Annotated in this window: 50 protein-coding genes (2 of these 50 only partly in view); 22 read left to right on the top strand and 28 right to left on the bottom strand. The window is 72.0% G+C overall.

Going from position 1 to position 57,028, the window contains the following annotated elements; all coding sequences use genetic code 11:
* The 3 genes in view from OHS57_RS06010 to OHS57_RS06000 are tightly spaced (at most 43 nt apart) and all read left to right on the top strand, a layout consistent with a single transcriptional unit that may run on beyond the window.
* Positions 1–679: the 3' portion of a DeoR/GlpR family DNA-binding transcription regulator gene (locus tag OHS57_RS06010; protein WP_041997810.1), read on the top strand. Its footprint begins 107 nt before the window's first position; the window shows 679 of its 786 coding nt (coding positions 108–786); its start codon lies off the left edge, out of view; it ends in the stop codon at positions 677–679.
* 43 nt (positions 680–722) lie between these two features.
* Positions 723–1,739, top strand: a complete 1,017-nt coding sequence (locus tag OHS57_RS06005) for a 2-hydroxyacid dehydrogenase (RefSeq protein ID WP_328581270.1) — start codon at positions 723–725, stop codon at positions 1,737–1,739.
* 30 nt (positions 1,740–1,769) lie between these two features.
* Positions 1,770–3,248, top strand: a complete 1,479-nt coding sequence (locus OHS57_RS06000) for an FGGY-family carbohydrate kinase (RefSeq protein WP_328581269.1) — start codon at positions 1,770–1,772, stop codon at positions 3,246–3,248.
* A 4-nt stretch (positions 3,249–3,252) separates the two neighbouring features.
* On the opposite strand, the gene OHS57_RS05995 is transcribed toward OHS57_RS06000, so the two are convergent.
* The 6 genes from OHS57_RS05995 to OHS57_RS05970 form a co-directional block, all read right to left on the bottom strand.
* Positions 3,253–7,398, bottom strand: coding sequence for a glycosyl hydrolase (locus OHS57_RS05995; RefSeq protein WP_328581268.1), 4,146 nt, complete (start codon positions 7,396–7,398; stop codon positions 3,253–3,255).
* Positions 7,382–8,269 carry a carbohydrate ABC transporter permease gene (locus OHS57_RS05990; RefSeq protein WP_328581267.1) on the bottom strand — a complete coding sequence of 296 codons (888 nt, stop codon included), beginning with the start codon at positions 8,267–8,269 and terminating at the stop codon, positions 7,382–7,384. The genes OHS57_RS05995 and OHS57_RS05990 overlap by 17 nt, the downstream gene beginning before the upstream one ends.
* Entirely contained in the window at positions 8,266–9,114 is an 849-nt protein-coding gene (locus OHS57_RS05985) for a carbohydrate ABC transporter permease (protein WP_041997816.1), read from the bottom strand. Before OHS57_RS05985 ends, OHS57_RS05990 begins: the two co-directional genes overlap by 4 nt.
* A 122-nt stretch (positions 9,115–9,236) precedes the next feature.
* Positions 9,237–10,544: an extracellular solute-binding protein gene (locus OHS57_RS05980; RefSeq protein ID WP_041997818.1), complete on the bottom strand. Its 1,308-nt coding sequence runs from the start codon at positions 10,542–10,544 to the stop codon at positions 9,237–9,239.
* Positions 10,541–13,348 (bottom strand): alpha-L-rhamnosidase, encoded by a 2,808-nt coding sequence (locus OHS57_RS05975; RefSeq protein WP_328581266.1) that lies wholly within the window; start codon positions 13,346–13,348, stop codon positions 10,541–10,543. The genes OHS57_RS05980 and OHS57_RS05975 overlap by 4 nt, the downstream gene beginning before the upstream one ends.
* A 368-nt stretch (positions 13,349–13,716) precedes the next feature.
* A complete protein-coding gene (locus OHS57_RS05970) occupies positions 13,717–14,232 on the bottom strand; it encodes a hypothetical protein (RefSeq protein WP_328581265.1) in 516 nt (171 codons plus the stop codon).
* 157 nt (positions 14,233–14,389) lie between these two features.
* On the opposite strand from OHS57_RS05970, the gene OHS57_RS05965 reads away from it, so the two are divergent.
* Positions 14,390–14,833, top strand: coding sequence for an Asp23/Gls24 family envelope stress response protein (locus OHS57_RS05965; protein ID WP_328581264.1), 444 nt, complete (start codon positions 14,390–14,392; stop codon positions 14,831–14,833).
* A gap of 70 nt (positions 14,834–14,903) precedes the next feature.
* Here the strand turns inward: OHS57_RS05965 and pntB are convergent, their stop codons facing one another.
* From pntB to OHS57_RS05945, 4 genes are all read right to left on the bottom strand, one after another.
* Positions 14,904–16,310 (bottom strand): Re/Si-specific NAD(P)(+) transhydrogenase subunit beta, encoded by a 1,407-nt coding sequence (gene pntB, locus OHS57_RS05960; RefSeq protein WP_328581263.1) that lies wholly within the window; start codon positions 16,308–16,310, stop codon positions 14,904–14,906.
* A gap of 6 nt (positions 16,311–16,316) precedes the next feature.
* Entirely contained in the window at positions 16,317–17,858 is a 1,542-nt protein-coding gene (locus OHS57_RS05955; protein WP_328581262.1) for a Re/Si-specific NAD(P)(+) transhydrogenase subunit alpha, read from the bottom strand.
* A 220-nt stretch (positions 17,859–18,078) separates the two neighbouring features.
* A complete protein-coding gene (locus OHS57_RS05950) occupies positions 18,079–18,249 on the bottom strand; it encodes a hypothetical protein (RefSeq protein WP_198533452.1) in 171 nt (56 codons plus the stop codon).
* 95 nt (positions 18,250–18,344) lie between these two features.
* Entirely contained in the window at positions 18,345–19,217 is an 873-nt protein-coding gene (locus tag OHS57_RS05945) for an undecaprenyl-diphosphate phosphatase (protein WP_328581261.1), read from the bottom strand.
* A gap of 196 nt (positions 19,218–19,413) precedes the next feature.
* Here OHS57_RS05945 and OHS57_RS05940 point away from each other — a divergent pair, with 196 nt between their 5' ends.
* The 4 genes from OHS57_RS05940 to OHS57_RS05925 are packed head-to-tail and all read left to right on the top strand — an operon-like array spanning position 19,414 to position 25,633.
* Positions 19,414–21,291 carry a methylmalonyl-CoA mutase family protein gene (locus OHS57_RS05940; RefSeq protein WP_328581260.1) on the top strand — a complete coding sequence of 626 codons (1,878 nt, stop codon included), beginning with the start codon at positions 19,414–19,416 and terminating at the stop codon, positions 21,289–21,291.
* Positions 21,291–23,492 (top strand): methylmalonyl-CoA mutase, encoded by a 2,202-nt coding sequence (gene scpA / locus OHS57_RS05935; RefSeq protein WP_041997830.1) that lies wholly within the window; start codon positions 21,291–21,293, stop codon positions 23,490–23,492. The genes OHS57_RS05940 and scpA overlap by 1 nt, the downstream gene beginning before the upstream one ends.
* A gap of 4 nt (positions 23,493–23,496) precedes the next feature.
* Positions 23,497–24,510: a methylmalonyl Co-A mutase-associated GTPase MeaB gene (gene meaB / locus OHS57_RS05930; RefSeq protein WP_328581259.1), complete on the top strand. Its 1,014-nt coding sequence runs from the start codon at positions 23,497–23,499 to the stop codon at positions 24,508–24,510.
* A 55-nt stretch (positions 24,511–24,565) separates the two neighbouring features.
* Entirely contained in the window at positions 24,566–25,633 is a 1,068-nt protein-coding gene (locus tag OHS57_RS05925; protein ID WP_328581258.1) for an enoyl-CoA hydratase/isomerase family protein, read from the top strand.
* A gap of 8 nt (positions 25,634–25,641) precedes the next feature.
* Here OHS57_RS05925 and OHS57_RS05920 read toward each other — a convergent pair whose 3' ends face one another.
* Positions 25,642–26,346, bottom strand: coding sequence for a TVP38/TMEM64 family protein (locus OHS57_RS05920; RefSeq protein WP_328581257.1), 705 nt, complete (start codon positions 26,344–26,346; stop codon positions 25,642–25,644).
* 128 nt (positions 26,347–26,474) lie between these two features.
* Here OHS57_RS05920 and OHS57_RS05915 point away from each other — a divergent pair, with 128 nt between their 5' ends.
* From OHS57_RS05915 to OHS57_RS05905, 3 genes are all read left to right on the top strand, one after another.
* A complete protein-coding gene (locus OHS57_RS05915; protein WP_328581256.1) occupies positions 26,475–26,606 on the top strand; it encodes a hypothetical protein in 132 nt (43 codons plus the stop codon).
* Positions 26,607–26,695: 89 nt separating this feature from the next.
* A complete protein-coding gene (tuf, locus tag OHS57_RS05910) occupies positions 26,696–27,880 on the top strand; it encodes an elongation factor Tu (protein WP_328581255.1) in 1,185 nt (394 codons plus the stop codon).
* An 86-nt stretch (positions 27,881–27,966) separates the two neighbouring features.
* Positions 27,967–28,812: a spermidine synthase gene (locus tag OHS57_RS05905; protein WP_328581254.1), complete on the top strand. Its 846-nt coding sequence runs from the start codon at positions 27,967–27,969 to the stop codon at positions 28,810–28,812.
* On the opposite strand, the gene OHS57_RS05900 is transcribed toward OHS57_RS05905, so the two are convergent.
* Both OHS57_RS05900 and OHS57_RS05895 read right to left on the bottom strand, forming a co-directional pair.
* Complete coding sequence (locus OHS57_RS05900; protein ID WP_328581253.1) at positions 28,774–30,132, bottom strand: MFS transporter; 1,359 nt, start codon at positions 30,130–30,132, stop codon at positions 28,774–28,776. The genes OHS57_RS05905 and OHS57_RS05900 overlap by 39 nt on opposite strands.
* Before the next feature lie 73 nt (positions 30,133–30,205).
* Entirely contained in the window at positions 30,206–31,282 is a 1,077-nt protein-coding gene (locus OHS57_RS05895; RefSeq protein WP_328581252.1) for a hypothetical protein, read from the bottom strand.
* Positions 31,283–31,536: 254 nt separating this feature from the next.
* Here OHS57_RS05895 and OHS57_RS05890 point away from each other — a divergent pair, with 254 nt between their 5' ends.
* Positions 31,537–32,205 carry a DedA family protein gene (locus OHS57_RS05890; protein ID WP_328581251.1) on the top strand — a complete coding sequence of 223 codons (669 nt, stop codon included), beginning with the start codon at positions 31,537–31,539 and terminating at the stop codon, positions 32,203–32,205.
* 40 nt (positions 32,206–32,245) lie between these two features.
* Here the strand turns inward: OHS57_RS05890 and OHS57_RS05885 are convergent, their stop codons facing one another.
* Positions 32,246–32,776 carry a gamma carbonic anhydrase family protein gene (locus tag OHS57_RS05885; protein ID WP_328581250.1) on the bottom strand — a complete coding sequence of 177 codons (531 nt, stop codon included), beginning with the start codon at positions 32,774–32,776 and terminating at the stop codon, positions 32,246–32,248.
* Positions 32,777–32,940: 164 nt separating this feature from the next.
* Here OHS57_RS05885 and OHS57_RS05880 point away from each other — a divergent pair, with 164 nt between their 5' ends.
* Positions 32,941–34,176 (top strand): cytochrome P450, encoded by a 1,236-nt coding sequence (locus OHS57_RS05880; RefSeq protein WP_328581249.1) that lies wholly within the window; start codon positions 32,941–32,943, stop codon positions 34,174–34,176.
* Here OHS57_RS05880 and OHS57_RS05875 read toward each other — a convergent pair.
* Genes OHS57_RS05875 through OHS57_RS05855 form a run of 5 tightly spaced genes read right to left on the bottom strand, consistent with a single transcriptional unit; the run spans position 34,157 to position 38,475 of the window.
* The gene (locus tag OHS57_RS05875; protein ID WP_041997852.1) at positions 34,157–35,404 is read right to left on the bottom strand and encodes a cytochrome P450; all 1,248 of its coding nucleotides are present in this window, start codon (positions 35,402–35,404) and stop codon (positions 34,157–34,159) included. The genes OHS57_RS05880 and OHS57_RS05875 overlap by 20 nt on opposite strands.
* Positions 35,401–36,018 (bottom strand): GTP-binding protein, encoded by a 618-nt coding sequence (locus OHS57_RS05870; protein WP_041997854.1) that lies wholly within the window; start codon positions 36,016–36,018, stop codon positions 35,401–35,403. Before OHS57_RS05870 ends, OHS57_RS05875 begins: the two co-directional genes overlap by 4 nt.
* Positions 35,999–36,358 (bottom strand): DUF742 domain-containing protein, encoded by a 360-nt coding sequence (locus tag OHS57_RS05865; protein WP_328581248.1) that lies wholly within the window; start codon positions 36,356–36,358, stop codon positions 35,999–36,001. The genes OHS57_RS05870 and OHS57_RS05865 overlap by 20 nt, the downstream gene beginning before the upstream one ends.
* Positions 36,355–36,774 carry a roadblock/LC7 domain-containing protein gene (locus tag OHS57_RS05860; protein ID WP_041997858.1) on the bottom strand — a complete coding sequence of 140 codons (420 nt, stop codon included), beginning with the start codon at positions 36,772–36,774 and terminating at the stop codon, positions 36,355–36,357. Before OHS57_RS05860 ends, OHS57_RS05865 begins: the two co-directional genes overlap by 4 nt.
* A 36-nt stretch (positions 36,775–36,810) precedes the next feature.
* Positions 36,811–38,475 carry a sensor histidine kinase gene (locus OHS57_RS05855; RefSeq protein WP_328581247.1) on the bottom strand — a complete coding sequence of 555 codons (1,665 nt, stop codon included), beginning with the start codon at positions 38,473–38,475 and terminating at the stop codon, positions 36,811–36,813.
* A gap of 249 nt (positions 38,476–38,724) precedes the next feature.
* On the opposite strand from OHS57_RS05855, the gene OHS57_RS05850 reads away from it, so the two are divergent.
* A complete protein-coding gene (locus OHS57_RS05850) occupies positions 38,725–39,489 on the top strand; it encodes an acyltransferase (RefSeq protein ID WP_443042842.1) in 765 nt (254 codons plus the stop codon).
* Positions 39,490–39,495: 6 nt separating this feature from the next.
* Here OHS57_RS05850 and OHS57_RS05845 read toward each other — a convergent pair whose 3' ends face one another.
* Positions 39,496–40,368 carry a DMT family transporter gene (locus tag OHS57_RS05845; RefSeq protein WP_328581246.1) on the bottom strand — a complete coding sequence of 291 codons (873 nt, stop codon included), beginning with the start codon at positions 40,366–40,368 and terminating at the stop codon, positions 39,496–39,498.
* A gap of 91 nt (positions 40,369–40,459) precedes the next feature.
* Between OHS57_RS05845 and OHS57_RS05840 the strand changes: the two genes are divergently transcribed.
* Both OHS57_RS05840 and OHS57_RS05835 read left to right on the top strand, forming a co-directional pair.
* Positions 40,460–41,032: a helix-turn-helix domain-containing protein gene (locus OHS57_RS05840; protein WP_041997861.1), complete on the top strand. Its 573-nt coding sequence runs from the start codon at positions 40,460–40,462 to the stop codon at positions 41,030–41,032.
* A gap of 55 nt (positions 41,033–41,087) precedes the next feature.
* Complete coding sequence (locus OHS57_RS05835; RefSeq protein ID WP_328581245.1) at positions 41,088–41,642, top strand: YbaK/EbsC family protein; 555 nt, start codon at positions 41,088–41,090, stop codon at positions 41,640–41,642.
* A gap of 18 nt (positions 41,643–41,660) precedes the next feature.
* On the opposite strand, the gene OHS57_RS05830 is transcribed toward OHS57_RS05835, so the two are convergent.
* The 7 genes from OHS57_RS05830 to OHS57_RS05800 form a co-directional block, all read right to left on the bottom strand.
* Complete coding sequence (locus OHS57_RS05830; protein ID WP_328581244.1) at positions 41,661–42,428, bottom strand: HpcH/HpaI aldolase family protein; 768 nt, start codon at positions 42,426–42,428, stop codon at positions 41,661–41,663.
* 71 nt (positions 42,429–42,499) lie between these two features.
* Positions 42,500–43,501: an aldo/keto reductase gene (locus tag OHS57_RS05825; protein ID WP_328581243.1), complete on the bottom strand. Its 1,002-nt coding sequence runs from the start codon at positions 43,499–43,501 to the stop codon at positions 42,500–42,502.
* The gene (locus tag OHS57_RS05820; RefSeq protein ID WP_052457319.1) at positions 43,498–44,328 is read right to left on the bottom strand and encodes an ATP-binding cassette domain-containing protein; all 831 of its coding nucleotides are present in this window, start codon (positions 44,326–44,328) and stop codon (positions 43,498–43,500) included. The genes OHS57_RS05825 and OHS57_RS05820 overlap by 4 nt, the downstream gene beginning before the upstream one ends.
* Entirely contained in the window at positions 44,325–45,281 is a 957-nt protein-coding gene (locus tag OHS57_RS05815) for an ABC transporter ATP-binding protein (RefSeq protein WP_328581242.1), read from the bottom strand. Before OHS57_RS05815 ends, OHS57_RS05820 begins: the two co-directional genes overlap by 4 nt.
* Before the next feature lie 3 nt (positions 45,282–45,284).
* A complete protein-coding gene (locus OHS57_RS05810) occupies positions 45,285–46,178 on the bottom strand; it encodes an ABC transporter permease (protein ID WP_041997868.1) in 894 nt (297 codons plus the stop codon).
* 3 nt (positions 46,179–46,181) lie between these two features.
* The gene (locus OHS57_RS05805; protein ID WP_041997870.1) at positions 46,182–47,105 is read right to left on the bottom strand and encodes an ABC transporter permease; all 924 of its coding nucleotides are present in this window, start codon (positions 47,103–47,105) and stop codon (positions 46,182–46,184) included.
* Positions 47,106–47,114: 9 nt separating this feature from the next.
* Positions 47,115–48,689: an ABC transporter substrate-binding protein gene (locus OHS57_RS05800; protein ID WP_041997872.1), complete on the bottom strand. Its 1,575-nt coding sequence runs from the start codon at positions 48,687–48,689 to the stop codon at positions 47,115–47,117.
* Between the two features lie 208 nt (positions 48,690–48,897).
* Here OHS57_RS05800 and OHS57_RS05795 point away from each other — a divergent pair, with 208 nt between their 5' ends.
* From OHS57_RS05795 to OHS57_RS05785, 3 genes are read left to right on the top strand one after another with little or no spacing between them, the layout of a single operon-like run.
* On the top strand, positions 48,898–50,178 hold the full coding sequence (locus tag OHS57_RS05795) for a four-carbon acid sugar kinase family protein (RefSeq protein ID WP_328581241.1): 1,281 nt from the start codon (positions 48,898–48,900) through the stop codon (positions 50,176–50,178).
* Positions 50,175–51,224, top strand: coding sequence for a 4-hydroxythreonine-4-phosphate dehydrogenase PdxA (gene pdxA, locus OHS57_RS05790; protein WP_241778810.1), 1,050 nt, complete (start codon positions 50,175–50,177; stop codon positions 51,222–51,224). Before OHS57_RS05795 ends, pdxA begins: the two co-directional genes overlap by 4 nt.
* A gap of 56 nt (positions 51,225–51,280) precedes the next feature.
* Positions 51,281–52,054, top strand: a complete 774-nt coding sequence (locus OHS57_RS05785; RefSeq protein ID WP_041997875.1) for a DeoR/GlpR family DNA-binding transcription regulator — start codon at positions 51,281–51,283, stop codon at positions 52,052–52,054.
* A 22-nt stretch (positions 52,055–52,076) separates the two neighbouring features.
* On the opposite strand, the gene OHS57_RS05780 is transcribed toward OHS57_RS05785, so the two are convergent.
* Positions 52,077–52,484: a CoA-binding protein gene (locus OHS57_RS05780; protein WP_328581240.1), complete on the bottom strand. Its 408-nt coding sequence runs from the start codon at positions 52,482–52,484 to the stop codon at positions 52,077–52,079.
* A 55-nt stretch (positions 52,485–52,539) separates the two neighbouring features.
* Here OHS57_RS05780 and OHS57_RS05775 point away from each other — a divergent pair, with 55 nt between their 5' ends.
* The 3 genes from OHS57_RS05775 to OHS57_RS05765 form a co-directional block, all read left to right on the top strand.
* Positions 52,540–53,166 carry a YigZ family protein gene (locus OHS57_RS05775; RefSeq protein ID WP_328581239.1) on the top strand — a complete coding sequence of 209 codons (627 nt, stop codon included), beginning with the start codon at positions 52,540–52,542 and terminating at the stop codon, positions 53,164–53,166.
* Between the two features lie 283 nt (positions 53,167–53,449).
* Positions 53,450–54,616 (top strand): exonuclease SbcCD subunit D, encoded by a 1,167-nt coding sequence (locus OHS57_RS05770; protein WP_328581238.1) that lies wholly within the window; start codon positions 53,450–53,452, stop codon positions 54,614–54,616.
* Positions 54,613–57,028, top strand: the 5' portion of a protein-coding gene (locus OHS57_RS05765) for an SMC family ATPase (protein WP_328581237.1). 611 nt of this gene lie beyond the right edge of the window; 2,416 of the gene's 3,027 nt are visible here — the first part of the coding sequence; its start codon is at positions 54,613–54,615; its stop codon lies off the right edge, out of view. Before OHS57_RS05770 ends, OHS57_RS05765 begins: the two co-directional genes overlap by 4 nt.

Here is a 57,028-nt window from a genome sequence, read left to right as displayed (position 1 = left end):
CGGTGTGAGTCTGATGACCATCTACCGGGACATCGACGAGCTGGAGCGCGAAGGCATCCTGCGCAAGTTCCGCGGTGGTGTCACGGTCCAGCCGTCCGGTGTGTTCGAGAGCAACGTCGCCTTCCGCAAGAAGACGATGGTGGCCGAGAAGGAGGCCATCGCCGCCAAGGCGGCGACCCTGATCGAACCCGGCATGTCCGTCATGATCGACGACTCGACGACCGCGCTGGAACTGGCCAGGCTGCTGCCCGCCATCGAACCGCTGACCGTGGTCACCAACTTCCTCGAAGCCCTCAACCTGCTCGCCGACGAGCGCGGACTGCATCTGATGGCGCTCGGCGGCGACTACGACCGGCTGCACGACTCCTTCCTCGGCGTGCCGTGCGTGGAGGCCGTCGAGGCGCTGCGGGTCGATCTGTGCTTCGTCTCCACCTCGTCCGTCCTCGGGGACTACGCCTTCCACCAGGAGCAGCGGATCGTCGCGGTCAAACGGGCGATGCTGAAGGCGGCGGGCCGCAACGTGCTGATGATCGACCACTCCAAGCTGGGCCGCACCGCGCTGCACCGGCTGGCCCCGCTCTCCACCTTCGACCTCATATTGGTCGACGACCGGACCCCGCCCGACGTCCTGCGCTCCCTCGAAGAGACCGGCGTCCCCTACGAGACCGCCCCGACCTGATACGACACCGCTCCGACCTGAGCACCCGAAGGAGACCTCGCCCATGAGAATCCTCGCTGCGGGCGACCATTTCGTCGCCCCCGATCTGCTCACCAGGGAGCTGACGGCCGAGATCGGTACCGGTCACTCCGTCGAAGAACTCCGGCTGCCGTGGCCGCTGACCCCCTTCGGGCCTGTGGCCGAGGTCGACGAGGCGTCGGGGGACGAGGACACCATGCTCACCGCGCTGCGCGGGGTGGAGGTGTGTGTCACCCAAATGGCCCCGCTGACCAGGAAGATCCTCGACGGCGCTCCCGATTTGCGGCTGGTCGTCATCGGCAGGGGCGGCCCCGTCAACGTCAACCTCGAAGCGGCGAAGGAACACGGCGTCCAGGTCTGCAACACACCGGGGCGCAACGCGGCGGCCACCGCCGAGTACACGGTCGGACTGATGCTCGCTGCGATGCGCCGCATCCCCGAGACGTCCGCGGCGCTCGCCGCGGGCCGGTGGGCCGGCGAGTTCTACACGTACGACAACTGCGGCCCGGGCCTCGACGGCGCGAGCGTCGGGCTGGTCGGCTGCGGGGCCGTCGGCAGCAGGGTGGCGCGCGCCCTGACCGCGCTCGGCGCGCGGGTACGGCTCTACGACCCGTACGCCGACCCGGCGACGCTGCGGGAGTCGGGCGAGCCCGTCGCCGACCTGGACGACCTGCTGCGCGGCTCCGACGTGGTGTCGCTGCACGCGCGGCTGACGCCGGAGACCCGCGGTCTGCTCGGCGCCCGCGAACTGGCGCTGCTGCCCGAGGGCGCGGTCGTCGTGAACTGTGCGCGCGGCGCGCTGCTGGACGAGGAAGCCCTGTGCGACGCTCTGGAGTCGGGTCGGCTCGCCGCTGCCGGACTCGACGTCTTCGCGGTGGAGCCCCCGCTGCCCGACTCCCGGCTGCGCAGCGCTCCCCGGCTGGTCATGACGCCCCATCTGGCGGGCGCCAACACGTCCGTCGCGCACAACGCGGCCCGGATCGCCGCCGCGGAGGTGGGCAGGTTCCTGCGCGGTGAGCCGCTGGCACACCGCGTCATCTGAAGGTCTTTCAGCCGAGGGAAGGAACGCACGGTGTTCGTCGGACTGGACATGGGAACCTCGGTCGCCAAGGCGGCGGCCTTCGCCGATGACGGCACGACCCTGCGCGTCGAATCGACGCCGATCTCGCTCGGCGGGCACGGCGAGAACGTCGAGCAGGACGTCGAGGAGGTGGTGCGTGCCGCCACCGGCGTCATCGCCGCGGTCACCGAAGGGCAGGCCCCCGCGCTGGTCGCCGTCACCGGACAGGGCGACGGACTGTGGCTGGTCGACGCCGAAGGCCGGGCCGTACGTCCCGCCATGTCCTGGATGGACGGCAGGGCCGGCGGCCTGGTGGCCGACTGGATGGCGGACGGTACGGCCGACCGGCTCTACCGGCGGACCGGCAACGTGCTGTTCCCCGGCTCGGCGGGGCCGCTGCTGGCCTGGCTCGACCGCAACGAACCCGCGTCCCTCGACGCCGCCACGACCGCCGCCTGCTGCAAGGACGTCATCCATCTGCGGCTCACCGGCGAGCGCGGCACCGACCTCTCCGACGCGTCGGTGCCCTTCCTCGACCCGCGCACCCGCACCTACGCGCCCGAAGCGCTCGCCGCCCTCGGCATCGAACACCGCGCGGGGCTGCTGCCGCCCATCGCCGCGACCCTGCCCTACGGGGAGGCGCGTGAGCACATCGAGGGACTGACCCGAGGCACCCCCGTCACCTCGGGCCCCTACGACCTGCCGGCCTGCGCCACGGGCGCGGGCGTGACCGAGCCGGGGGACGGGCTGCTCACCGTCGGGACGACCCTGGCCTGCCAGGTCGTCGTGGAACGCGTCGCCCTCGACGACGACCCGGTCGGCTTCCATCTCGCCACGGCCAGGGCCGACCGCCACATGCGGGCCCTGCCAGCGATGACCGGCACGGTCGCGCTCGACTGGGTGCTCGGCCTCACCGGCACGACCCACGACCAGCTCTCCGAACTGCTCGACGCGTCACCGCGCGGCGCGCGCGGCGTGGCGGCGCTGCCCTATCTGTCCCCGTCCGGCGAACGCTCGCCGTTCGTCGACCCCATGGCGCGCGCCGAGTTCACCGGACTCGATCTGCGGGCCACCCGCGCCGACCTGGTCCGCGCCATGTGCGAGGCCATCGCCTTCGCGGCCCGGCACTGTCTGGAAGCGGCAGGTCTGACGGGCCAGTTGGCGGTCTGCGGCGGCGGCGCCCGCAACCCCGCCTGGCTACGGCTGTTCGCCGACGTACTGGGCCGTCCGCTGCGCGTCGCCCGTGGTCCCGAACCCGGCGCGCGCGGCGCGGTGCTGGCCGCCGTCGCCGCCCACGGCGACACACTGGGACAGCAGTTGGACATCGCGGAGTGGACCGCCCCCGAAGCGGTCGTCGACCCCGATCCGGCCGGTGTCACGTTCTACGACGAGGCGTACGTCGACTATCTGTTCCGGGTCGCGAGCGCGCGTGAACGCTGGCACGGCCCCGCCGACACCCGGGGCAGCGGGCGGGGGAGCGGCCCGTCCTGACCGGTCAGTCCGTGCTCCGCTCGGTCTGCGCCGGTAGCGGCGGAGCGGGCCGCTGGTACGGCAGCAGCCGGGTGGCCGGGGACGGTACGACCGTGCCGGTGAGCAGCCGTACGGGCCCCAGCAGGCCGGTGACCCGCTGGCCGGGGAAGACGAAGTGCGTGGGGCTCGACGCGTCCAGCCGGGGCGCGAGCGTGCCGAACACGGTGACCTCGACGGTGTTCGGTCCCGGCGTCGTCAGCCCGGTCAGGTCGAAGACGTACGGCGAGCAGACGCGTACGCCTGCGGCGACACCGCCGACCGACACCTCGGCCGTCCCGCGTACCCGGCCGAGGTCGAGGGAGACCCGGCCGTCCGCCGCGTCGGCCGGGAGCCGCACGACCCGGCTGTAGCGGATCCCGCCGCTGTACTCGGCGAGGCCGTTGGCCTCCCAGTCACCGGTCCTGATCCGCCCCGGGCCGACCTCACAGCGCACCGGCCCCGCGAGGGCCGCCCCGCCCTCATGGCCCGGGTGCGGCTCCACCCGCAGGGCGGCCGACCGTACGCCGGTGGCGGCGCCGCCCTCCGCCAGGTCGGCGGTCAGTGTGCCGTCCGCGTCCGCCGTCGTGCCGCGTGCCACACCGTCCACGTACACCGTGCCCCTGCCGTGCAGCTGCACCGTCAACCGTCGTGCGCCGGGCGGCAGTTCGAACCACAGCCACTCCACCGACGGCCGGGCGCCCGGCACGGCGAAGCCGACAGGGACCACCGTGCCGTCGTCAGCGTCAGGGTCCAGCCAGGCGGCCCCGGGCAGCGGGTGCGGTCTGCGGCGCAGATACAGCGCCGCCGGATCGCCCACCGGCTCGCGGCGTACCGCCACCGGCACCCGTTCGCCGTCGCGCTCCGCCCACCAGGTGGCGTCGCTGTGGGCGGTCGCGACGACGGCCGCCTCGCCGTCGTGGCAGATCGCGTCCACGAGGACGGCGGGATCGCCGCCCGTGCTCTCCACCGCTATCTCGTTGTCGCCCGCCCGGAGAGCGCCGGTGATGTCGTGCCGGCGCACGCGCGGTACGGCGTGTTCGGCGTACGGGTCGAACCCGCCCTGTCTGCCGACCACGTGACCATTGACCCACAGCACGCACCGCCCACGGGCGGCCACTTGAACCACGGCGCGGGTCGGCGTCCCGGTCAGTGTCAGGGTCGTACCGACGCGTGCGGTATCGGGACCTGCCCCGGCCGATATCCACTCGGGCCGCCGGTAGCGGTCCGGATCGCGGACGAGCGCCACATGGGCGCGCAGCTCGACGTCCTGGTCGGGTGTCAGCTCCAGCTCCAGCAGCTGACGGCCGGCACCCAACTGGACTGTTCCCAGGGCGAGATGTCCGCCGTCGTCCAGGCCGACCGGCTGCCCGGCGAGACGGGCGGACTTCGCCGCCGCGGCGCCGATCGCGAGATGTCCCTCGAAGGCCTCGGACAGGAGCAGTTCGACCGCCACCCGTACGGTCGTCCCGGCCGGTGTCGGGCCGATGTGGATGAACTCCTCCGGCACATGGCCCTTGGGGCCCAGGACGGGACGGTGCACCGGATCCTTGTGGATGCCAAGGGAGTTGGACCACTCCAGCACCCTGACTGTCTCCCCGTCCGCGTCACGCAGCACGGCGTGCGGTCCGAACGTGGCGTGCACGAGGGGCTGTTGTTCCTTGGCCGGAGGGGCGGTGCCCCCCGACACCGCCCACCCGTCGCGTACGCCGTCGTCGCCGGGGCCTTCCGCCCGGTGCCGGAACGTACGCAGCTCGGTGTGGACCTGACCGTCCCGCACCACGGCAGCGGGACGGTCGAAGTCGCCCCAGGTGTTGTCCGCCGTCGGCACGAGACACATGTCCCAGTCCGCCTCGGCGGGGATCACCACAGAGCCGTCCGCGCCGGCGGACCCGACGGCCTCCGGACCCGGCGGGTCATCGGAACCGGCGGGGAACACCAGCACAGCGGCGGGACCCGCGTCGAAGGGCACATCGACCTCGCGGCACCCCGGTTCGTCCGCGGCGTCCCCGACCGGCAGGGGGCGGGGCGCACCGCCGAACGGGTCCAGCAGTACGGCGGGTCCCGCCACGCCGCGTACCCGCACCCGCGCGGTGCGCGCGTAGCGGCCGGGGTCGAAGTCGTAGCGCGCGTCGAGCCAGCCGAGCGCGGCACCCCGCTCGTCGGGCGCGGCGACGGCCGCCCGGGTCGCGCGCGGCGCGCCCGCCGTCAGGAACACCACGGTGGCGTCCCCCACCCGGCGGGCGAGCACGGGCACCGTCGCCTCGACGGCCGGGCGCTGCCCGGGAAGCACATCGGACAGCACACCCGCCAGCTCCTGCGCCGTGAGTACGAACACGGCGCGGCCGTCGGCGAAGCAGGCCCGCAGCGCCGCAAGCGTGACGGAATCAGCGTCGGCGTCCGTGCCCACGATCTCCTCGGGTACGGCCCCCAGCGCGACGAGACGCCCGCCCGCCGAAGCGAACTCCACCAACCGCCGCACGGTGTGCGCCTCAAGGACCGTGCACGCGGGCAGCAGCACCGTCGCGTAGCGCTCATCGGCGACACAGAGCCGGGTCCCGTCGGCGCCTCCGTCGCGCACCGCCGCCCGCGCCAGTGAGGCGTCGTCGATCACGTCGGCGTCATGGCCGAGCTGGTCGAGCACCCCGGGCCTGGTGTGGAACCAGGTCATGTCACCGACGAGTTCCAGATACACCGCCTGGGCGCGGGCCGCTGCCGCCGACACACCGTCGAGAGCCGTGCCGGCCTGCGCCGTCGTGGTGGGCAGCAGCACCGCGACCTCGCACAGATGGCGGCCGAGGCTCAGGATCGCGCACAGCCGCGTCACCGCGTCGGCGAAGACCCGGTGGTGGCGCCAGTACGGCTGCCGCCAGTCGGTGCCCGGCGGCGCCCACTCCCACCAACCGCCCTTGGTCGTCGCGTACACCGCGTGCGGGTTGTAGAGGGTCGCTCCCGCGCGCAGCCACGGCAGCAGCCAGTCGAACGTCTCCTCCAGGGTCCCGCCCCACCCGGTGGAGTGGAACGCCTCGATCCAGGTGCGCCGGCCGCCGTACAGATGCGCCAGCGAGGAGTGGATACGGGCGTCGCCGTGGTGGTCCGAGCCGGGGGCCGAGAACCAGCGGTGGGTCCTGGCGTAGTCCGCGTACAACTCGACGCCGCCGACCGGGTGTCCGGCGCGTGCCGGGTCCTGCTGGTCGCAGCCGACGAGCAGCCCGTGCCGCTCGTGCCACCCCGCGAGCGGCCGGAAGAACGCCTCCTCGGCCAGCTCCGCCCGGGTCAGCTGGTAGTCGTGGCGTATCCGGCCGGTGTCCGGTCCCGCCCCGGCGCTGCCGTCGTACAGCGCGTCGAGGTACGGCACGAGGTCGTAGCCGCGCAGCCGCAGGAAGTCGGCGGCGAACCCGGCCGACCAGGTGGGCAGGGACGGCAGTTCGTCCTGGAACGAGCCGACGACGACGGTCCCGAGCCGGTCGCCGAGATGCCGCTCGAAGGCGCCGTGCACCCGGTCGAGAAGCGCGGCGCACGCCTCCGCGCCGAGGTAGTCGAAGCCCAGAGGCACATGGTGATGGAGCGTCAGCCGCCAGCGCCCCGGGCCCGGCGGCCGTACGGTCCGCCCGTCGACGGCGACGGCGACGGGCGGCCCCGTGACCCGCCCCGCCTGGTCGAGGGGTTCCGCGTGACCGCCGACCGGCTGCCCCTCGGGCGGGCAGCTCAGCTCACCGGCACCGTCCACGACCGCACGCACCCGCTCCAGCCGGCGGCCCGCGTACTGCGGCCGCTCGTCCACGAGGCGGGCCTGCAGATCGGCGCCCGAGAAGCCCAACTGGTCGTAGAACCAGAGGAACACGCCCAGCTCGGCCGCGTCCTGGCACACCCCGTCGAGCAGCGCCCACCAGGCGTCGCTCATGAACGGCGGGTCGTCCGCGTCGGAGCCGAACAGGGGTCCTGACGGCGCCAGATTGAGGATGACGAGGTTGAACACCCCGCCCTCGGCGAACCGTTCGAGCTGCGCCCGCAGCCGCGCCCGGTCCAGGCGCTCCCCGCTCCACCACCAGATGGCGGTGGGCGAGAAGGCCCTCGGCGGTGCGGCGAGGATCGCGGCTATCTCTCCCGGGAGGCCGTCAGCCCTTGAGCCCACCTGCGAACCCCTTGATCACGAAACGCTGGAGGAACAGGAAGATGACGAGGATCGGCAGCGCGGCGAGCGCCAGACCCGCGAAGACCAGACCGTAGTCGGAGACGTACTGCCCGACGAATGAGAAGATCCCCACCGGCACGGTCTCCTTGCCGGAGCCGCCCAGGTACAGCAGCGGGGTGAAGAAGTCGTTCCAGATGAAGACCGCGTTCAGAATGATCACGGTGCCGGTGATCGGCCGCAGCAGCGGGAAGACGATCCGGGTGAACGCCTGCCGGTGGTTGCACCCGTCGATCAGCGCCGCCTGCGCGTAGTCCGCCGGCAGCGCCCGGATGAATCCGGTGTAGAGGAAGACGGTGAACGGCAGTTGGATGCCGGTGTAGAACAGGATCATGCCCTGGTAGGTGCCGAGCCAGCCGAGGTCGTCGACCAGTCTGTACAGCGGGATCATGCCGAGCTGGAACGGCAGGACGATCCCCAGCAGGAACAGGACGTACAGCCCGTAGCCGAGGCCCCGGACACACCGCGCCAGGTAGTAGGCGCCGGTCGAGCCGACCACGATGAGCAGCAGCAGACTGACGGCGGTGATGACCGCGCTGTTCACCAGGGCCGACCCGAGGGACGCGGACGACCAGGCGTTGCCGAAGTTGTCGAAGGTGGGTGAGGTCGGCGGCGACAGGGGTGAGTCGGCGATCTGCGACGGGGACTTGAGCGCCAGCGTGAGCAGGGCGTACACCGGGAACAGGAAGACGACGGCGGCCGCGATCATCACCAGTTCGAGGGCGTAACGCCCGTACCCGGGCCGTCGCTTGCGGCGTGCCGTGACGGGCCGCTCGGCGCCGGTGTTGACCCCGCCGGCCGTGAAGGTACTCACGCGGTGACCTCCCGGGCACGCAGATAACGGAGTTGGATCAGGGAGACGGCGGCCACGAACAGCGCGAGGACCAGCGCCACAGCCGTGCTGTAGCCGAACTTCCCGTACACGAACGCTTCCTTGTAGAGCACGGTCGACAGCGTCTCGCTCGATGTGCCGGGGCCGCCGTTGGTCGCCGCGTACACCTGGTCGAAGAGCTTCAGGCCGCCGATCGTGGACAGCATCAGGTTGATGGTCAGTGCCGGTGCCAGCAGCGGCCAGGTGACGTAGCGGAACCGCTGCCAGGTGCCGGCGCCGTCGATCCGCGCCGCCTCGTGGAGTTCGGCGGGCACGCCCTGCAGACCGGCCAGGAAGATCACCATCGAGTAGCCGGCGTACTGCCACACGACCATCGCCGCCACGGACCACAGCGCGAGCGACGGGTTGCCCAGCCAGTCCTGGCGCAGACTGCCCAGACCGACGGCGCCGAGAATGCCGTTGAGCCCCGCGCCGTTGTCGGGGTTGTAGACGTACTTCCAGAGGAACGCCACCATCACCGGGCTGACCACGGCGGGCGCGAAGAAGATCACCCGCAGCAGCGCCCTGGACTTGATGTTGGCGTTCACGCCGAGCGCCAGCAGCAGCCCGATGCCGTTCTGCACGACGACGACGGCGACGGTCAGCAGCAGGGTGTTGGTGACGGACTGGATGGCGCGGTCGTCACCGAGCAGGGTGTGGAAGTTGGCGAGGCCCACGAACGAGAACGATCCGATGCCGGACCAGTCGGTGAACGCGTAGACCACACCGGCGATGCTCGGGTACAGGACGACGATCGCGTACACGACGAGCGCCGGAACGACGAACATCCACGGCGGAACGGTGGGGTCACGGCGGCCGGGCCGGGGTCCGGCGAAACGGAGCCGGAGGGGTACGGTACGGGGCCGGGGCTTGGCGGTCCGGGGCTCGGGTCCCGCGGTACGAGGTTCTTTCACGACTGCTTCCCGTAGGCCTTGTCCATCTCGCCCAGTGCGCCCTTCACATCGGTCTTGCCGGCGAGCAGGTCCTGTACGGCGGCGAAGTGGGCCGGCTGCACCTCGGCGTTGGGCCAGCGCTGGTCCATGAAGGGGACGGCGCGGTTGTCGTCGATGATGGGCAGGAACTCCTTGAGCGCCGGGTCCAGTTGGGTGGTGGAGTCCCGGGTGAACGGGATGGCCGAGACCGCCGTCGCCCAGGCGTTGAGATTCTCCTGCTTGCCGAGGAATTCGATGAACTGCCTGCCCTTGGCGGCGTTCTTGGCCCGCGCCGACACCCCGAGACCGACCACGACACCCGCCGGGATCCACAGCTTCGCCGGGTCGTCCCCGCCGGGCAACGGGAACATGCTGATGTCGTCCGGGGTCTTCGCGGCCTGCCGGAAGTTGGTCAGCACGGACGACACCTGCACGGCCATGGCCGCCTTGCCCGTGGCGACCATCGAGGTCTGCTGCTCGTACGTGGTGCCGTTGGGGTTGTCGTTGAAGAAGCCGCGCTTCTGCAGGTTCTGGTACTTGCCCATGGCGTCGGCCCAGCCCGAGTCGGCGAACTTGGCGCGCCCTGCCGCCATGTCGTCGTCGAACGTGGCGTTCTCGGCGTAGACCGCGTTGGGCACCAGTGCGTAGGTGATCAGCTGGGTGACCCACGGGGTCTGTGCGCCCAGTGCGATCGGCACCACGCCCTTGGCCTTCAACTTGCCGCAGACTTCGAGCAGTTCGGACCAGGTCTTGGGCGGCTCGACACCGGCGTCGGCGAACACCTTCTTGTTGTAGATGGCGCCGATGGTGCTGCTGCCGGCCGAGTACAGATAGGTCTTGCCGTCCCTGCGGTACGCGGCGTCGAAGCCCTTCGGGATGGTCTTCGTCCACGCCTGGTCGTCGAGGTCGGCCAGCAGCCCCGCCTTGGCCAGCTCGACCATGGACATCGCGCTGCCACTGCCCGGGTAGAGCACATGCACATCAGGGGCGTTGCCGCCGGCGAGCTGGGTCCGCACCACCGTCTGCACCTGGTCGGTCGGTGCGAAGGAGGTGCTGAACGCGGTGTCCGGGTGGCTCTTGCGGTAGACGGCGAGCAGGTCGGTGATCGGCTTCTGTTCGTCGGCGACACCGACGATACGTACCTTGCCCGATCCGCCGCTCGACCCCGAACACGCCGTGAGGACCGAAGGGAGCGCGGTGGCGGCCACGACCCCGCCGCCGACGCGGAGGAACCCCCGGCGGCTCACCGTGCCCCGGCCGGGCAGACTTCGGGAACCCGTGCTCATGGTGTGTCCTCCTCATGGAGACCGGCGGGCGGTCGCTCCGCCGGAGAGAATGCCGCGGTGAAGTGGTAGGCCCCCGAAGCCACCCGGTAGTGGGCGTGGCCGGGGCCCGTACCGATCAGGGCGGCGTGGCCGCTGTCGCCCGGCGCCGCTTCGGCTTCGCGCACCGAGCCGGGATCGGTGGTGGGGACGAACACGTCAGCGGTGGCACCCGGCGGTACCTGCACCCGCAGGCTGAGACCGTCGCCCCTGCGCCGCCAGCCGGCTGCCACGGTGCCGCGCGCCGACTCGTAGCGGGCGCTCGCGTAGGTGAGGGCGCCGGGCTCGGGCCGTACTCGCAGCCGCCGGTAGGCGACGGAGTCCTCGGCCTGGTCCACACCGGCGACGCCTCGGTACAGCCATTCGCCGATGGAGCCGAGCGCGTAGTGGTTGAAGGAGTTCATCGCCGGTGCCCGGAAGCCGCCGTCGGGCGTCCAGCCGTCCCACCGCTCCCAGATGGTGGTGGCACCGTGCCGCAGCGGGAACAGCCACGACGGCACTTCCGTGCGGCGCAGCAGCGCGTGGGCCAGATCGGCGCGCCCGTACGCGTCGAGCACGGGCGCCGCGAGCGCCACACCGACGAATCCCGTCTGCAGAGCGGGTCCCGCCGCCTCGACCAGTTCGGCGAGGCGCTTCGCGGCGCCTTCGGTGAGGTGGTCGGGCAGCAGGCCGAAGGCGAGCGAGACCAGATAGCCGGTCTGCGTGTCACCGGCCACCCGCAACCGCCGTTCGGATTCCCCGCCTTCCGGGCCTTCGACGGTGACGAAGCGCTCGACGAACGCGGACCTGACCGCCGCGGCCAGCCGGTGGTGGGCCTCCGCCACGTCGTGCCGTCCCAGCGCGTCGGCCGCCAGCGCCGTGAGCCGGGCGCTGTGCGCGAAGTAGGCGGTGGCGATGACCTCGCGCGGGGTGGGGGTGCCGGGGGCGAGCCAGTCGGAGAAGTGCGGGCCCACCCGGTGGCGCCAGATCAGATCGGGGTTGTGCCGGTGGATCAGGGCGACCCAGCCGCGCATGCCGTCCAGCGCGCGGGAGAGGAACCGCGGGTCACCGTAGGTCCGGTAGAGGTGCCACGGCACGATCACCCCGGCGTCGCCCCAGCCCGGCGCCCCTTCGTCGGCGACACCCGCGAGGCGCGGTGCCACGTTCGTGAAGCCGCCCTCGGGCGTGCGGGCGTCGTCCACGTCGCGCAGCCACTTGGTGAAGAAGGCCGCCACATCGGCGTTGAGGGCGGCCGTGGGAAGGAAGACCTGCGCGTCGGCCAGCCAGCCGAGCCGCTCGTCACGCTGCGGGCAGTCGGTCGGCACACTGACGAAGTTGGAGCGCTGCCCCCACTCCACACACGCGTGGAGCCGGCGGATGTCAGGATCCGAGCAGTCGAAGGAACCGGCCCAGGGGGTGTCGCTGTGCAGTGCGACAGCCACCACGTCGTCGCCGCTCAGCGCCGGTACGCCGGTGATCTCCGCGTAACGGAAGCCGTGGTAGGTGAACTTCGGCTCGAAGTCGATGTGCCGGCGGCCGTCACCGATCAGTACGTCCGTCGCGGCGGCCGTGCGCAGATTGGCGGTGTACAGGCGCTGGTTCTCGTCCAGCACCTCGGCGTGCCGGACGACCACCCGGGCGCCGGCGGCGAGTCCGTCCACACCGAGCCGTACCCGCCCGGCGAGATTCTGGCCGAAGTCGACGATGTGCGTGTCCTGCGAGACACGGGTGACCGAGACGGGCCGTACCTCGGCCATGGCGCGTACGGGCTCGTCGACCGAGGCCACCAGCAGCCGGTGCTCCGCGTCGGTGATCCGGGCGGGCGACCAGTCCCGCGCGTCGAAGCCGGGCAGCTCCCAGCCGTCGACCGCGCGCCGCAGGTCGTGGCACTCACCCATCAGCAGATCGGCGTGCCGGATCGCGCCGGTGTGCGTGACCCAGCTGTCGTCGGTGACGACCGTGCTGACACTGCCGTCGGCGTGGGTCAGCTGGAGTTCGGCGATGAACTGCGGGAACGTGCCGTAGTGCGCGCCCGCCCTGCGCGGCTCGAAGCCGACGAACCCGCTCCACCAGCCGTCGGCGATCGTCGCGGCCAGGACGTTCTCACCCTGGCTGACCAGGTCGGTCACGTCGTACGTCTGGTACTGCACCCGGCGGGTGTAGTCGGTCCAGCCCGGGGCGAGTTCGGCGTCACCGACCCGGGCGCCGTTGAGCCGTACCTCGTACAGCCCGCGCGCGCTCACATAGAGCCTGGCCAGGACGAGCGGTGAGACGGCCGATCCGGAGAAGACCCGGCGCAGCAGCGGGCACGGGGCGAGACCGTGGTCGTCCAGGGCGCGCTCGCCCTCGGTCGGCGCGTCCACCACGTCGACCGGGTCGGGGTTGTGGGTGATCCAGGAGGCGCGCCACACGGACTTGCCCGACTGGCCCGCCGCGCCCGACGGCATGGCGAGACCCGTCTCGAACCAGGACACGGCGTCCGCGGGGGCGCCGTCCGACGCCGACCAGACCTCGACCCGCCAGTGGTACCGGGTGCGCGCCCGCAGGGCGGGGCCCGCGTACCCGGCGCCGATCGCCGACGAGTCATCGACCCGGCCGCTGTCCCAGTGGGGTTGCCCGCCGTCCGCCAGTGCCTCGGGCCGCTCGGCGACCCGTACCCGGTACGCGACGGGGTCGTCGCCGCGCCGGTCGGAGGCGAGCCGCCAGGAGAGCAGCGGAGCGGAGTCGTCGATTCCGAGCGGGGTGGTGCGGTGATCGCACCGCAGGGCATAGGGCCGCAGTGCGGACACAGGCAGGTCCTCCCTTCGCACCGGACCGGCGTGAAGATGATCATCCTTCAATGTGAAAACTAACGTCAATTCTGTGGCGTGGAGACTATGAGCCCCCCGCGAGCAGTGTCAAGGGTCGTGGCGGAGCGCCGATTCGCTGCCCCTCATCGTGCCGGAACTCCCGCTGGGCGCCGCTTCGACCGGCCTTGCGGCGCAGCGGTACGACCCTTGTGGCGGATGATTTGTCCGTGATATTCACTGCGTGATTACAACACGATCAAACGTGAAAATGCCCCGCGACCGATGTTCGACGCGCCGGGCGGGGGACCGGCCGACCGTCGTCGGAGGCGGGGCTGAAGTGGGTACGGGGACGGGCTAGTTGGCGGTGATCAGCGCCCGGCGCGGCCGGTGTTGTAGGCGGCGACGAGCCATTCGGTCAGGGCGAGCGCGGCTCCCGGGTCGGCGCCGGCGATCAGCCGCACCACCGTGTCGTCGTCGGGGCCGACGGAATCCAGCGCGCCGGTACGGATCAGCGCCGAGCGCAGCGCGTTCTCGGCGTCGACCGTCTCGCTGCCGGCCCTGGCCGGGGCGGGGGCCGCCTTGGCCGGTGCCTGCGGGGCCGATGCCGCCTGGGCCTGTGCCTTCGACTCCGCCGCTTCCCGGCCGGCCCGCGCGGTCAGTTCGCCCTGGACGAAGGGGTCGCTGTCCGGGTCGTACGGACCGTCGTGATCGGCGAGCAGCTCCTCGATCCGCTCCCACTCGGCGATCTCGGCCGAGCCGCGCTCGTCGTCGGCCGGCCCGTCCGCTTCCTTGGCCTCGTCGAGCGCCGCCGCGACCTGATGGTGCGTCATACCCTGTGCGCGCTGCCGGACCGAGGCCCGGCCGGCCTTCTGTGAGCTGCTCATTCGGCACAGCCTACGCGCGCGTCCACGGCTCCGGCACGGGGATATCGGTGTGACGGAGAGACACCGGACGGTCACGCTGCCTCACCCGAATGGCGGCCCCCGGGCAACGCGCGCATGGTGGGAAGGGGGAAGTCCGCTTCGAGAGGGAGAAATCCTCATGGCATCCGACGGATCCACAATGACCGTCTCCAGCAACAAGAACGGCACGGTCAAGGGCAAGACCACGATCGCCGACTCGGTCGTCTCGACCATCGCCGGCATAGCGACCCGTGAGACCTCCGGGGTGTACGCCATGGGCGGCGGCGCGTCCCGCGCGCTGGGTGCGGTACGCGGGCGCATGGGCTCCGACGACCTGACGCGGGGCGTCAAGGTCGAGGTGGGCGAGAAGCAGACGGCGATCGACCTCACGGTGGTGGTCGAGTACGGCACCCCCATCGCGAAGGCGGCGGAGGACATCCAGTCCGGTGTGTCCGACGCCGTGGAGAGCATGACGGGGCTCGAAGTGGCCGAGGTCAACATCAGTGTGCTGGACGTGCACGTACCGGGGGAGGACGACGAGAACGACGACGACCGCGGCTCCGACACGTCGCGCCTGCGCTGAGCGGACGGGGGCTGGTGGGTGACGGCCGCCAGTCCCCGCCCGTTCTCGGACGGCCCGTGCGGGCCCGTGCCTACAGCGTGCGCAGGATGTCCTCGACCCGCTCCTTCGCGTCGCCGAACAGCATCTGGCTGTTCTCGCGGAAGAACAGCGGGTTCTGGACGCCGGCGTACCCCGGGCTCATGGACCGCTTGAAGACGATCACGTTCTCCGCCTCCCACACCCGCAGCACCGGCATACCGGCGATCGGGCTGCTTGGGTCCTCCAGGGCGGCCGGGTTGACGGTGTCGTTCGCGCCGATCACCAGCACCACCGCCGTGCCGGCGAAATCGTCGTTGATCTCGTCCATCTCCAGCACGATGTCGTACGGCACCTTCGCCTCGGCCAGCAACACGTTCATATGGCCGGGCAGCCGTCCCGCCACCGGATGGATCGCGAACCGCACGTCGACCCCGCGCTCCCTGAGCTTGCGGGTCAGATCGGCGACGGGGAACTGCGCCTGCGCCACCGCCATGCCGTAGCCGGGCGCGATCACCACCGAGGTGGCGTTCTTCAGCAGGTCGACGGTGTCGGCGACACTGATCTCGCGGTGCTCGCCGTAGTCGGTGTCGTCACCGCCCGTCGCCTCGGCGCCGAAGCCGCCCGCGATGACCGACAGGAACGAGCGGTTCATCGCCTGGCACATGATGTACGACAGATACGCACCGGACGAGCCGACCAGCGCGCCCGTGACGATCAGGAGATTGTTGTTCAGCAGGAAACCGGAAGCGGCGGCCGCCCAGCCCGAGTAGCTGTTGAGCATCGACACGATCACCGGCATGTCGCCGCCGCCGATCGAGGCGACCAGATGCCAGCCGAGCGCGAGCGCGACCGCCGTGACGGCGATGAGCAGCCCCAGGCTCGGGTGGATGACGAACGCGACGGTCAGCCCCACGAAGGCCGCCAGCGCACCGATGTTGAGCAGGTTCTTGCCGGGCAGCATCAGCGGCCGTGAGTTGATGCGCGCCGACAGCTTGAGGAAGGCGACGACGGACCCGGTGAGGGTGACGGCGCCGATGAACACACCGATGAACACCTCGGCATGGTGGATGCGCAGCAGATCGTGGGCGATCTCGATCTCGTGCGAGCCCTTCGACTCGACGCCGAAGTAGCCGTCCCAGCCGACGAGTACGGCGGCGGCGCCGACGAAACTGTGCAGTAGCGCGATGAGTTCGGGCATGCCCGTCATCTCGACACTGCGTGCCCGCAGGATCCCGATGACCGCGCCGATGACCATGGCGACGACGATGAGCACGATGCCGGTGGCGGCGATGGACCGGGACGCCAGACCGATGGTGGCGGCCAGCGCGATGGTCATGCCGGAGATCCCGAAGACCACACCGGAGCGGGACGTCTCGTGTTTCGACAGCCCGGCGAGGCTCAGGACGAACAGCAGGGCGGCGACGATGTAGGCCGCTTGTGCGGCGGTTGCGGCAGTCATGGCGGCTCAGTCCTTCGAGAACATGCTGAGCATGCGTCGGGTCACGGCGAAACCGCCGAAGATATTGATACTGGCCAGCAGGATCGCGGCGAAGGACAACGCGGTGATGACGGTGTCCGCGCGCCCGATCTGCAGCAGCGCGCCCACCACGATGATCCCGGAGATCGCGTTCGTCACCGACATCAGCGGTGTGTGCAGGGCGTGGTGGACATGGCCGATGACGTAGTAGCCGATCACGATGGCCAGCACGAACACCGTGAAGTTGCCGATGAGCTGCGCGGGCGCGAACGCGGTGAGCAGGAACAGCAGCACCACACCCACCCCGGTGAGGGCGTACTTGCGGCGCGCCGTGAGCGGCTGCTTCTGCTCCCGTACGGCGGGCGGCGCGGCCGGCGCGGCGACGGCGGGCGCCGCCGACACCGGGACCGGCGGTGGCGGCCACGTCTTCGTACCGTCGCGTACGACGGTCACCGCGCGCTGCACGACGTCGTCGAAGTCGAGGACGACCTCGCCGTCCTTGCCGGGGGTCAGCAGTTTCAGCAGGTTGACCAGGTTGGTGCCGTAGAGCTGCGAAGCCTGCGCGGGCAGCCGGCCGGCGAGATCCGTGTACCCGATGATCGTCACACCGTTGTCGGTGACCACTGCCTCGCCCGCCACAGAACCCGCCACGTTGCCGCCCTGCGCCGCCGCCATGTCGACGACGACACTGCCGGGCCGCATGCTCGCGATGTCCCGCTCGGTCAGCAGCCGCGGCGCGGGCCGGCCCGGGATCAGGGCGGTGGTGATGACGATGTCGACGTCGGCGGCCTGCTCGGCGTAGATCTCCGCCGCACGCCGGTCGTAGTCCTCGGAGGTCGCCCTGGCGTAGCCGTCGGTGCTCTGCTGCTGCTCGGCGACCTCCACGGCGAGGAATTCGCCGCCCAGGGATCTGACCTGGTCGGCCACCTCGGGCCGGGGGTCCGTCGCGCGGACGATCGCGCCGAGGCTGCCGGCGGCGCCGATCGCGGCCAGCCCCGCCACGCCCGCGCCCGCCACCAGCACCTTGGCCGGCGGCACCTTGCCCGCGGCCGTGACCTGACCGGTGAAGAACCGCCCGAAGACATGCGCCGCCTCGATCACCGCGCGGTAGCCGGCGATGTTGGCCATCGAGCTGAGCACGTCGAGCGACTGGGCGCGGGAGATACGCGGTACCGCGTCCATGGCCAGGGCGGTGATCGGGCGCAGCGCCAGCGTCTCGACGAGCTGCGGATCGAGGGCCGGTGCCAGCAGGCCGACCAGCACGGCCCCGTCGCGCAGCCGCCCGATCTCGTCCGGGTTCGGCGCGTTGACCTTCAGGACGATGTCGCTGCCCCATGCCTCACCTGCGGGTACGACGGCGGCGCCGGCTTCCTCGTACGCCTCGTCGGTGAAGCTCGACCGCTCCCCGGCGCCTGCTTCCACGGCGACCGCGTAACCGAGCGACAACAACTGCCGAACCGTGGTGGGTGTCGCCGACACCCGGGATTCGCCGGGCGATGATTCCTTCACCACTCCGATGCGCGATGCCATACGGAGGTCTCCTCTACCGGTCTCATGGTGCCGATGTGATGCGTGTCCCGATCGGAGCCAGCATGCGGTAAAGGATGTTCGCCCGGTCGAACCGGGGTGCCCTGTGCGCGAGCCGCGGGCGCCCGGGACAACGAAGTGCGGGCCGCCTGTCGTAAGGACAGACGGCCCGCAGGGGCGTGTGGTGCGCGTGGAAAGCGGCGCGCGGGTCGGGCGGCGTGGATCAGGCGGCTTCGTCGACCCCGTTGTGGAGGGCGGCTGCCCATTCCAGCAACAGGACCTCGTACGCCTCGGCCGGCCACGTCCCGTCGGCCGCGTCCACGAGCGCGCGGATCCGTTCGTTGGCCACGACAGCGTCGGAGGCCGAAGGAACGGAAGCGGAAGGAGAGGACATACGACAAACCCTATGGGCAGAGGCCGCCGCCACGTGACCATTTCGTTAGCGGCCTTGCTCACACTCGGGGTTTGAAAAGCCGGGAATATGGGTTACTAGGCGGCCGACTCGCCCGCGTGCGGGCTCAGCGTGTCGGTGCTGACCAGGAAGAACAGCGCGATGCCGAGCAGGATCCGATAGATCACGAACGGCATGAAGCTCTTGGATGTAATGAACTTCATGAACCACGCGATAACGACATATCCGACAACGAACGCGATGATCGTGGCGAAGATCGTCGGTCCCCAGGCCACATGGCCCTCGCCCGCGTCCTTCAGCTCGAACACACCCGAGGCCAGGACCGCGGGGACGGCGAGCAGGAACGAGTAGCGCGCGGCCGACTCGCGGGTGTAGCCCATCAGCAGTCCGCCGCTGATGGTGGCGCCCGACCGGGAGACACCGGGCACCAGGGCCATGGCCTGGCAGAAGCCGAAGATCAGCCCGTCCTTGACGCCCAGGTCCTGCAGCCCCTTGCGCTGCTTGACCGCGCGGTGCTTGCCGCCGGTCTCGTCGCGGGCGGCGAGCCGGTCCGCCACGCCGAGGACGACACCCATCACGATCAGCGTCACGGCGATCAGCCGCAGATCGCGGAACGGACCCTCGATCTGGTCCTTGAACGTCACGCCCAGCACACCGATCGGGATCGAGCCGACAATGACGAGCCAGCCCATCTGCGCGTCGTGGTCGGCGCGCATCGCCTTGTTGCCGAGCGAGCGGAACCAGGCGGAGACGATCCGGGCGATGTCCTTGCGGAAGTAGATCAGGACCGCCGCCTCCGTACCGATCTGGGTGATCGCGGTGAAGGCGGCCCCCGGGTCGTGCCAGCCGGCGAACGCGGCGGTCAGCCGCAGATGCGCGCTGGACGAGATGGGCAGGAACTCGGTCAGCCCCTGGACAAGCCCGAGGATGAAGGATTCGAACCAAGACATGGAGTACAGAGCCGCCCAGGAAGTAATCACGGTCGATGCGCGAACAGGCCGAGTGGGCAGCCTAGCGTCTGCGATCAGCCGCCCGGCCGGGAGGTACTGGATCTGCGGTTAAACATGAAAGGGCCATCGGAAGTCGAGGGATGTTTGTGGCGATGCACACTGCTGCGGCCCGACCTCGCTGCCCTAGCATCGACGCATGACGGTCCTGCCTGATGACGGGCTTTCGCTGGCAGCCGAGTTCCCTGACGCGACCCATGAACAGTGGCAGGACCTGGTAGCAGGGGTCCTGCGCAAATCGGGTCGGGACGTGTCGGGTCCTGCGGCCGAGGCAGCCCTTTCCACCGCCCTGCAGGACGGGATCACCACCCGTCCTCTCTACACCGCTGCCGACGTCGCCGCCGACGGCGGGTTCCCCGGCTTCGCCCCCTTCACCAGGGGCGCCCGCCCCGAAGGCGGCGCTGTCTCCGGCTGGGACCTCAGACAGCGGCATGGCCGGCCCGACCCCGTACAGCTCAACGAGGCCGTGCTGGCCGATCTGGAGAACGGGGTCACCTCGCTCTGGCTCGCCGTCGGAGCCGGCGGCGCGCCGGTCTCCGCCCTGGCGACGGCACTTGACGGTGTCTATCTGGACCTGGCGCCGATCGCCCTCGAAGCGGGCGACGAATTCGGCCCGGCCGCGCGGGAGTTGCTGAAGCTGTACGAGCAGCGCGGCGTACCGCGCACCGCGGCCGCCGGCAACCTCGGCGCCGACCCGGTCGGCCAACTCGCCCGCACCGGACAGGAGACGGCCGGGCACACCGAAGAGGCGGCGCGCCTCGCCGAGTTGTGCCACCAGGAGTACCCGGGCCTGCGGGCCGTCGTCGTGGACGCGCTGCCGTACCACGAGGCGGGCGGCTCGGACGCCCAGGAGCTGGGCTGTTCACTGGCGACAGGCGTCGGCTGGCTGCGCGACCTGACCGAGGCGGGGCTGAGCGTCGAAGCGGCCTGCGGGCAGCTGGAGTTCCGCTACGCGGCCGGCGCCGACCAGTTCCTGACGATCGCCAAGTTCCGTGCCGCGCGCCGGCTGTGGGCGCGGGTGGCCGAGGTCAGTGGCGCGGGCAGCGACTCCGCGGCGCAGCGGCAGCACGCCGTGACCTCGCGGGTGATGATGACGCGCCGCGACCCGTGGGTGAACATGCTGCGCACCACCGTCGCCGCACTGGCGGCGGGACTCGGCGGCGCCGACTCGGTGACCGTACTGCCGTTCGACCAGGAGTTCGGCCTCTCCGACGCCTTCGCGCGCCGGATCGCCCGTAACACCTCCACCATCCTGCTGGAGGAGTCACACCTCGGCCGGGTCGTCGACCCGGCCGGCGGCTCCTGGTACGTGGAGCGGCTCACCGACGACCTGGCCAAGGCGGGCTGGGCGTGGTTCCAGGAGATCGAACGCGCCGGGGGCCAGCGGGCCGCGCTGCGCTCCGGGCTGATCGGCGAACGGATCGCCGACACCTGGCGGGAGCGCTCGCACCGGCTGGCCACGCGCCGCGAACCCGTCACGGGAGTCAGTGAGTTCCCCCAGCTGACCGAGGTCGCGGTGGTCCGCGACCCCGCGCCCGTACCTCCCGGCGGCGGGCTGCCGACCGTACGGCGCGACGAGGCGTTCGAGGCCCTGCGGGCCCGCTCCGACGCGCACCTCGCCGCCACCGGCGCCCGCCCGCGCGCCTTCCTGGCCGCCCTCGGACCCGCCGCCGCCCACACGGCGCGCGCCGGATTCGCGGGGAGCCTCTTCCGGGCCGGCGGCATCGAACCCGTGCACGACCCGGTGACGGTGGACGCGGCCACCGTGGGCGACGCCTTCGCCCGCAGCGGCGCCACCGTCGCCTGCGTCTGCTCCAGCGACGCGCTCTACGCGGAGCAGGCCGTGCCCGTCGCCGAGGCGCTGAAGGCGGCAGGCGCCGACCGGGTGCTGCTCGCCGGGCGGCCCGGCGAACAGCGTGAGACCTATGAACGGGCCGGGATCGACGAGTTCGTCGTCGCGGGCGGCGACGCCGTCGCCGTCCTGACCGCCCTGCTCGACCGGATGGGAGTGGCGTGATGCGGATCCCGGACTTCTCCGAGATCGGACTCGGCGACGGGGCACCCGGCGCCGTCACCGACGACCAGTGGCGTGCCGCGGTCAAGGAGGCCACCGGCAGGTCGGACGCCGACCTGTACTGGGAGACCCCCGAGGGCATCGCCGTCAAACCGCTGTACACGGCGGCGGACACGGCCGGGCTCGACTTCCTCGCCACCTACCCGGGGATCGCGCCGTACCTGCGCGGGCCCTACCCCACGATGTACGTCAACCAGCCCTGGACGATCAGGCAGTACGCCGGGTTCTCCACCGCCGAGGAGTCGAACGCCTTCTACCGGCGCAACCTCGCGGCGGGTCAGAAGGGCCTGTCGGTCGCCTTCGACCTGCCGACCCACCGGGGCTACGACAGCGACCACCCGAGGGTCACCGGCGACGTCGGCATGGCGGGCGTCGCGATCGACTCGATCTACGACATGCGCCAGCTCTTCGACGGCATCCCGCTCGACAAGATGAGCGTGTCGATGACGATGAACGGCGCCGTACTGCCCGTACTGGCCCTGTACATCGTCGCGGCCGAGGAACAGGGCGTACCGCCGGAGAAGCTGGCGGGGACCATCCAGAACGACATCCTCAAAGAGTTCATGGTCCGCAACACCTACATCTACCCGCCGACGCCCTCGATGCGGATCATCTCCGACATCTTCAGCTACACCTCGCAGAAGATGCCGCGCTACAACTCCATCTCCATCTCCGGCTACCACATCCAGGAAGCCGGTGCGACGGCCGACCTGGAGCTGGCCTACACCCTCGCGGACGGGGTCGAGTACCTGCGCGCCGGGCTCGGCGCCGGGCTCGGCGTGGACGCCTTCGCGCCCCGGCTGTCGTTCTTCTGGGCCATCGGCATGAACTTCTTCATGGAGATCGCCAAACTGCGCGCGGCCCGGCTGCTGTGGGCCAAGCTCGTCAAGAAGTTCGACCCGCAGAACGCCAAGTCGCTCTCGCTGCGCACCCATTCACAGACCTCCGGCTGGTCGCTCACCGCGCAGGACGTCTTCAACAACGTCACCCGCACCTGCGTCGAGGCCATGGCGGCCACCCAGGGCCACACCCAGTCCCTGCACACCAACGCCCTCGACGAGGCGCTGGCCCTGCCCACCGACTTCTCCGCCAGGATCGCCCGCAACACCCAGCTGCTGCTCCAGCAGGAGTCCGGCACCACCCGGGTCACCGACCCGTGGGGCGGCAGCGCGTACGTCGAGAAGCTGACGTACGACCTCGCCCGGCGCGCCTGGCAGCACATCGAGGAGGTCGAGGAGGCCGGCGGCATGGCGAAGGCCATCGACGCCGGCATCCCCAAGCTCCGGGTCGAGGAGGCCGCCGCCAGGACCCAGGCGCGGATCGACTCCGGACGCCAGCCCGTCATCGGCGTGAACAAGTACCGGGTGGAGACCGACGAGAAGATCGACGTGCTCAAGGTCGACAACTCGTCCGTGCGCGACCAGCAGATCGAGAAACTGCGCAGGCTGCGCGCCGAGCGGGACGAGAACGGCTGCCAGGACGCGCTGCGCGCGCTCACCGCGGCGGCCGAGGCGGGCCCCGGGCCGGGACTCGAAGGCAATCTGCTGGCGCTCGCCGTCGACGCGGCACGCGCCAAGGCGACCGTCGGCGAGATCTCGGACGCGCTGGAGAAGGTGTACGGCCGGCACGCGGGCCAGATCCGTACGATCTCCGGTGTGTACCGCAACGAGGCAGGAACGTCCCCCGCCGTCGAGCGCACCCGCGCCGCCGTCGAGGAGTTCGAGCGCGCCGAGGGGCGCAGGCCGCGCATCCTGGTCGCCAAGATGGGCCAGGACGGCCACGACCGCGGCCAGAAGGTCATCGCGACGGCCTTCGCCGACCTCGGCTTCGACGTCGACGTCGGCGCGCTGTTCCAGACGCCGGGCGAGGTGGCACGGCAGGCCGTCGAGGCCGACGTGCACATCGTCGGGGTGTCGTCGCTCGCCGCGGGACACCTCACGCTCGTCCCGGCGCTGCGCGAGGAGCTGGCGGCCGAGGGGCGCGAGGACATCATGATCGTCGTCGGCGGGGTGATCCCTCCGCAGGACATCGAGGAGCTGCACAGGGCCGGCGCGGCAGCGGTCTTCCCGCCCGGCACGGTCATCCCGGACGCGGCGGCCGACCTGCTGACGGCGCTCGCGGCCTCGCTCGGCCACGAGCGGTGAGCTGATGCCCCGACCGATCGACATCGACAGCTACGCCAAGGGTGTCCTCGACGGTTCGCGCTCCCACATCGCACGCGCGGTCACGCTGGTCGAGTCGACCAGGCCCGACCACCGGGCGCTGGCCCAGCAGCTGCTGACCCAGCTGCTGCCGCACGCGGGAAACGCCCGGCGCATCGGGATCAGCGGGGTGCCCGGTGTCGGCAAGTCGACTTTCATCGACGCGCTCGGCACCCTGCTCACCGGACTCGGCCACCGGGTCGCCGTGCTCGCCGTCGACCCGTCGTCCAGCAGGACCGGCGGCTCCATCCTGGGGGACAAGACCAGGATGGAGCGGCTGGCCGTCGACCCGCACGCCTTCGTACGGCCGTCGCCGACGGCCGGCACGCTCGGCGGCGTCGCGAAGGCGACCCGCGAGACCATCGTCGTGATGGAGGCGGCCGGGTACGACGTGGTGCTCGTCGAGACCGTCGGGGTCGGCCAGTCGGAGACGGCCGTCGCCAACATGGTGGACTCCTTCCTGCTGCTCAGCCTCGCCCGCACCGGCGACCAGCTCCAGGGCATCAAGAAGGGGGTGCTGGAGCTGGCGGACGTCATCGCCGTCAACAAGGCCGACGGCCCCCACGAGCGCGATGCCCGCTCGGCCGCCCGTGAACTGGCGGGCGCGCTGCGGCTGATGACCCCAGTGGACGCCGCCTGGACACCGCCGGTGCTCAGTTGCAGCGCCCGCGAGGGCACGGGCCTCGACGCGGTCTGGGAGCGGCTGGAGCAGCACCGCGCCGTCCTGGCGTCCGAGGGCCGGCTGGCGCGCAAACGGCGCGACCAGCAGGTCGACTGGACCTGGGCCATGGTCCGGGACCATCTGCTGGACCGGCTGCGGGACGACCCCGGTGTACGGGCACTCACGCCCGGACTGGAACAGCGGGTACGGGACGGCACGCTGACGGCGACCCTCGCGGCCGAGCGGATCATCGAGGCGCTGGCCCTGCCCGGCGAGGACCGCCGGCCGGACACCACTTAGAGTCTGACCGGATACGGGAACGACGCGTCCGAACAGCGAACGGAACGGTGGCGGCATGGCAGCCGAAGGACCCGAGGAACCGGTGCTGACCGGCCGGACAGGACGGCTGGCCCAGCTCACCCTGAACCGTCCCCGGGCACTCAACGCGCTGACCCGACCCATGGTGCGGATCATCGACGCCGCCCTGGCGCGGTGGGAACACGACGAGGACGTCGCGGCCGTCGTCATCACCGGCGCCGGCGAGCGCGGGCTGTGCGCGGGCGGCGACATCCGGGCCGTGTACGAGGACGCCCGCACCGGCGGCGCCGAATCCCCCGGCTTCTGGCGCGACGAGTACCTGCTCAACGCCCGGATCGCCCGCTACCCCAAGCCGTACGCCGCGATCATGGACGGCATCGTGATGGGCGGCGGGGTCGGTGTCTCGGCGCACGGCAGCGTGCGGATCGTCACCGAACGCTCCGCCGTCGCCATGCCGGAGACCGGCATCGGCCTCGTCCCCGACGTGGGCGGCACCTATCTGCTGTCCCGGGCGCCCGGCGAGCTGGGCACCCATCTCGCCCTCACCGGACGGGTGGTGCGCGCCGCCGACGCCGTACTGTGCGGCCTCGCCGACCACTTCGTCCCGTCGGAACTGCTGCCCGAGCTGCACACCGCCTTCGCCGCCACCACGACCGGCGACCTGCGGGCGGCCGTACGGCCCTACGAGCAGCCGGCGCCCGAGGGTGACCTGGCGGACGGCCGGCCCTGGATCGACGCGTGTTACTCGGCGGAGACCATCGAGGAGATCGTCGGCCGGCTCCTCGACCACGGTGACCCGGCGGCGAAGGAGGCCGCCGCGACCGTCCTGACCCGCTCGCCCACCGCGCTCAAGGCCACGCTGGCCGCACTGCGCACCGCCCGCCGCCTTGCCACCCTGGAAGAGGTCCTGGACCAGGAGTACCGGGCCTCCTGCGCCGCGCTGGCCACCCACGACCTCGTCGAGGGGATCCGCGCCCAGGTCATCGACAAGGACCGCACCCCGCACTGGTCACCCGCCGACCTGGCGGGCGTCACCGAGGCGGACGTGGCGCGGTTCTCCGCCACACCGCCCGGCGGCGCGCTCGGCGCCGCCGACCGGAGCTGACGGACGGATCAACTGCCGCCGATGCGGTGGCGTTTGCGCCAGGCCACCACGGCGGCCCCGAGACCGGACAGCACGATGAAGCCCATCGCCGCCAGAAAGGTCGGCGACATCGGCGAGGCCGCCCGGCTGCCGGCGACCACATAGGCGGCCGTGTTCGGAATCGAACCGAGCCCCGTCGCCAGCAGGAACGGCAGCCAGCCCATCCGCGACACGGCGGCGCAGTAGTTGGCCGCGGCGAACGGCACGCCCGGGAACAGCCGGATCGCCAGCATCGAACGGAAGCCGTGCCGGCTGAGCTGCCCGTCGGCGGCCGTCAGCCAACGGCCCCTCACCAGCGGGCGCAGCGCGCTCTGGCCGAGGAACCTGCCGAGCCCGAAGGCGATCCCGGCGCCCAGCACCGTACCCACCAGAGCGGCCGGCAGCCCGAGTTGCGTACCGAAGAGCGCCCCGGCCGCGAGGTTCAGCAGCGGCCGCGGCACGAACGCGACCGCGCACAGCCCGTACGCGACGGCGAACAGCACCACGGCCGCGCCACCGCCCACGTGCGGCGGCCAGCCGGCCGAGAGGAATCTCTGTGGCTCGTACAGCAGCACGGCCGCGGCCGCGCAGCCCAGCACCACCACGAGCATCGAGAATCGGGACCAGGGCGAGAGCAGCACCCTGGAACAGCGGACAACGAGGCCGGAAGACGGCCGGGGACCGGTGTCGAGCATCAGTGGAGACTAACCGACTCGCCGGTGTGATCGCCGTAATGTGACGACCGCGACCCCGGCACACCGGCGGACAACGGCCGCTGAAAAACCGTTCGACGCCGCACCGCGGGTGCGCGATGATCAGTGACATGTTCCGGTACGCCTTCCTCGACGCACGGTCCGCAGCAGCGGCCGCGCCGAAGGCTGCCGCGTTCCTCGCGGCCCGGGCGGCCTATGCGGCGGCCCCCGCCGCGGCGCCCGTCGACGGCGCTCGAAGCTGACCCTTCCCGGATCGTCCGGCGGACCCCACAGGGGGAGGGTCGGCAAGGCACCGGGGTCCCGCCCACGCTTCGAGCTCCAGGCAGGAATCATGCCCAAGACGGCATACGTGCGCACCAAGCCGCACCTCAACATCGGCACCATGGGCCATGTCGACCACGGCAAGACCACGTTGACAGCGGCCATCACCAAAGTCCTCAGCGACCGCGCGGACAGCGGCACCACCTACACGTCGTTCGACCGGATCGACCGTGCCCCGGAGGAGGCGGCGCGCGGCATCACCATCAACATCGCGCACGTCGAGTACGAGACCGACACCCGGCACTACGCGCACGTCGACATGCCCGGCCACGCCGACTACATCAAGAACATGGTGACCGGAGCGGCCCAGCTCGACGGGGCGATCCTCGTCGTCTCCGCACTCGACGGGATCATGCCGCAGACCGCCGAGCACGTCCTGCTCGCCCGGCAGGTCGGCGTCGACCACATCGTCGTCGCCCTCAACAAGGCCGACGCGAGCGACGACGAGCTGACCGACCTCGTCGAGCTGGAGGTGCGCGAACTGCTCAGCGAGCACGGCTACGGCGGCGAGAGCGCGCCCGTCGTACGGGTGTCGGGACTGCGCGCCCTGGCCGGCGACCCGCGCTGGACCGCCGCCGTCGAGGCGCTGCTCGACGCCGTCGACACGTACGTGCCCGTGCCCGAGCGCTACACGGACGCGCCGTTCCTCCTTCCGGTGGAGAACGTCCTGACCATCACCGGACGCGGCACGGTCGTCACCGGAGCGATCGAGCGCGGCACGGTACGGGTCGGCGACCGGATGGAGGTGCTGGGCGCCGGGTCCGGGCCGCAGACCACCACCGTCACCGGTCTTGAGACCTTCGGGAAGCCGATGGAGTCCGCGGAGGCCGGGGACAACGTGGCGCTGCTGCTGCGCGGCATGCCGCGCGACGCGGTCCGCCGCGGCGACGTGGTGGCGGCGCCCGGCAGCGTCGTGCCGCGCAGACGCTTCACCGCGCGGGTGTACGTCCTGTCGGCGCGCGAGGGCGGCAGGACCACGGCGGTGGGCAGCGGCTACCGGCCGCAGTTCTACATCCGTACCGGCGACGTGGTCGGCGACATCGACCTCGGCGAGCGGGGGGTGGCGCGCCCCGGTGAGACGGTCACCCTGACCGTCGAGCTGGGCCGTGACGTACCGCTGGAGCCGGGACTCGGCTTCGCGATCCGTGAGGGCGGCCGCACCGTCGGCGCCGGCACGGTCACGACCGTGCTCTGAGCCGTACCGCCCGCTCTCGGGGCCTGCCACCGCGCAGGGCCCGAGAGCGGGGCGGGCGGCCGGGCGGGCGGGCGCACAATGGGGAGGTGAACGAGCCCATTCCTGTCATCCGCGCCGTCGACTGCGGCACGGCGAAGCTGCTGCCCGACGTGGACCGGGAGCGGGCCTGGCTGCTGACGGTCGACGGCGCGCCGCAGTCCTACGTGGACCTGGACGAGCCGGCCCATCTGGAGTTCGAGTACGTCCGCAGGCTGGGCCATGTCCTCGACTGCGCGGCCCCCGAGGGCGAGCCGCTGGCGGTGCTCCATCTCGGCGGGGGAGCCCTCACCCTGCCCCGGTACGTGGCGGCGACCCGCCCCGGTTCCCGGCAGACGGTCGTCGACTCCGACGCGCCGCTGCTCGACCTCGTCGCCGAACTGCTGCCGATACCCGAAGGCGTGGGCATCGACGTCCACGCCGCCGACGCCAGAAGCTGGCTCGCACAGGCGCCGGACCGCTCCTTCGACGTGCTCGTCGCCGACGTCTTCGGCGGCTCACGCGTCCCCGCGCACCTCACCTCCGTCGAGTACGCACGCGAGGCCGAGCGGGTGCTGCGCACCGGCGGGATCTACGCCGCCAACCTCGCCGACGCCGCGCCCTTCGACTTCCTCGGCTCCCAACTGGCCACCTTCGCCACGGTCTTCGAGGAACTGGCGCTGATCGCGGAACCGGCCGTGCTGCGCGGGCGCCGCTTCGGCAACGCCGTACTCCTCGCCTCGCACACCCCGCTCGACACGACGGCGCTGGCCCGCAGGACCGCGGGCGACGCCTTCCCCGCACGGGTCGAATACGGCGCTTCGCTGCGCCGCCTCATCGGCGACGCCACGGCCGTACAGGACACCGGCGCCGTACCGTCACCCCTCCCGCCCGACGGCGCCTTCAGCATCGGCTGAGACGGCGGCGGAACCGGGGACGCGAGAACCGGAAACGGCAGGACCGGGGACGGGAAGAGCGCCCGCCGCACCCGCTCCGTGCACCGAGCCTTCTCCCTGCACCGAGCCGTGCACCGGCACGTCCGACCGGCGCCGCGTCAGCCGCCGTACGTCGGGCACGCACAGCACGGCGAGCGTCAGCAGCAGGATCAGTCCCGAACAGCCCCACAGCGCGGCCGAGCGCCCGAAGGCGCTCTCGGCGGGCCCCGCGAGCGCGGCGGCGACCGGCACCATGCCGACCGAGCCGAACCAGTCGTAGGAGGCGACCCGGGACAGCTTCTCCTCCGGGATCTCCTGGTGCAGCGCGGTCATCCACGACACACCGAAGATCTCGACCGAGACCCCCGTCAGGAACATCACCACCGTCAGCGCCACGATCGGCAGCGGCAGCGCCAGACCCGCCGAAGGCAGCGCGAGCGGCAGGATGCCCAGCGAGCCCGCCAGCAGCAGCCTGCGCGGCTTCCAGCGCGTCATCAGCAGACCACCGCCGACGGTCCCGGCCCCGAAGGCGGCCAGCGCCAGACCCCACGGCCCTGGACCGCCCAGCGAGTCCCTGGCCACCAGCGGCCCGTACACGGACTCGGCCGCCACGATGACCGCGTTGACCACGGAGAACTGGATCACGATCGTCCACAGCCAGGGCCTGCCGATGACCTCGTGCCAGCCGTCCCGCAGGTCGGCGAGCACCCCGCCACCCTTCTCGCGCGCCGGGACATGGCTCACGTCGAGGAAGGCCCGCAGTGTCCCCGCCACCAGGAACGCGCCCGCGTCGACGGCGAGCACCCAGCCGGGACCGAGCACACCGATCAGCGCGCCGCCCAGGGCGGCCCCGCCGATCCCCGCGCCGTTCATCGCCATCCGGTACACGGCGAAGGCGCTGCCCGCCTGCTCACCGCTGACGCTGGACATCACCATGCCCTCGGACGCGGGGCTGAAGAACGCCTGGCCCGTGCCGCCCAGTCCGGCGAGCACCATCATCTGCCACAGCTGGGCGTGGCCCGCCAGCACCAGCGCCGCGAACGCCGCCTGCGAGAGACAGTTGAGCGCGTTGGCGGCGACCATCACCCGGTGCCGCGGCAGCCGGTCGGCCACCGCGCCGCCCACCAGCAGGAACACCACCAGCGGCACGGTGCGGGCGGCGGCCACCAGACCTACGTCGCCGCTGTCGCCGCCCGCGTCCAGCACCGCGAACGCCGAGGCGATCAACGCGCCCTGGCTGCCCAGGTTGGTGATGATCGCCGCGGCGGTCAGCAGTCGGTAGTTGCGGCGTGGAGAGGTCACCCCGGGACTATCCCGGACCGCCACCCGGCTATCAAATCGATTGCGCCGGGCGGCTCCCCACCACGGCCGGGACCTAGGAGGCGGACTCCGGCAGCCGCACCGTGTTCAGGATCTTCATGACCGTGGCGTCCGGCACCTCACCGGTCACCCCGGTGTTGGCGTACAGCACCCACGTGGTGAAGTCCCCCTTGGTGTTGCTGAAGGTGAAGGCGACCGACTTGCCGTCCGTGTCGCACTTCGTCTTCTTGGCGAGGCCCTTGCTCGACGCCGTGGCGTAGCTCCCGGTGAGACCGGACTTGGTGGTGTACGGCTTGGCCTTGCTGACCGTGATCTTGTCCTTGCCCTTCGGGTCCTCCTGCGCGTAAGCGCCGAAGACCCAGGCCCCCGCCTCGTTGCGCGCCGCCGTCTGGGTGTCCTTCGCGCCCTGGCCGCCCTTGGTACCGGTGCCGGCGAGGCTGGTGTCGGACATCTGGCCGTCGTGGTCCGGGTCCGACTGGCACCACTTGGACTTCAGATAGGCCGGCGCCGAGAAGGAGATGTACGGGGTGCCGTCCCCCTTCTTCGAGTCCTCGAAGCCGGCGATGATGCCCGCCTTCTGCACCTCCCACTCCGGCGGGACGTCGAAGACCGTCCCGTGCTGCGGGTTGGTCACCACCTTCCACCCCGCGACCTGCGGCTTGGCGCCCGCGGAGCCGTCGCGCGGGTTGGCCTGCGACGTGCTGGGACTCGGCTCCTGGGAGCCGGAACCGGTAGGTGAGGGTGACGACTTGGAATCGGCCACCGGCTTCTTGTCGTCGTCCTTGCCTAGCACCAGAAAACCGGTCACCCCCGCCGCCACCAGGACAGCGAGGACGGCGACGATCGCGGTGATCTTCGTCTTCCGCCGGTCGTCACCCGGCGGCTTCGGCGGCCCCGGCTGCCCGCCCTGGCCGTACATCGGCACGGTCGGCTGCTGGTACGGATTGGGCTGCGGATACCCCGGCTGCTGCTGCGGATAGCCGGGCTGCTGCTGGCCGTACCCCGGTTGCTGGTACGGGTTGGGAGCCGGATTCGGCTGCTGTCCGTACCCCGGCTGCTGATACGGGTTCGGATTCTGATTCGGGTCCTGCGGGTTCTGCTCGCCCCCGGGCGGCTGCTGTCCTGGCCACATGGCGAGTAACCATAGAGGGGGCATGCAACTGTTGGCACGCCCGCCCCGTGCCGGGACCCCGGAAACCCCCGGCGCGCGGCTGTCAAGACGGAAACCGGCTGGATGCGCGTTGCCTCCCGGAGCGTCGCCCGCACCACACCCGCGGGGCCCCTGAACCACCCCGCCCAGCGGGTAGGGTGAACAGGTGTGCTTCCGGACGGGGCAGGCCGGTCGGCTGCGCGGGGCGCACCAGGGGACAGCGGGAGGAACAGGCGTTGCACGTCCAGGAGTGGCTAGAGTCCGTACCGGCGGTCAGCGTCTACATCCTGGTGGCCGTGGTCATCGGGGTGGAGAGCCTGGGCATCCCGCTGCCCGGCGAACTCGTCCTGGTGGCGGCAGCGCTGCTCGCCTCCCAGCACGGGGAGATCAATCCGTACGTCCTCGCCGCCTGCGCGTCGGCCGGAGCCGTCGCCGGTGACTCGACGGGGTACGCGATCGGCCGCAAGGGCGGCAGACCCCTGCTCGCCTGGCTCGCCGGGAAATTCCCCAAACACTTCGGCGAACCCCAGATCGCCATGGCGGAGCGGTCGTTCGAGAAATGGGGCATGTGGGCGGTCTTCTTCGGCCGCTTCATCGCCCTGCTGCGGATCTTCGCGGGACCGCTCGCCGGTGTGCTGCACATGCCGTACTGGAAGTTCCTGACCGCGAACCTGCTCGGCGGGATCGTCTGGGCCGGCGGTACGACCGTCGTCGTCTACGAGGTCGGCGTCGTCGCCGAGGACTGGCTCAAGCGGTTCTCGTACGTGGGCCTGGCCGCCGCCGTGGTGGTCGGCGCCGGCTCGATGCTCCTGGTGCGCAACCGCGCCAAGAAGGCGCACGAGCGGATGGAGGCCGAGCGCGCGACGGGCGACCAGGACTCCGTCCGCGCGGTCAGCACCGACTGACCGCCCGTCCCGGCGGACCGCCCCGGCCGATCGGCCGCCGTCAGACTTCCCGCGCCTCGCGGTGCGCCTTCGCCAGATCCAGATAGACCGCCGCGTTGAGCTTGATCCCCGCGCGCTCCTCCTCGGTCAGCAGGCGCCGCACCTTGGCCGGTACCCCCGCGACCATCGACCCCGGCTCCACCCGCATCCCCTGCGGCACCAGGGTCTGCGCGGCGACCAGCGACCCGGCCCCGATATGGGCGCCGTTGAGCACCGTCGCACCCATCCCGATCAGCACGTCGTCCTCGACGGTGCAGCCGTGCAGCACGGCGTTGTGCCCGACCGAGACCCGCTCGCCCACGGTCAGCGGCATGCCGGGGTCGGAGTGCAGGGTGCAGTTGTCCTGGATGTTGCAGTCGGCGCCGAGCCGGATCGCGCCGCAGTCGGCCCGCAGCACCGTGTGGTACCAGACACTGACGCCAGCCGCCACGAAGACCTCGCCGACCACCACGGACGTCGGCGCCAGAAAGGCCGAAGGGTCGATCTCGGGGCTCTTGCCGCCGACGCCCGCCACCCATGCCCGCTGTGTCATCCGTGCTCTCCTTCATCACCGGTCGTCACAGGCACGGTAGGCGACCGGCCGGCGCGCGCTGACGCCAGGTCGGCCAGGAGTTGGCTGTTTCCGTCGGCCGACGATCAATAGCCTTGGTGGTACTGCCAGTTATTGACCGGCCCGGTCCCGACCGAGGGAGTTCCATGGCGACCGCACAGCAGATACCCGACATCCTGTCGGCAGAGTTCGCCGCCGACCCCTACCCGGCGTACCGGGTGATGCGCGAGAGCGCGCCCCTCATCTGGCACGAGGCCACCCGGAGTTACATCATCTCGCGCTACGACGATGTGGAACGCGTCTTCAAGGACCGGGACTCGGTCTTCACCACCGACAACTACGACTGGCAGATCGAACCCGTGCACGGCAAGACCATCCTGCAGCTCAGCGGCCGTGAGCACGCGGTGCGCCGGGCGCTGGTCGCCCCCGCCTTCCGGGGCGCGGACCTGCGGGAGAAGTTCCTGCCGGTCATCGACCGCAACGCGCGCGAGCTGATCGACGCCTTCCGGGACACCGGCTCCGTCGACCTGGTCGGCGGCTTCGCGACGCGCTTCCCCGTCAATGTCATCGCGGACATGCTGGGCCTCGACCGGGCCGACCACGAGAAGTTCCACGGCTGGTACACCGCCGTCATCGCCTTCCTCGGCAATCTGTCCGGCGACGCCGCCGTCACGGCGGCCGGCGAGCGCACCCGGACCGAGTTCGCCGAGTACATGATCCCGATCATCAGGGACCGCCGGGAGAATCTGGGCGACGACCTGCTGTCCACGCTCTGCGCCGCCGAGGTCGACGGCGTACGGATGAGTGACGAGGACATCAAGGCGTTCTGCAGCCTGCTTCTCGCGGCCGGCGGCGAGACCACGGACAAGGCGATTGCCTCGATCTTCGCGAACCTGCTGCTCCACCCGGAACAGCTCGCCGCCGTACGCGCTGACCGGGCGCTGCTACCGCGCGCCTTCGCCGAGACGCTGCGGTTCACCCCGCCGGTGCACATGATCATGCGGCAGACCGCGACGGAGGTCGAACTGAGCGGTGGCACGATACCGCCGGGCGCCACGGTCACCTGTCTGATCGGGGCCGCCAACCGGGACGGCTCGCACTACCGGGACCCCGACACCTTCGACATCTTCCGGGACGACCTGACCGCCACCACCGCCTTCTCCGCGGCCGCCGACCATCTGGCCTTCGCGCTCGGGCGGCACTTCTGCGTCGGCGCGCTGCTCGCCAAGGCCGAGATCGAGACCGGTGTCGACCAGCTCCTCGACGCCATGCCCGACGTACGGCTCGACGACGGCTTCGACCCCGTGGAACAAGGGGTGTTCACCCGGGGACCCGCCTCGCTGCCGGTGCGCTTCACACCCGTCACTGCACGACCGGAGTGAACCGGACCGGCAGCGACATCAGCCCGCGCATCCAGATCGAGGGACGCCAGGTCAGCTCGGCGGGGTCCACCGACAGCACCACGTCAGGCAGCCGTTCGAGCAGCGTCTCCACGGCCGTACGCGCGATCACGTCCGCGAGCAGCGGAGCCGGATAGGGGCAGCGGTGCTCGCCGTTGCTGAACGAGAGATGGGAGGAGTTCTCGGCGCCGACATGGCCCTCGGGCCAGATCTGCGGATCGGTGTTGGCGGCGGCGAGACCGAGCACCACACAGTCGCCCGCCTTGATCTGCCGGCCGCCGAGCTGGGTGTCGCGCACCGCCCAGCGGCCGATGAAGTTCTGGGTCGGGGTGTCCAGCCACAGCACCTCGTTCAGCGCCTGGCCGACGCTGAGCCGGCCGCCGGAGACGTTCAGCGCGAACCGGTCGTCGGTCAGCAGCAGCCGGAGCGTGTTGCAGATCCAGTTGGCGGTCGGCTGCTGGGCGGCGGCGATCACGGTGATCAGGTCCTGGACGACCTCGTCGTCGGCGAGCGCCGCCGGATGGGTCAGCATCCGGGACGTCACGTCGGAGCCCGGACTGTTGCGCTTGTCCTTGACCAGCCGTTCGATACGGCTCTGCACCCGCAGATACGCCGCCACCGGGTCGTCACCCTCGGCCGCGTCCAGCGAGATCCGCAGATCCCGCACCAGCTCCTCGGTGTCCCCGCCGCCCGCGGGCATACCGCAGAGCCGTACGACGGCACGCATCGGCAGCGCGTGCGCGTACCCGGACATCAGCTCGGCCTGCCCGCTCCCGGCGAACGAGTCGATCAGCCCGTCGCTGATCTCCCGGCACATCAGGGCCAGTTCGAACTGGTCGACGGCCTCCAGCGCCTCGGTGATCACCCCGGCCCGCCGCTGGTGCTCGGCGGCCTCGGTGAACAGCACGGAGGGCTGGTACCCCACGTACGGCATCAGCGGCCAGTCGGCCGGGATGGCGGGCCACTGGTTCCAGCGCCGGGAATCGCGGGCGAACAGCTCGTCGTGCCCCGTCACGTAGGAGACCTCGTTGTAGCCGAGGACCAGCCAGGCCGGGATGTCACCGTCGAGCAGCACCGGAGCGACCGCGCCGTGCTCCCTGCGCAGTTCGCGGTAGATCTGCGACGGGGTCTGCTGGTAGGCCAGGCCGCTCAGCGGCACGGCGTCCACGTGCCGGGGGTCCGGCGGCCGGGGTGCGGATGGATCGGTCATGGGGTCATCTCCCGTGCCATGGCCAGTTCGTAGAGGTGGTCCACGAGGGTGATCAGGACGTTCTTCCCCGACGAGCGCACCCGTGCGTCACAGTCGATCATCGGGACGTGCTCGGGCAGCGACAGCGCCTGGCGGATCTCCGCGAGCGAGAACGCAGAGGCGTCCGAGTCGAACCGGTTGACCGCGACCACGAACGGCGTCTTGTGGTGTTCCAGCCGGTCGACCGCGTACCAGGACTCGCTCATCCGCCGGGTGTCCACGAGCACGACGGCGCCGAGCGTCCCGGAGAACAGCCGGTCCCACAGGAACCAGAACCGTTCCTGCCCAGGCGCCCCGAACAGGTACAGCACCATCCGCTTGTTGAGGCTGATCCGGCCGAAGTCGAAGGCCACGGTCGTGGTGGTCTTGGTCGCCACCCCCGCGGCGTCGTCGACACCGACCCCGGCCTGGGTCATGACCTCTTCGGTGTTGAGCGGTCGGATCTCGCTGACCGAGCGGACCAGGGTGGTCTTGCCCACCCCGAAACCGCCCACGACGACGATCTTCAGACCTGTCTCCGCCGCATCGGTCAGCGGTATCCGGGCGGCCGGTTGCTCAGAGGTTACGGAGTCCATGGAGCACCTCCTTCAGAAGGACGGAGTCGGGCAGTGCGGCGGCGGAGCGCGGGCTGGGCGGACGGCGCGCGGTGATCCGGCCCGTCAGCAGGAGGTCGCCGAGCAGGATCCTGACCACCGTCACCGGCAGCCGCAGCTCGGCGGAGACCTCCACGACCGCCGTGGGATGGCGGCACAGCTCCAGGATCCTGACGTGCTCCGACTGGGTGCCCGGTGTCGGCTCGCACTCGCTGACGATCAGCGTGACCAGGTCGAAGGTGTCGTCGTCGACCCGGCTGCGCCCGCCGGTCACGGTGTACAGCCGGTCGGGGTCCCCGAGATCGACGGGCCTGCGTGTCACGACGAGGAGCCTCCCTGCGCCGGGGTGCGCGGCTCGGCCCGCAGATGCTCACCGATCTGCTCGACCAGTTCGGTCATCTGATGACCGACCACACCCGGGTCGGCGCCGTCCTCGGCGACGACGGCGAGATGGGCGCCGTCGCCCGCCGCGACGATGAACAGCAGCCCGCCGTGGAACTCGGTCATCGAGTGCCGTACGCCGCCGTTGCCGTTGCCGAACTCCACCGACGCGCCTTGTGCCAGCGCCTGGATCCCCGAGCAGATCGCGGCCAGTTGGTCGGCCTGGTCGAGGGTGAGATGGCGGCTCCAGCAGAGCTTGAGTCCGTCCCGGGAGAGGACCACGGCGTGCCGGGTGGCCGGGGTGCGTTCCAGCAGGCTTTCGAGGAGCCAGGTCAGGCTGTTGTCAGTGGTCTGCATGGGGTGCCTCGCTTTCCGGTGGGGGGTGCGCCCGGCCTAACTGGCGGGGCCTTCGGCGTCGGGACGCCGCGGGGCGCGCCGGGACCGGTGGAAGGCCCCGAACTGCGCTCCCGCGTCCCGCGCCGGCGGTACGGGCGCGGACCCGGACTCGTCGGGGTGCCGGTCGCGGTCGGCGGCGGCCATGGTGCGCCCCGGCGGCCGTACCGGCAGTCCGCCCGGTGTCGCGACCCGTGGCCCGCCGGCCGCTGCGGGCGGTGGCACGGCTGCCGGTTCCTGCGGCGCGGCGGGCGCCGGCACCGCTACCTCGGCTGCCTCGGCGGCCGGGGGCCGCAGGTACTGCTCGGCCGTGCCGCCCCGCTGCTGGGCGAGCAGCTGCGGCGGGATCAGGACGACCACGCCCGTGCCGCCGCGTGAGGACGGCCGGAAGCTCACGTTCGTGCGGTACTTGGCCGCCAGCCTGCCGACCACGGCGAGCCCCAGCCGGGTCCCGCGCAGTGTCGCCAGGTCGTTGGAGCGGCCCGACACGGACTCCTCGGCCCGGCGCATCGCCGCGTCGGCCATCTTCAGACCGCTGTCCTCGATGGTCACCACGATGCCGGCGGTGCGCTCCTCGACGTAGACATGCACCTCGTCGATGGGCGGGGAGAAGTTGGCCGCGTTGTCCATGAGTTCGGCCAGCAGGTGCATCACACCCTCGGCGGCGAACCCGACGATCGCGGCGTCGCTGGAGCAGTGCAGCCGCACCCGCCGGTACGCGGCGATCCGGCCGACGGCGCCGCGCAGGATGGACTCCATCCCGATCGGCTTGTTCCAGGCGCGCGAGGCCCGGCCGCCCATCAGCAGCGCGAGCCGGTCGGTGAGCAGCCCCAACTGCGAGGTGTTGTGATCGAGCTTCAGCAGATCACCGAACACCTCTTCGCCGTAACGGTCCTGCATCTCACGCAGATCGGCGAGCATGCTCACCGCCTTCGCCTGCACCCGGCTGAGCGCCTTGGCGCTGGCCGCCTGCGCCGCCATCGCGCGCCGCTCACTGACCGCGAACTCCCTGACCAGCGTCTCCAGCAGCACCCGCAGCCGGGGATCGGCGGGCGCTTCGAGCCTGCCGAGCACCGTGTCGGCCGAACTGCCCTGGCGCAGCCCGTCGAGCGCGTCGGGAAGCGTCTTCGTCATCAGCCGGTCGAGGCCGTCGGCGGCCTCGACCAGCCGGCCGACGGCCGTCTCGTTGGCGGCGACGGCCTTCTCCGCGCGCTGTTCGTCGGCGGCGATCTCCCCGGCGAACAGCCGCAGCACCTCGCGCAGCCGGGGATCGACCGGCCGCGGCGCGGTGGCAAGGGCCTCGTCGGCGCTCGCGCCGTCCCGCAGCCGCTTCAGCACGGCGGGCACCGTGACGTTGACCAACTGGGCCGACTCGGCGGTGAGCGCGGCCAGTCGCGTGCTCGCCCCCTGTGCGTCGCCCTCGGCAGCGCCCGCAGCGCGCCTGCTGCGCCGGACCAGCAGCGCGGCCGTGAGGACCGTGAGCGCCAGGCACACCCAGGCGGTGACGACCGTGACGGCCACCCAGGCCCGCGCGCCGGCGGGGGCCGCCGCGGCCACACCGCCGCCCGTGCCGGCCGCCACCGCCAGCAGGGCGAGAGGTACGGCGACGGGAAACGGGCTCACCTTCCGTATGCGGTGCGGGCTGGGGGCGACAGGCACTGTCATTCCGCGGTCCCTCGGTGCTTGAGTGCGGGGGGAAAGACCGGCCGGCCAGCGCGCAACGGCCGGGACTCCATATGTGGCGCTCATGCTAACCACGCGCAGTCGCGTGGTTACCCGCAGAACGTGCGCGGGCCACACGTCCGGGGGAGTCCACGCGGAAGACACCCACCGCGCCCGGTGACCGTGGTACACAAGGGGACCGTGTGCCGTACGGAGTACCGGCGCGCTACCGACGGGTACTAGCGTGGCCGTGTGCTGAAGAGTCCCGAGAGCCGTACCACCGCCTTCGCCGCGTTGACCGGCGCGTTGACGCGCGGGCGGCGCCGTCTCGCCACGCGGGTCGTCCAGGGCGGCTGGCGGTGGATCCAGCGCGCGGGCGCCGTCACCGCCGAGCATCCGGGGCGGCTGCGGTTCGGCAGGATCGGCCCCGGCACCCGGCTCGCCTTTCCGCAGGGCACCGTCTTCGGCGAGCCGTGGATCGAGCTGGGCAACCACTGTGTCATCGGTGAACAGGTCACCCTCACCGCCGGGATGATGCCCGGACTCGACCTCGGCCCCGACCCGATCCTCATGGTCGGCGACGGGGTGGTGCTGGGCCGGGGCAGTCATGTCATCGCCGACACCACGGTCAGCATCGGGCCCGAGACCTACTGCGGTCCGTACGTCTACATCACGACCACCAACCACAGTTACGACGATCCGCACGCCCCCGTCGGGAAGCAGTGGCCCCGGATGTCACCCGTGACCATCGGCGCGGGCTGCTGGCTGGGCACAGGCGCGGTGATCCTGCCCGGCGCCAGGCTCGGCCGTAACGTGGTCGTCGCCGCCGGCGCCGTCGTACGGGGCGAGGTGCCCGACCACGCGGTGGTGGCGGGCGCGCCCGCCAAGGTCGTACGGAGCTGGCACCCGGAGCGCGGCTGGCAGCCGCCGCTGCGCACCCCGGCGCCGGTGCCGATCCCGGAGGGCATCACCCCGCAGCAACTGCTGGCGCTGGCCGAACTGGACCAGGATTCCTGACTGTTGTCAGCCGGCGGCGAGCAACACCGTGCCCACCAGGGCGAGTCCGGCACCGGCGGCCTGCACGGCGCGCAGCCGTTCCCCCAGCACCCCGCGCGCGGCGACCGCCGTCACAATCGGGTAGAGCGAGGCCAGTACGGCGGCGACGGTGACCGGGCCGTGCTGGGCGGCGATCGAGTACGTCCCGTTGGCGGCCACATCGGCGAGGCCTACGAAGGCCAGCGCGGGCAGCGCCGCCCGTACGACGCCGAACCCGCCGTCCTCGGCGGGCGGCAGCGCGGGGGCGCCGCGCCGGGTCGACACGTACAGCGCCCCGCCGCCGACGGCGACGTTGGTGACGCGCTGCACGAAGAGCGCCAGGAACAGCCCGGTGATGGTGGTGGAGGCGTGGGAGATCAAGGTCATCACCGTGCCGAAGCCGACGGCGGCGACCAGGGTGAGCAGGATCGCCCGGCGGCGCACCGGAGCGCCGCGCAGCTGCGGGCCGCCCGCCAGCACGATGCCGGCGACGGCCACGGCGATGCCGGCGAACTGGATCAGCCCCGGCCGCTCGCCGACGAGCAGCCCCACGCCGACCGGTACGGCCACACCGATCGAGCCGAGCGGCGAGACGACCCCCATCGGGCCGAGCGCGAGCGCCTTGTAGAAGCAGAGCATCGCCACCGGGCCGACGGCCCCCGCCCCCACCGCGTACCAGAGCCGCGGATCCGCCTCCGACCAGCCGCCTGTCGCCACCACCACACAGCCGAGCACCACCACGGCGACGGTCTGCGAGAGCACCACGACCGTCAGCGCCGGCATCCGGCGCGTCAGCAGTCCGCCGCCGAAGTCGGCCATGCCCCAGAGCAGGCTGGTGGCCAGGGCGAACAGTGCGGTCATGGGACCCTCGCAGTACAGTTCGGTGCACGATTGGTGCACCACACCGTAGTGCAGTCTGTTGAACTCATCAATTGATTATATTGGACGGAATGTGTCGGACCTCGACCAGCTCACCCAGTCGCTCGCCCGTAACCTCAAACGCTGGCGCGGGGAGCGGGGCTTCACGCTCGACGCGCTGGCGGCGCGGGCCGGGGTCAGCCGGGGCATGATCATCCAGATCGAGCAGGCCCGCACCAACCCCAGCGTCGGCACGACGGTCAAGCTCGCCGACGCGCTGGGCGTCAGCATCACCACGCTGCTCGACTACGAACAGGGTCCGCAGGTCAGGGTGGTGCCGGGGGAGCAGACCGTACGGATGTGGTCGACCCCGGCCGGCAGCAGCTCCACCCTGCTCGTCGGGACCGAGTCCGGCGGCCCGCTGGAACTGTGGTCGTGGGTCCTGATGCCCGGCGACTCCAGCGGCTCCGACCCGCACCCCGACGGCACGACCGAACTGCTCCATGTGACGGCCGGCGAGCTGACACTCGTCGTGGACGGCGAGACACATCCCGTCCCCGCGGGCTCGTCGGCGACCTTCGAGGCGAACGTCGCGCACGGCTACCGCAACGACGGCGCCGAACCGGTGGAGCTGATCATGTCCGTCTCCATCCCGCCCGTGCGCTGACCCAGGACCTGCCGCAGCAGACCCTGGCCCGCCCCCCCCTGTTAGCGTGCGGCGTATGCGCGCTCCCATCGGAAACTTCGCCGACGCCACACCGGCCCCCGACTGCCTCGACCTGCTCACCCCGCCGGTCGCCGACGCCGTACGCGGCTGGCAGGGCGATGTGCCCGCCGAGCAGCTGGTGTTCGTGGACACCGACCCGGAAGTCGCCGACACCGCCGCGTTCGTGGAGCACTACGGCGCCGAGCTGTTCGACGTGTCGGCCAACTGCGTCGTCGTCGCGGGCAGGCGCGGCGGTGAGACGACCCTGGCCGCGTGTGTCGTCCTGTCCCGTACCCGGGTCGACGTCAACGGTGTGGTGCGCAAGCAACTCGGCTCCCGCAAGGCGTCGTTCGCACCGATGGACACGGCTGTGCAGGAGACCGGCATGGAGTACGGCGGCATCACCCCGATCGGCCTGCCCGCCGGCTGGCCGCTGCTCGTGGACCCCGCGGTCGTCGACACCGAATGGGTCCTCATCGGCAGCGGCCGCCGCCGCGGCAAGCTGATCGTGCCGGGCAAGGTGTTCGGCGGCCTGCCGGGCGCCGTCGTCGTGGCCGGTCTCGGCGGCTGAACAGACCGTTACGCGAAGCTACTTGGCGCGGGCGGCGGCGAGATGACCGCTCGCGGCCTGCTCCAGATGGACCAGGTCGCTGGCGACCGTCGCGAAGGTGAACCCCTCGGCGAGCCGGCGCGCCGCGCTCGCGCCGTCCGGGTTGTGGATGCCGGCCGCGATCCCCGCCGCTGCCGCCGCCTCCCTGACCGTCACCAGCGCCGCCTCGAACTCCCCGTCCAGCGCGGGGTCGTTCGGGGTGGCGCCGCCGAGGCCGATCCGCAGGTCCGAAGGGCCGACGTAGATGCCGTCGAGCCCCGGGGTCGCGCAGATCGCCGCCACCTGGTCGAGCCCTTCGGCCGTCTCGATCATCGCGATCACGACCGTCTGCTCGTGCGCGTCCGCCGGTGTGGGGCCGATCCGCAGGGCCGAGCGCATCGGCCCGTACGAGCGCCGCCCGAGCGGCGGGTAGCGTACGGCGGCGACGGCGTCCGCCGCGTCGGCCGCCGAGTCGACCAGCGGCACGATCACCCCGGCCGCCCCCGCGTCCAGCGCGTGCCCGATCGCCGCCGCCTCGTTGGCCTCCACCCGCACCAGACCGACCGCCGTGCTGCCCTTGGTGTCGACGGCCGTCAGCGAGGCGAGCAGCCCGCGGTACTCGATCAGCCCGTGCTGCGCGTCCAGCGCCACATAGTCGTACCCGAGTCTGGCGACGCGCTCGGTGGAGACGGGCGAGTCCAGGACCGACCAGTAGCCGATCAGCTCCTGACGGGCGCGCAGGGCGGTGGCGAACGCGGCGGGGGTCATGGGCAGGTGCTCCTTCTTGCGGGGTGTGATGTGGGGGGTCGGTGCGGGGGGTTCGGTACCGGCCGCTGGGCTCAGCGGTGGTAGGCGGGCATCGGTCCGCGCAGGGCCCGGCCCACCTCGTCACAGGCGGCCGCCACGTCGGCGGGCAGCGGCCCGGCGGCGGCCGCCGTGATGTTGGCGGTCAGCTGGGCGGTGCTGGAGCCGCCCAGCAGCAGGGCGTCGGTCGAAGGACGGCCCAGCAGCCAGCGCAGAGCCAGTTCGGTGAGCGCGAGCCCCGCCCCTTCGGCGATGGTGGTGAGCTGTCCGACGGCGTCGAACAGCCGCTCGTCCCAGTAGCGCTGCCGGTACATCCCGGCGAGCTTGGAGTCACCGAACCGGCCGGACGACGGCGTCTCGGCGAACCGGTGCCTGCCGGTGAGCAGTCCGCCGCCGAGCGGGTTGTAGACCATCGTGCGCAGCCCGCTGTCCGCCGCGTACTCGACGTACTCCTCCTCGATCCTGCGGGCCAGCAGATTGTGCAGCTGCTGCGCGACGACCGGCCGGGGCGCGCCCACCTCGTCGGCGGTGCGGACCAGTTCGGCGATCCGCCAGGCGGCGAAGTTGGAGACGCCGAGCGCGCGCACCTTCCCCTCGGCGACGAACTCGGCGACCGTGCCGAGGGTTTCGGCGAGCGGTGTGGCCCGGTCGGGCTGGTGCAGATAGAACAGGTCGACCCGGTCGGTGCCGAGTCGCTTCAGGCTGCCCTCCAGTGCGGCCCGCAACCCGGCGGCCGACAGCGGCGCGTGGTCGCCCTGGTCCGGGTGCGGGATGCCGGCCTTCGTGGCGAGCACGATCCGCTCGCGCCGCCCCGGCAGCAGACCGGCGAGGATGCGTTCGCTGGCGCCGCCCGCGTAGCCGTTGGCGGTGTCGACGCCGGTGAGGCCCGCGTCCAGCGCGGTGTCCAGCATCGCGGCGGCGCCCGCCGCGTCGACGGTGTCGCCGAAGGTCATGGTGCCGAGCACCAGACGGGACAGCGGGGCAGGCACCTGCGGCAGTTCGATGGACCCGACGGTGGAGTCGGTGCCGGTGGTCACTGGGTGGTTCCTTCCGGTACGGCGGTGAGCAGGGCGCGCGGCTTGCGGCCCTTGATCGCCACGGGGTCGAGGGAGGCGCGGCGCAGCGCCCTGGTGTACGGGTCGGCGGGCGCGGCGAGCACGTCGGCGGTCGGTCCCGTCTCCACGATCCGCCCCGCGCGCAGCACCACCACATCGGTGCTGATCTCCCGTACGACGCCGAGGTTGTGCGCGATGACGAGATACGCGATCCCGGTCTCGGCCTGCAACTCCCGGAGCAGGTCAAGCACTTGGGCCTGGACCGACACGTCGAGGGCCGATGTCGCCTCGTCGCACACCAGCAGTTCGGGGCTGGAGGCGAGCGCCCTGGCGATACCGATGCGCTGGCGCTGGCCACCGGAGAACTCGGGCGGGCGGCGGTGCAGCGCCGCCGCCGGCAGGCCGACCCTGTCGATGAGGACGGCGGCGCGCCTGGCCCGCTCCGCCTTGTCCCGGACCCCGGCCAGCCTCAGCGGCTCGGCGACGATGTCCTGGGCGCTCAGATGGGGATCGAGCGAGCCGTACGGGTCCTGGAAGACCATCTGCACCCGGTGGCGCAGCGGGCGCAGCCGCCGCTCGGGCAGGGCCGCCAGATCCTCGCCGTCCAGCAGGATCCGGCCGGAGGCCGGCTTCAGCAGCCGGACCAGCGCACGGGCGAGGGTGGACTTGCCGGACCCCGACTCGCCGACGACCGCGAGCCGGCCGCCGCGCTCCAGGGTGAACGAGACGTCGTCCACGGCCCGGAAGGGCCCCTGCCGGGTGGCGTACTCGACGGTGAGGTTCTCGACGGACAACAGTGGTGTGCTCACCGGGCTGCTCCCTGCGCTGCGATGTCGGTGCCGGTGCCGGTGCCGGTGCCGGTGCCGGTGCTGGTCCCTGAGCCGCTGCCGGTGGCTGTCCCGGCTCCGGGCGTGCTCCGGCCGTCCTCGTCCCAGGGGCCGAGGCGCGGCACGGCGGCCAGCAGATCACGGGTGTACCGCTCGACGGGGGACTCGACGATCTGCTCCGCCGTGCCCGACTCGACGAACCGGCCCTCCCGCATCACATGGATCCGGTCGGAGACCATCCTGGCCACCCCCAGATCGTGCGTGATCATCAGTATGCCGATGCCGGTGCGCTCCTGGAGCTCCATCAGCAGCCCCAGCACGCTCGCCTGGACGGTGGCGTCCAGCGCCGACGTCGGCTCGTCGGCGACGAGCAGCCGCGGTTCGGCGGCGAGTGCGACGGCGATCAGGACGCGCTGCAGCATGCCGCCGGAGAACTGGTGCGGATACGCCTTCCAGCGGGTCTCCGGGCGCGGGATGTGCACCCGCGCCAGCAGCTCGGTGCCCCGCTCCCTGGCCTCGGCCCTGGACAGCTCCGGATGCCGCAGCCGTACGGCGTCGCCGAGCTGGCGCCCGATCGTGTGGACCGGGCTCAGCGCCGTCATCGGGTCCTGCGGGACGAGCGAGACGGTACGGCCGCGCAGCCGCCGTACCGCGCCGGGCTCCGCGATCACGTCCGTTCCGGTGATACGGACGCTGCCGGACATGACGGCGAGTCCGTCGGGCAGCAGCCGCAGCACCCCCATGGCCGTGGTCGACTTGCCCGACCCCGACTCGCCGATGAGGGTCACGGTCTCGCCCTGCCGCACGGTGAAGTCGACACCGTCGACGGCGCGCACCACGCCGTGCGGGGTGACCAGTTCGATCTGCAGCCCCGCCACGTCGAGGAGCGGTGCGTCGGTGGTGTCGGGACGTTCGGACACCGGTGTGCCGGTCATGGCTCAGGCTCCCTTCGTGGTGCGGGTGCGGGTGCGGTCGCGCAGCCCGTCACCCATCAGGTTGACCCCGACGACCAGCAGCGCGATGACCAGTCCTGGCAGGGTCACCAGCCACCACGAGGTGGTCAGGTAGTCCTGTCCGTCGGAGATGATGCGGCCCCAGGTCGCGAAGGGCCGCTGCGGTCCGGCGCCGAGGAAGCTCAGGGCGCTCTCCAGCAGGACGGCCTGGGCGAGCAGCAGCAGGATGACCAGGCTGGCGGGGCGGATGATGTTGGGCACGATGTGCCGGCCGAGGATCGACCAGTTGCGCAGCCCCAGCACCCGGGCGGCGGCCACGTACGGCTTCTCCCGCTCGACGAGCACCAGGGAGCGGGTCAGCCGGGCGACCTCGGGCCACTGCGCCACCGCGATCACGCAGGTGATGACGGTGACGGAGGGCCCGAAGAGGGCCACCACCAGGAGCAGCATCATCAGCAGCGGCAGGGCCAGCTGCGCTTCGAGCACGCGGGAGACGACCGCGTCGACCCAGCCGCCGAAGTAGCCGGCGGCCGACCCCGCCACCAGGCCGATGACGCCGGAGACGAGCACGGCGAGCAGACCGACCGTCAGGGACACCTGCCCGCCGTGCAGGACACGGGAGAGCAGGTCGCGGCCGAGCTGGTCGGTGCCGAAGACATGCCCGTCGGTGAAGGGGGCCAGCCGGCGCGCCGACAGGTCCTGCGCGTCGGCCGCGGGCAGCGGCAGCACTCCGGCGAGCGCCACGGGCAGGGCGACGATCACGGTGCAGACCGCGCCCGCCCACAGCTTGACGTGTGCGGCGCGCTGTTGCCGGGTCGCGGTGGCGCGGGCCAGTTGGCGCGGCGTGACCGCGCTCGGCCGGGTGAGGGTGGCACTCATGGCTCAGGCCGCCTTTCCGAGACGTACCCGCGGGTCGAGCAGCGGATAGGCCAGGTCGACAAGGAGTTGGACGAGGATCGCGAGGGTCGCTGTGACGAGCACGGTGGCCTGGATGAGCGGGTAGTCGCGGGTCTCCAGGGCGCGTACGACGAGGGAGCCGACGCCGGGCCAGCCGAAGACGACTTCGACCACCACCACGCCGTTGAGCATCGCGGCGAACCGGGTGCCGATCGCGGTGAGCAGCGGCACCCCCGAGTTGCCGAGCGCGTAGCGCCAGGTCAGCGCGGATTCACCGACACCGCGCGAACGGGCGACCGTGATGTAGGGAGAGGCGAGGGCTGTTGTCATCTCGCGCCGTACGAGCCGGGAGACGAGCGCCAGTTGCAGGATGGCGACGGTCACGGTGGGCAGGATCAGACCGCTCCACGACGTGAATCCGGACGCGGGCAGTACCGGGATCAGGACGGCGAAGACGGTCAGCAGCATCACGCCCGTCCAGAAGTCCGGCATGGACTGCCCGGCGATGGTCAGTACGTTGGCGCCGACCTCGCGGCTGGTGTCCGCCCTGCGGGCCATCCAGACGCCGAGCGGGACACCGACGACGACGGTCACGATGATCGCGGCTACGGACAGGGTGAGCGTGTACGGCATGCGGTCCAGCACGACCTGGAGCGCCGGGGAGTGGAACGAGTAACTCGTGCCCAGATCCCCGGTGACCAGGTCGCGCAGGAAGATGCCGTACTGCGTGATCATCGGCTTGTCGAGGCCGAACTGCGCGCGGATGTGCGCCAGGTCGGCGGTGGTGGCGGAAGGTCCCGCGTAGGCGGCGGCCGGGTCGCCCGGGGCGAGCCGTACGAGCACGAAGACGGCGGACAGGGTCAGAAATACGGTCAGCAGGCTCTGCCCGACACGGCGGGCCAGATACATCGGCACGGCTCAGCCCCCCAGCCGCACTGCGGACAGGTCGTAGGAGTTGATCGGGAGCAGATCGAGCCCGGCCACCCGGTCGCGGCGCGCGAGCAGGGTCTTCGGCGCGAAGGCCCACAGACACGGCCAGGTGTCCCAGATGGCGCGCTGCACGTCGCCGAGGCGGGTGGTGCGCTCGGCCGGGTCGACCTCCTGGGCCGCGGCCGACAGGGCCTGTTCGATGTCCGGCTTCACATATCCCATGAACGCGTCGCCGGTGCGCTCCTTGGCGGGCGTGCCGCCGTAGAGACCTTGCAGGGTGGTCAGCGCGAGCCCGGTGGGGTTGCCGAAGCCGTTGCCGATGATGTCCCAGTCGCCGCCGCGGCCCTGGCGCCACTTGAGGATGTCGCCGCCCGGCTCGAACTCCTGGAGCGTGGCACGGACCCCGACGTCCCCCAGCATCGAGAGGACGGCCTCCATCACGGACGCGTCGGCGGCGAACTCGCCGGACTCCCAGATGATCTTCACCTTGAGCCCGTCGGCGCCGAGCGTCCGCAGTGTCTTGCGGGCCAGGCCGGGGTCGAAGGCGTACGAGCCGGTGCGTATCGCGCCCTGGAGGGCCAGCGGGACGACCCCGTCGGTCTGCTCGGCCGAGCCGGTCAGGACGTCGCGTACCAGGGCCTTGCCGTCAATGGCGTACGTGAGGGCCTTGCGGACCCGGGGGTCGGCGAGCGGGTGGCCCTTGGGCTTGCGGAAGTTGTAGAACAGCACGCACAGCCGGGTGCCGGCGGTCTCTTCGAGGGTGACGCCCGGCAGCCCCTGGAGCTGTTCTGCCGAGTCGGGCGTGAGCGTGTCGATCACGTCGAGTTCGCCGCTGCGGATCGCGACGACCCGGCTGGACTCCTCGGGTACGAATCGCACCCGCACGTTCTCGACGGCGGGCGGCTTCCCCCAGTAGTGGGGGTTGCGGCCGAGGGTGTACTCACCGGCGCCGCCGTTCGCGCTGAGCACCTTGTAGGGGCCTGAGCCGATCCCGGAGCTGAGTTCCTCCGGCCGGTTCGCCTTGGCGGGCGTGATGTGGATGTTGGCCATCAGCAGATCCAGCACCGGCACCGGCTTCTTGGTGTGCAGCCGGAAGGTGCGGGCCCCGGTGGCCTCGACGGTGGGCAGCTCGGGGAAGAGCCCGAGCAGGAACGAGCCGTTGACCTTGCCGTACATGGTCAGGGCGGTGGAGACATCGGTGACGGTGACCGGGCTGCCGTCGGAGTAACGGACCCCGGCGCGCAGCCGGACGTCCCAGACGGTGGGCCCGGTCATCTCGAACCGGTCGGCGAGGACCAGCTGGGTCTTCATACCGGGCCCGATGCGGGTCAGGGTCTGCCGGACGGCGCGCTGTACGGTCACCGCCGCGTCGAACTGGTTGAGCTTGTTGTCGAGGCTGACCAGCGAGCGGTTCAGGCCCAGCGTCAGCGTGCCGGGCCCGGGGGCGCCGGTGGGCCCGGCACACGCGGTGAGCGGGCCGAGCGTGATCGCGGCTCCGCCGGCCGCGCCCCACTGCAGCAGGGTGCGACGGCTGAGCGTCTCACTCAGGGGAGTACGGGTCATCGTTGACCTTCTCGGGTTCTTGGACGCGACTGGCTCGGACCGCCGCCCGGTGTGTCGGGGGCGGCAGGTTGTCGCGGCGCAAAACGTCGCACGATTGCGTGTTTCGCGCAAGGGGTCTCGCGCATTTCGCGCAAGGTGTGCCATCATCAGCCGCCGAGGCGGTCCGTCAGGTCCGCCGTCCCGGTCACCCGAGGAGAGAACCGCACCCGTGTCCCCGAACAGCGACGGCATACGTCCGCCCGACCGCGTCATCGCGCTGGCGGACGACCTGTCCGGAGCCGCCGAGACGGCCGCCCTGCTGCGGATCCGCAGCACGGTCGTCCTCGGGCCCGCCGCCGCGCCCGCGCCCGCCGAAGGCGAGGCCGTCGTCCTCGACCTCGACACCCGCCACCTCTCGGCGGACGAGGCGCACGGGACGGTGGCGGCCGCCCTGGCCGGGCTCGGCGCGGCCGTCGGCGCACCGGACACCCTGGTCCTGAAGAAGACCGACTCGCTGCTGCGGGGCAATCTCGCCGCGGAGGCCGCCGCCTTCGCCCACGGCGCCGAAGGGCTGGTCATCGCCACCGCGCTGCCCGCCGTCGGCCGCACCGCACGCGGCGGCGTCGTCCATCTGCACGGCACCCCGCTGCACGAGACGGACGCCTGGCGCGCCGAGAGCGCACCGCCGCCGCGCTCCGTCGCCGAGGCGCTCGGCCGGACGGCCCGGGACACCGGCATCCGCGCCGAGGTCGTCCCGCTCGCCGTGGTCAGAGGCCCGGCCGAACAGCTGCGTCAGCGGCTCCGCACCCTCGTCGCCGACGGTCGCACGCCCGTCTGCGACGGCGAGAGCGACGCCGACCTCGACGCGGTCGTCCGCGCCGCAGCCCGCTGCGGCCCCGGCGTACGGCTGATGGGGACGGGCGGCCTCGCCGCCGCCGTCGGACGGCTCACGGACAGCCCTGACGCGCCGTCACCCGTACTCGTGGGCGGGCGGGTTCGGCCGCTGCTCGTGGTGGTCGGCACGGCCGAACCCACCGCCGTTGCGCAGATCGCGCAACTCACCGCCGTCGGCGCGCACCACATCGCGCTCCCGCCCGACACCCTCGGCGCACCTGCGGGCGCGCCCGTCCTGCCCGGCGTCGCACCCGGCTGGGTCACGGTCCTCAGCATCGACGGGAGCGGCGGCATTCGGCCGGGCACCGCGCGCGCCCTGGTGGCCGGCCTCGCCAGGACCGTGGCCGCCCTGGCCGCGGTCGGCCCGCCCGTCACCGCCGATCTCGTACTGACCGGCGGCGAGACCGCCCGCCGGGTCCTCGACGCCCTCGGCGTCACCCAGCTCTTCCCCCTCGGACAGATCCAGCACGGCGCCGTGCACAGCGCCACGGCCGACGGCCGCTCGGTCGTCACCCGGCCGGGCAGCTTCGGCGACGCCGACTCGCTGCTGCGGATCGTCCGCACGCTCCGCCCCGGCCTCCGGCCCCACCCCGTACCGCAAGGAGAAGCCCTGTGAACGCAAGCCCGACCGCCGACAGCGCCCAGCAGACCGGCAGCGACACCGCCCGGCTCCCCGTCATCGCGGTCACCATGGGCGACGGTGCCGGAATCGGCCCCGAGGTGATCGTCCCCGCGCTGCTCGACCCGGACACGCTGGCCCGCTGCCGGCCCGTGGTCGTCGGCGACGCGCGCCGGCTGCGCCAGGCAGCGGCGCTGCTGGGCCTCGACTGCGAGATCGTGCCCGTCGAAGGGCCCGAGGACGCCGAGTTCACCCCCGGCCGGGTCAACGTCATCGACCTGGGGCTGCTCCCCGCCGACCTGCCCTGGGGCCGGCTGTCCGCCGTCGCGGGCGACGCGGCGTACCACTACGTACGGGTCGCGGCCGAACTCGCCGTGGGCGGACGGGCCGACGGCATCTGCACCGCGCCGCTCAACAAGGAGGCGCTGCACGCCGGGGGCCACCTCTACCCCGGGCACACCGAACTGCTGGCCCATCTCACCGGCGTCAAGGAGGTGTCGATGATGCTGTCGACGCCCAAGGTGAAGGTCATTCACGTCACCACCCACATCGGACTGATCGACGCGGTCAACCGCATCGAGCCGGGGCTCGTGGAACGCACGGTGCGCAGAGGCCACCAGGCGATGGTGCGGGCCGGCGTGCCGGAACCCGTCATCGGGGTCTGCGGCATCAACCCGCACGCCGGCGAGAACGGCCTGTTCGGCTACGGCGAGGAGGAGGAGAAGATCGTGCCCGCCATCGAGATCCTGCGCGCCGACGGCATCGACGCGCGCGGTCCGCTCCCCGCCGACACCGCGTTCTTCCTCGCGGGCCGCGGCGACTACGACCTGATCGTGGCCATGTACCACGACCAGGGACACGGCCCGGTGAAGGTGCTCGGCATCGAGGCCGGCGTCAATCTCACGGTCGGACTGCCCGTCATCCGCACCTCAGTTGACCACGGCACCGCGTTCGACATCGCGGGCACCGGCGTCGCCGAGGCCGGTAGCATGGTCGAGGCCCTGCGCCAGGCGGCCGAGATGTCATCCGCAGCCGTCCGGTGAGCAGCCGTCCGGTGAGTGAACCGGTGCGGGAATCCGTCGAAAGAGGATCAGTGCCGATGTCCCCGATCGGATCCACGGCTCGCCGTGACCGTATCGTCCAACTGGCCAACACCACGGGCCTCGCCAGCGTCGAGGAGCTGTCCCAGCTGTTCGGTGTGACGGCCTCGACGATCCGGCGCGACCTGGCGAAACTCACCGGCGACGGGCGGCTCGCCCGGACGTACGGCGGTGCGATGGCGCTCGCCGCCCACCCCGAGGCGTCGCTGCGCCAGCGCACCGGCGAGGCGTTCGAGGCGAAACAAGCCATCGCCCGCTGGGCGGCGGCACAGATAGGGGCGGGCGAGACCATCCTGCTCGACGCGGGATCCACCGTCGGGGCGCTCGCGCACGAACTGCGCACCGCCAAGGAACTGACGATCGCCACCACGGGTCTGACGGCCCTTCAGGAACTCTCCGACGTGGAGACCCTGCACATCGAATGCCTCGGCGGGACCCTGCGCCCGCTCAGCCAGGGCTTCGTCGGCCCGCTGACCGAGGCGGCGCTGGACCGGATGACCTTCGACCGGGTCTTCCTCGGCGCCGACGGCGTCTCGCCCGAACACGGCATCTGCGAGGCGGATCTGCGTCAGACCCGCCTCAAGGAGCTGATGGCCCGCCGCGCCGAGCAGGTGTACGTCCTCGCGCACGCGGCGAAGCTCGGCCGGGGACCGTTCCACGCCTGGGCCCAACTGCCGCCGGGCTGGACCCTTGTCACCGACAGTGCTGCCGAGGCGCCGGTGGTCGAGGCACTGCGTGCACGCGGCGTGCAGGTCGTCCTGACCGAACCGTAAGCGGGACGCTTCTTTCGGGGCCTCAGCCCAGCTTCGGAATCTCGATGGCGGGGCACCGGTCCATGATCATGTCGAGTCCGGCGGCGCGGGTACGTTCGTACGCCGCGTCGTCGATGACGTCCAGCTGGAACCAGACGGCCTTGGCGCCCGCGGCGACAGCCTCGTCGGCGACCGCGCCCGCCAGGTCGCTGTTGACGAACACATCCACCACGTCCACCGGGAACGGAATGTCCGCCAGCGACGCGTACCCCTGCTCGCCGTGGACCGCCTCGGCCTTCGGGTGCACCGGTACGACCCGCTTGCCGAAACGCTGGAGCACCCCCGCGACCCCGTAGGCGGCGCGCGCCGTGTTGTTCGACAGGCCCACCACCGCCCAGGTGTCGCCCGTCGAGGTCAGAATCCTGCGGATCGTCTCTGTCTCTGCGTCCATGACCTGCACAACGGCCCGTGCGACCGGGCCATTCCCGGCACATAGGGTGGGGCGAATGCAGGAGCAGTACAGAACGATCGCCCGCGCGGGCGAGCACGAGACAGAGGTGAACCGTTCACGGTTCATCTGCTCGCTCGCGCCCGCGGCGACCGAGCGGGAGGCGCAGGAGTTCGTCGCGGCCGTACGCGCCCGGTACCCGACCGCCGGGCACCACTGCTTCGCGTACGTGATCGGCGCCGACGCCTCCGTACAGCGGGCGAGCGACGACGGCGAGCCGGGCGGCACGGCGGGCGTCCCCATGCTCCAGATGCTGCTCCGCCGAGAGACCCGCTTCGTCGTGGCGGTCGTCACCCGCTACTTCGGCGGCGTCAAGCTCGGCGCCGGCGGTCTGATCAGGGCGTACGGCGGAGCCGTCGGAGAGGCCCTGGACGCGGTCGGCACCCGCACCCGGCAGCGGCTGCGGCTCGCCACCGTCACCGTCGACCACCAGCGCGCAGGAAAGCTGGAGAACGACCTGCGCTCCACCGGCCGCACCGTGCGCGAGGTCCGGTACGCGGCGGTCGTCACGATCGAGATCGCGCTCCCCGACGCGGAGGTGGCCGCGTTCGGCGCCTGGCTCGCCGACACGACGGCGGGCACAGCGGTACTGGAGCTGGGCGCCGAGGCGTACGGCGACGCGTGAGCAAAACGGAGGTCCGTGGGGGAGCGGGGAAGGATCGGCGCTAGGGTCTGTCCGGCGGATCAGGGTCGGACAGACCGCGGGGTCTGGCGCGGTGAATCGCAAGGCGCCGGGACGTTTCGATAGCGGAGCTATCGGGGCGTTTCGGCAACGCCGCGAGTTGCCGTGTCAGGCGTCGCGGACCCGGCCATGAGCCGCCGGGCAGGCCCTGGCGTGGTGGGCTGTTGAGTGACGTGCGTACGGCGCGCGGGTGGGGGAAGGGAACGATGGGGCTCGGAGCTGTCTGTTGAGGATTCTGCACACGTCGGACTGGCATCTCGGCCGCTCGTTCCACCGGGTCGGTCTGCTGGACGCCCAGGCCGCCTTCCTCGACCATCTCGTGGCGACGGCCGTCGACCGCGCCGTGGACGTCCTGCTGGTCGCGGGCGACGTCTACGACCGGGCCGTGCCGCCGCTGACCGCCGTCGAACTGTTCGACCGGGCGCTGCACCGGCTCGCCGCAGCGGGCGTACCGACCGTCATGATCTCCGGGAACCACGACTCCGCCCGCAGACTCGGCGTCGGAGCGGGCCTCATCGAACGGGCCGGGATCCATCTGCGGACCGACCCGGCGGGCTGCGCCACCCCCGTCCTGCTCGCCGACGCCCACGGCGAGGTCGCCTTCTACGGCCTGCCGTACCTGGAACCGGCCCTGGTACGCGACGAGTTCAAGGCCCCGAAGACCGGGCACGAGGCGGTGCTCGGCGCGGCGATGGCGCGGGTACGCACCGACCTCGCCGCCCGTGCCCCCGGCACCCGCTCCGTCGTACTCGCCCACGCCTTCGTCGCCGGCGGCGCACCCAGTGACAGTGAGCGCGACATCACCGTCGGCGGGGTCGAGTCCGTGCCCGCCGCGGTCTTCGACGGCGTCGACTACGCCGCGCTCGGCCATCTGCACGGGGCGCAGACCGTGACGGAGCGCGTGCGCTACGCCGGATCCCCGCTCGCCTACTCGTTCTCCGAGGCCACCCACCGTAAGACGATGTGGCTGGTGGAGCTCGGCCCCGGCGGCGAGCTCGAAGCCGAACGGATCGACTGCCCCGTGCCCCGCGCGCTGGCCCGGCTGCGCGGCCGGATCGACGACCTCCTCGACGACCCGGCGCTGGCCCGGCACGAGGACGCGTGGACCGAGGTGACCCTCACCGACCCGGTCCGCCCCGCCGAACCCATGGCCCGGCTCACCAAGCGCTTCCCGCACACGCTCAGCCTGGTCTTCGACCCGGACAGGACCGACGACGACCCGCACGCCTCCTACGCGCGCCGGCTGCACGGCCGCACCGACCAGCAGATCGCCGAGGACTTCGTCGCGCACGTCAGGGGCGGATCCGGGCCCGACACCCGCGAACGCGCCGTGCTGCGCGGCGCTTTCGACGACGTACGGGTCGAAGCGAGCGTGCGTGAGGTGACCCCATGAGACTCCACCGGCTGACCGTCGCCGCCTTCGGCCCCTTCGCCGGCACCGAGGAGGTCGACTTCGACGCGCTGTCCACCGCCGGGATCTTCCTGCTGCACGGCCCGACGGGCGCGGGCAAGACCTCCATCCTGGACGCCGTCTGCTACGCGCTGTACGGCGAGGTGCCCGGCGCCCGGCAGGGGGCGGGGGCCGCGCTGCGCAGTGACCACGCGGCGGCCGGGACCGCCACCGAGATCAGCCTCGAACTGACCGTGGCCGGCCGCAGACTGGAGATCACCCGGCGCCCCGCCCAGCTCCGCCGCAAGCTGCGCGGTACGGGCTTCACCACCGAGAAGGCCCAGAGCTGGCTGCGCCAGTACGACGCCGACAGCGGCGACTGGCGGGCGCTCAGCCGCTCCCACCAGGAGATCGGTGAGGAGATCAGCCAACTCCTCGGCGGGATGAGCAGGGACCAGTTCTGCCAGGTCGTCCTGTTGCCGCAGGGCGACTTCGCCCGCTTCCTGCGGGCCGACGCGGAGGCGCGTGGCAAACTGCTCGGCCGGCTCTTCGACACCCGCAGGTTCGCAGCCGTCGAGGACCGGCTCGCCGAACTGCGCCGGGCGGCGGAACACCAGGTGCGCGCGGGCGACGAGCGGCTGTTGTCCGTCGCGCAGCGCATCGCGCAGGCGGCGCGGGACAGTTCGGCGCCGCCGCTGCCCGAGCGGCAGCCCGGTGACCCGGGCCTCGCCCCCGCCGTGCTGGAGTGGGCGGCGCTCGCGCGCTCCCTCGCGGTCGAGCGGGCCGACATCGCCGCTGCGGCGCTCGAAGCGGCTGGGAGCAGACAGGCCGCTGCCCGCACGGCTCTGGACAGCGAGCGCGAACTGGCCAGACTCCAGGACCGGTTCGCCGAGACCCGGCAGCGCGCCGACACCCTGGAGCAGCGCCGCCCGGCGCGCGACCAGGCCCAGGCCGCCCTCGACCGGGCGCACAAGGCGGAACTCGTCGCGCCCGCGCTGGAGCTGCGCGAGGACGCCGAGCGCGCACACCGCGGCGCCGCGGCGGAACACGACCGCGTACTGCACCGTCGCCCCGCCCACCTGCCGGCCGCTCTCGCCGAGGCGGGAGCGGAACAACTCGTCGCGCTGGAAAGGTCGGTGAGCCAACAGCTCGGCGCCCTCGACGCCGCCAGGACCGCCGAGCAGCGCAGTGCTCACATCACCCAGGACCGCGCCGCCCTCGACCAGGAGGCGCGGTCGGACGAAGCGATCCTTGCGGACGCCGTCGGATGGCTGAGCGGCTGGGAGTCCACCCGGGCCGCACTGCTGGCGCGCATCGACGAGGCGCAGGTGGCAGCCGCCCGCGCCGAACAGCTCGCGGGTCAACTCGACCCCGCCGCACGGCAGCTCGCCGCCGCCCGTCGGCGCGACGACCTCCAGGGGGCGGTCGAGAACGCCGCGCAGGCCCTCAACGCGGCCAAGGAACACACCAACCAGGCCCACGAACGCTGGCTGGAGCTGCGCGAGCGCAGACTGCACGGCATGGCAGCGGAGTTGGCGGCCCGACTCGCGGACGGCGAACCCTGCGCGGTCTGCGGCTCCGCCGACCATCCGGCCCCGGCCAGGGCGACGGACGGGCAGGTGGACCCGGCGGCCGAGGAATCCGCGCTGAACCGGTACCGCAGCCTGGGCCAGGCACGCGACCGCGCCGACGTGGCGCACAGCGCCGTACGGGAGCGGTACGTCGCCGCCGAGGCCGAGGCCGACGGTGCGAGCGTCGCCGAACTCACCGATCTCACCCGGCGGCTGGAGGACGAACACCGCGCGGCGCACACGCTCGCGGCGGGCACGCACGCGGCGCGCGAAGCCCTGGAAAGCGCCGAGCGGGAACACCGGAACCGGCTGGCCGCCCAGTCAGGCGCCGAGCGCAGGATCGCCGCCCGCACCTCGCGGCGCGAAGCTCTCGACGCCGAACAGGCCGCACTGCGCGACGAGTTGGCCAAGGCACGCGGCGACGCCCCCAGTGTCGCCGCCCGCGCGGCCCAACTGGAGTCGGGGGCGCGCTGGCTGGCCGCCGCAGCCGACGCCGTACGGACCGTGGAGACCACGGCGGTACGGCTCAAGGAGGCCGACGACAAGCTGGCGACCGCCGCCTTCCGGGCCGGCTTCGACACCCCGGGTGCCGCTGCCGACGCGCTGCTCGACACGGCCGGCCGGCGTGCCACCCAGCGTCTCGTGGACGAGTGGCAGACCGAAGCGGCCAAGATCGCCGAACGGCTGGCCGAACCGGACACAGCGGACGCGGCGGCCCGCCCCGCCGCCGACCCCGAAGCGGCCCGCACCGCCCACGACATGGCCGAACACGCCCTGCGCGAGGCGTCGTCGGCCCGCGCCACCGCCGACGACCGCCGCACCGAACTGGCCAGGCTCTCCCGGC

It is taken from the genome of Streptomyces sp. NBC_00370 (assembly GCF_036084755.1).
GTDB lineage: Bacteria > Actinomycetota > Actinomycetes > Streptomycetales > Streptomycetaceae > Streptomyces.
The sequence above is the reverse complement of the archived record's forward strand: the minus strand, read 5'-3'. Positions and strand labels throughout refer to the sequence as shown.

Bases quoted from the DNA above. Each gene is read 5' to 3' on its own strand.
- OHS57_RS06005 (WP_328581270.1), top strand. From the start codon at position 723: ATGAGAATCCTCGCTGCGGGCGACCATTTCGTCGCCCCCGATCTGCTC.
- OHS57_RS05985 (WP_041997816.1), bottom strand. From the start codon at position 9,114: ATGTTCGTCGTTCCGGCGCTCGTCGTGTACGCGATCGTCGTCCTGTAC.
- OHS57_RS05980 (WP_041997818.1), bottom strand. From the start codon at position 10,544: ATGAGCACGGGTTCCCGAAGTCTGCCCGGCCGGGGCACGGTGAGCCGC.
- OHS57_RS05970 (WP_328581265.1), bottom strand. From the start codon at position 14,232: ATGAGCAGCTCACAGAAGGCCGGCCGGGCCTCGGTCCGGCAGCGCGCA.
- OHS57_RS05965 (WP_328581264.1), top strand. From the start codon at position 14,390: ATGGCATCCGACGGATCCACAATGACCGTCTCCAGCAACAAGAACGGC.
- pntB (WP_328581263.1), bottom strand. From the start codon at position 16,310: ATGACTGCCGCAACCGCCGCACAAGCGGCCTACATCGTCGCCGCCCTG.
- OHS57_RS05955 (WP_328581262.1), bottom strand. From the start codon at position 17,858: ATGGCATCGCGCATCGGAGTGGTGAAGGAATCATCGCCCGGCGAATCC.
- OHS57_RS05950 (WP_198533452.1), bottom strand. From the start codon at position 18,249: ATGTCCTCTCCTTCCGCTTCCGTTCCTTCGGCCTCCGACGCTGTCGTG.
- OHS57_RS05945 (WP_328581261.1), bottom strand. From the start codon at position 19,217: ATGTCTTGGTTCGAATCCTTCATCCTCGGGCTTGTCCAGGGGCTGACC.
- OHS57_RS05940 (WP_328581260.1), top strand. From the start codon at position 19,414: ATGACGGTCCTGCCTGATGACGGGCTTTCGCTGGCAGCCGAGTTCCCT.
- scpA (WP_041997830.1), top strand. From the start codon at position 21,291: ATGCGGATCCCGGACTTCTCCGAGATCGGACTCGGCGACGGGGCACCC.
- meaB (WP_328581259.1), top strand. From the start codon at position 23,497: ATGCCCCGACCGATCGACATCGACAGCTACGCCAAGGGTGTCCTCGAC.
- OHS57_RS05925 (WP_328581258.1), top strand. From the start codon at position 24,566: ATGGCAGCCGAAGGACCCGAGGAACCGGTGCTGACCGGCCGGACAGGA.
- OHS57_RS05920 (WP_328581257.1), bottom strand. From the start codon at position 26,346: ATGCTCGACACCGGTCCCCGGCCGTCTTCCGGCCTCGTTGTCCGCTGT.
- OHS57_RS05915 (WP_328581256.1), top strand. From the start codon at position 26,475: ATGTTCCGGTACGCCTTCCTCGACGCACGGTCCGCAGCAGCGGCCGCG.
- tuf (WP_328581255.1), top strand. From the start codon at position 26,696: ATGCCCAAGACGGCATACGTGCGCACCAAGCCGCACCTCAACATCGGC.
- OHS57_RS05895 (WP_328581252.1), bottom strand. From the start codon at position 31,282: ATGTGGCCAGGACAGCAGCCGCCCGGGGGCGAGCAGAACCCGCAGGAC.
- OHS57_RS05885 (WP_328581250.1), bottom strand. From the start codon at position 32,776: ATGACACAGCGGGCATGGGTGGCGGGCGTCGGCGGCAAGAGCCCCGAG.
- OHS57_RS05880 (WP_328581249.1), top strand. From the start codon at position 32,941: ATGGCGACCGCACAGCAGATACCCGACATCCTGTCGGCAGAGTTCGCC.
- OHS57_RS05875 (WP_041997852.1), bottom strand. From the start codon at position 35,404: ATGACCGATCCATCCGCACCCCGGCCGCCGGACCCCCGGCACGTGGAC.
- OHS57_RS05870 (WP_041997854.1), bottom strand. From the start codon at position 36,018: ATGGACTCCGTAACCTCTGAGCAACCGGCCGCCCGGATACCGCTGACC.
- OHS57_RS05860 (WP_041997858.1), bottom strand. From the start codon at position 36,774: ATGCAGACCACTGACAACAGCCTGACCTGGCTCCTCGAAAGCCTGCTG.
- OHS57_RS05855 (WP_328581247.1), bottom strand. From the start codon at position 38,475: ATGACAGTGCCTGTCGCCCCCAGCCCGCACCGCATACGGAAGGTGAGC.
- OHS57_RS05845 (WP_328581246.1), bottom strand. From the start codon at position 40,368: ATGACCGCACTGTTCGCCCTGGCCACCAGCCTGCTCTGGGGCATGGCC.
- OHS57_RS05835 (WP_328581245.1), top strand. From the start codon at position 41,088: ATGCGCGCTCCCATCGGAAACTTCGCCGACGCCACACCGGCCCCCGAC.
- OHS57_RS05830 (WP_328581244.1), bottom strand. From the start codon at position 42,428: ATGACCCCCGCCGCGTTCGCCACCGCCCTGCGCGCCCGTCAGGAGCTG.
- OHS57_RS05815 (WP_328581242.1), bottom strand. From the start codon at position 45,281: ATGACCGGCACACCGGTGTCCGAACGTCCCGACACCACCGACGCACCG.
- OHS57_RS05810 (WP_041997868.1), bottom strand. From the start codon at position 46,178: ATGAGTGCCACCCTCACCCGGCCGAGCGCGGTCACGCCGCGCCAACTG.
- OHS57_RS05805 (WP_041997870.1), bottom strand. From the start codon at position 47,105: ATGTATCTGGCCCGCCGTGTCGGGCAGAGCCTGCTGACCGTATTTCTG.
- OHS57_RS05800 (WP_041997872.1), bottom strand. From the start codon at position 48,689: ATGACCCGTACTCCCCTGAGTGAGACGCTCAGCCGTCGCACCCTGCTG.
- OHS57_RS05785 (WP_041997875.1), top strand. From the start codon at position 51,281: ATGTCCCCGATCGGATCCACGGCTCGCCGTGACCGTATCGTCCAACTG.
- OHS57_RS05780 (WP_328581240.1), bottom strand. From the start codon at position 52,484: ATGGACGCAGAGACAGAGACGATCCGCAGGATTCTGACCTCGACGGGC.
- OHS57_RS05775 (WP_328581239.1), top strand. From the start codon at position 52,540: ATGCAGGAGCAGTACAGAACGATCGCCCGCGCGGGCGAGCACGAGACA.